Consider the following 57,671-nt stretch of genomic DNA (forward strand, 5'->3'; position numbering starts at 1 on the left):
GGTAATCCCCCCGTTTTTAACGGGGTTGGAACATAGAACTCACGCGGCCAATTTCAGTTTCTGGGCGGGTGTGATGCCGCCGATGGCCATATTGGGTCTGTCGTTGTTGTAGGTCCATAGCCAATCCGTGGCGTGATCTTGCACCTCCTGGATGGTTTCGAAGAGGAACTGGCCCAGCCATTCGTGGCGGACCGTCCGGTTGTAGCGCTCCACATAGGCGTTCTGCTGGGGCTTGCCGGGCTGGATATGCTGGAGAGCAATCCCTCGTTTTTCAGCCCATTTCATCAACGTGCCGCTGATGTATTCCGGGCCGTTATCGACCCGAATGGCTTTGGGGCTGCCACGCCATTCGATGATCCGGTTCAGCATGCGTACGACCCGTTCGGCGGGTAGCGAGAAATCCACCTCGATGCCGAGCCCTTCGCGGTTGAAGTCGTCGAGCACGTTGAGCAGCCTGAAGGCCCTCCCGTCCTCCAGCCGGTCAGCCATGAAATCCATGGACCACACCTGGTTGGGGACATCGGGCACCGTCAGTTCCTCGGGCTTGTCGCGCTTGAGCCGCTTGCGGGGTTTGATGCGCAGGTTCAATTCCAACTCCCGATAGATCCGGTAGACCCGCTTGTGGTTCCAGCCATGGCCCCGGACGTTGCGCAGGTACAAGAAGCACAGCCCGAAGCCCCACGTCCTGCGGGACGTTGTCAGTCCGACCAACAGATCGGCGATCTCCTCGTTCTCGGGGCGGAGCTTGGGACTGTAGCGATAGCACGTCTCGCTCAGCCCGAAGGTCCGGCATGCCAAAGCAATGCTGATGCCCCGTCGCGCCACCGCTGTCTCGGCCATCTCCCGGCGCTGGGATGGCCGGCTCATTTTTTTCCCAGGGCCTCACGCAGCAGCTCGTTTTGCAGGCTGAGCTCGGCGAACATCTTCTTCAGCCGCCGGTTCTCATCCTCAAGGCCCTTCATCTCCGAGATCATGGACGCGTCCATGCCTCCGTACTTGGCCCGCCATTTGTAAAAGGTCGCGCTGCTCATCTGGTGCTCGCGGCACAGGTTCAGCACCGGAATGCCGTCCTCCGCCTGGCGCAGGATCGCCATGATCTGGGCATCCGTAAATCGGCTCTTCTTCATTCGAATCTCCTCGTTCCGTGAACCGAGAAAATTCTACGTTCCGATCCCTCTATTTCCAGGGGGGATTACCCAAGGGACTGCGCCGCTTATGCGGCGGAAGGCAAGGACGCTCGCGTCCGCCCGCCGCTTGAGGGCGGTCCCGATGATCGGTTGCGATCATCGGGATCTAATATCAGACGAGGGCGCGCAGCCAATCGGCTGAGGGCGCGAAGAAGGCGGCGCCGGTCACCGGACGGGTGAAGTCCAGCAGCCGGTCGTGGTGCCCATCGCCCGAAGACAGCACCATGCGTTCCAGCATCTTGCGGAACGGCTCCGGGCTGGCGCAGTAGGCGACGAAATAGAGGCCGTTCTCGGAGGTGGTGCCATAGGGCATGGAATGGCGCAGCACTTCCAGTTCGGCGCCGTCCTCCTCGATCACCACGCGGGCGATATGGGCGGATGGCGGCTTCGCCTCCATTTCCTCGTCACTCTCCTTGGTGCGGCCCACCGCCGCTTCCTGATCGGACAGCGACAGCCCCTCCCAGCGCGGCAGATCGTGCACATAACGCTGAAGCGAGACAAAGCTGCCGCCCGCATGGGGACCGTCCTTGACCAGGGCCACCTCGGCGCGTTCCTGGCCTTCAGGGTTCTCGGTCCCGTCCACGAAGCCGGTGAGGTCGCGGTTGCCCAGATGCTTGAAGCCCATCACCTCCTCCACCACCCGCACACGGGGCCCGAACGCCCCCATGACCCGGCACGCCAGCATCAGATTGAGGTCATGACGGGCGGAGTGGATGTGGAGGAACAGATCGGCGGGAGTGGCGGGCGCCTTGCGAGTGCCATCGGACAGAGGCGCGAAGGGGATCAGCCCATCGGGGCATTCCCGGCCGGTCAACCGGGTCCAGCAGGCGGCCCCGATAGCCGCCGAACTGACCAGGGAGGGCTCGCCCGTTTGCGCGGCCAGGGCTTCGGTCATATGGGGCAGCGCCGCCAGCACACGGCGCACCGGGGTGGTATCGCCATCGGCCAGGAACAGGGTCAGGAACAGGCCAAAGGCGCCACCTTCCGCGCAGATGGCCGATTGGGGCTGGGGCATGGTCATGGCGGTCTCAGCCGAATTTGACGTCGACGATCTCGTAGGACTTGGAACCGCCGGGCGCCGTCACCTCGACGGTATCGCCCAGATGCTTGCCGATCAGGGCGCGGGCCAGGGGCGAATGCACCGACATGCGGCCCGACTTGATGTCGGCCTCGTGGGCGCCGACGATGGTGTAGACCACCTCGTCATCGGTGTCCTCGTCGGCCAGCGTCACGGTGGCGCCAAAGCGCACCTGATCGCCCGACAGGCTGGCGATATCGATAACATGGGCGCGCGAGATGATGTCTTCCAACTCGGAAACCCGGCCCTCGATGAAGCTCTGACGCTCGCGCGCCGCATGGTATTCGGCGTTCTCGGACAGGTCGCCATGTTCGCGCGCCTCGGCGATGGCACGGATCACCGCCTGGCGTTCGACATATTTGAGGGTCCTAAGCTCTTCCTCCAACTGGGCCAAGCCAGCCGGAGTCATCGGGATTTTTTCCATCGAACGCCCCTACGCCCCTAAAACGAACCCTTAAAGTACGATTGCAGCGGCGCTACATCAAGCGTGCCGCAACGCATGGCCTCGATGGCCTCCACCGCGGCGCGCGCCCCGGCCACCGTGGTGTAGTGGGGAATGTTGTTGGTCAGCGCCGTACGGCGGATGGAGAAGCTGTCTTTCACCGCCTGGCTGCCCTCGGTGGTGTTGACCACCAGCTGCACCTGACCGTTCATCATGGCATCGACGCAATGCGGCCGGCCTTCCAGCACCTTGTTGACGATGGTGACGCCGGTGACACCGCGATCCTTCAGATAGAAGGCGGTTCCGTCGGTGGCCATCACCTTGAAGCCCATCTCCAGCAGGCGCCGGGCGATCTCGACCATGGCGGGCTTGTCGCCGTCACGCACCGAGATGAAGGCCCCGCCTTCGGTGGGAAGATTGGTGCCAGCGCCCAGCTGGCTCTTGGCGAAGGCCCGCGCAAAGTCGGAATCGATGCCCATCACCTCGCCGGTGGACTTCATTTCCGGCCCCAGCAGGATGTCGACGCCGGGGAAGCGGGCGAAGGGGAACACCGCCTCCTTGACCGCCACATGCTTCAGTTCGGGACGGGTGGACAGGCCGAACGAGGCCAGGGTCTCGCCCGCCATGACGCGCGCCGCGATCTTGGCGATGGGCACGCCGGTGGCCTTGGCCACGAAGGGCACGGTGCGCGAGGCGCGCGGATTGACTTCCAGGATGTAGATGTCGCCGTCCTTGATGGCGTACTGGCAGTTCATCAGGCCGACCACGTTCAGGGCCTTGGCCATGGCCGCCGTCTGGCGCTCCAGCTCGGCGATGGTGGCCTTGTCCAACGAGTAGGGCGGCAGCGAACAGGCGGAATCGCCCGAATGGATGCCCGCCTCCTCGATGTGCTGCATGATGCCAGCCACATAGACCTGATTGCCGTCGCAGAGCGCGTCCACGTCCACCTCGATGGCGTCCTTGAGATAGAAGTCGATCAGCACGGGATCATCGCCCGAGACCTTGACCGCCTCGACCATGTAGCGCTCCAGCGCTTCGTGGTCATAGACGATCTGCATGGCGCGGCCACCCAGCACGAAGCTGGGACGGATCACCACGGGATAGCCGATCTTCTCGGCCACCTTGATGGCTTCTTCCAAGGAGCGCGCCGTGCCGTTGGCGGGCTGCTTCAGACCCAATTCGTGGAGCATCTTCTGGAAGCGCTCGCGGTCCTCGGCCAGATCGATGGAATCGGGACTGGTGCCCAGGATCGGGATACCGGCGTTTTCGAGGGCATGGGCCAGCTTCAGGGGCGTCTGCCCGCCGAACTGGACAATACAGCCCAAGACCTTGCCGTTGGACTGCTCGCGGCGCACCAGATCGATCACCGTCTCGGCGGTCAGCGGCTCGAAATAGAGGCGGTCCGAGGTGTCGTAATCGGTGGACACCGTTTCCGGGTTGCAGTTGACCATGATGGTCTCCTTGCCCGCCTCGTCGAGGGCGTAGGCGGCATGGACACAGCAATAGTCGAACTCGATACCCTGGCCGATGCGGTTGGGTCCACCGCCCAGGATGATCACTTTCTCCCGGTCGGAAGGGTCGGACTCGCATTCAGCCGCGTTGACGCCGTCGCCCTCGTAGCAGGAATACATATAGGCGGTGGACGACGGGAATTCGGCGGCGCAGGTGTCGATGCGCTTGAACACCGGCTTGACGTTCAGCACTTCGCGGCGGAAGGCGGTTTCCACCAGGGACTTGCCCGACAGCTTGGACAGGCGCTGATCGGAGAATCCCATCTTCTTCAGGCGCAACAGGCCGGGCGCGTCGATGGGCAGTCCCTTGGCCTTCACCTCGGCCTCGGCATCGACGATGCCCTTCAACTGGGCCAGGAACCACTTGTCATAGAAACAGGCGGCGTGAACCTCGTCGATGGACAGCCCCAGACGGAAGGCCTGGGCGATGACCAGCAGGCGGTCATGGCGCGGCTGGGCCAGGGCGGACTTCACCGCATCCTTCATGTCGCCCGCACCGGCGCCGGGGATCTCCACCTCGTCCAGGCCGGTCAGGCCGGTCTCCATGGAGCGAAGGCCCTTCTGCAGGCTCTCCTGGAAGGTGCGGCCAATGGCCATGGCCTCGCCCACCGACTTCATGGAAGTGGTGAGATTGGTGTCGGCGCCGGGGAACTTCTCGAAGGTGAAGCGCGGAATCTTGGTGACCACGTAATCGATGGTCGGCTCGAACGAAGCGGGCGTGCAGCCGGTGATGTCGTTGGTCAGCTCGTCGAGCGTATAGCCCACGGCCAGCTTGGCCGCCACCTTGGCGATGGGAAAGCCCGTGGCCTTGGACGCCAGGGCCGACGAACGCGACACGCGCGGATTCATCTCGATGACGGTCATGCGGCCGTCCTTGGGGTTGACCGCGAACTGCACGTTGGATCCGCCGGTATCCACCCCGATCTCGCGCAGCACCGCCAGGGAGGCGTTGCGCATGATCTGGTATTCCTTGTCGGTGAGCGTCAGAGCAGGCGCCACGGTGATGGAATCACCGGTATGCACGCCCATGGGATCGACGTTCTCGATGGAGCAGATGATGATGCAGTTGTCCTTCTTATCGCGGACAACCTCCATCTCGTATTCCTTCCAGCCCAGCACAGATTCCTCGACCAGGACCTCGTGCACGGGGCTGGCGGCCAGACCGCCCGAGACGATGTGCTCGTACTCGGCCACGTTATAGGCGATGCCGCCGCCAGTGCCCGCCAGGGTGAAGCTGGGACGGATGATGGCGGGCAGACCGACGAAGTCCAGGGCGTCCCGCGCTTCCTGCAAGGTCTTGACCATGCGCGACTTCGGGGACTCCAGGCCGATCTTGTCCATGGCGTCGCGGAACAGCAGGCGATCCTCGGCCTTGGCGATCACGTCGCGCTTGGCGGCGATCATCTCGACGCCGAACTTCTCGAGGATGCCCATATCCGCCAGCTTCATGGCGGTGTTCAGCGCCGTCTGGCCGCCCATGGTGGGCAGCAGGGCGTCGGGCCGCTCTTTTTCGATGATCTTGGCGACGATCTCAGGCGTGATGGGCTCGATATAGGTGGCGTCGGCCAGACCGGGATCGGTCATGATGGTCGCCGGATTGGAGTTGACCAGAATGACCCGGTAGCCCTCGTCTTTCAGCGCCTTGCACGCCTGCACGCCGGAATAATCGAACTCGCAGGCCTGTCCGATAACGATCGGACCGGCGCCGATGATGAGGATGGACTTGATGTCTGTACGTTTGGGCATGGCGGCGTTTCTTTTCTAAAATAATCTCGGTGCGGGACCTTGAGAAAAACGGGGCTGTTAGCCCCGCTTCTCCATCAAGCCCACGAAGCGCTCGAACAGGTAATGGGCGTCCTGGGGGCCGGGGCTGGCCTCAGGGTGGTATTGGACGGAGAAGACCGGCTTACCCTCCAGCGCGATGCCTTCCACCGAGCCGTCGAACAGCGAGCGGTGGGTGACCTTGACGCCAGCCGGAAGGCTCTTCTCGTCCACCACGAAGCCGTGATTCTGGCTGGTGATCTCCACCTTGCCGGTTTCCAGGTCCTTGACCGGGTGGTTGGCGCCGCGGTGGCCGGTGTCCATCTTGAAGGTCTTGGCGCCCAGGGCCAGGCCCAGCATCTGATGGCCGAGACAGATGCCGAACAGCGGCTTGCCCGACTTGATGACGCCCTGGATCATGGGAACGGCGTATTTGCCAGTGGCCGCCGGATCGCCGGGGCCGTTGGACAGGAACACGCCATCGGGGTTGAGTGCCAGCACCTGCTCGGCAGTGGCTTCGGCAGGCAGCACGGTGACCTTGCAGCCGGTCTCGGCCAGACAGCGCAGGATATTGCGCTTGGCGCCGAAGTCGATGGCGACGACGTGAAAGCGGGGCTTGTCCTGACGACCATAGCCGCCGCGCAAGCGCCACTCGGTCTCGTCCCAGGAATAGGACTGGGCACAGGTGACGTCCAGCGCCAGATCCATGCCTTCCAGGCCCGGCCAGCCCGCGGCCTTGGCCCACAGGCCGGGCAGATCGAATTCGCCGTCGGGGGCATTGACGATGACGCCGTTGGGCGCGCCCTTCGTGCGGATGCGCCGGGTGAGCGCGCGGGTGTCGATGCCGCACAGGCCCACGATGTTGTTGGACTTCAGCCAGGAATCCAGATGCTTGGCCGAGCGCCAGTTGGCGGGGTCGGTGATGTCGGCCCGCAAGATCAGGCCGCGCGCGGCCGCAGTGGTGGTCTCCAGATCCTCGGTATTGGTGCCCACATTGCCCACATGGGGGAAGGTGAAGGTGATGACCTGACCGGCGAAGGACGGATCGGTGAGCGTCTCCTGATATCCGGTCATGCCGGTGGTGAACACCACTTCGCCCACATTGGAGCCCGCAGCCCCGATCCCCTTGCCCCACAGCACGGTGCCGTCGGCCAGGACCAGAGCCCCGGTCGCGCCCGGGGGGCGCGGCGCGTCAAAGGTCGGCACCTGGCTGCTGGGCTTCGGTGCGGTCCCGTTTTGGTTCGGCATGGTGGTCCTTTGTCGCGTTCGCGGGCCGGAAAAGCTCCGGCCGCAGGTACAGTATCACAGAGTGCCTTAAAGGCTTCCCCCGCCGAACTTGGGCCGCAAAAGGCCGCCGGAGCATCTCGCGAAAAGGCAAGACCTTCGGGGCTGCGGGGCCGTATCGTGACCCAGTCGGCATCAGGTAAATTCCGCGCCTTATAATGACGGGCGCGGGCGGAGTCAAGCCTTGCGACATGGCTAAAAAAACCCTTCTTTTTCAAAGGCCTGACTTTCCATGGATAGGCTTCCTTTCCGTGTGGATTTGGAGTAGCCTGTGCGCTTTCCCAAACGAGGGGTTGCCATGCTGCGCCAGCAGTTGAACGACGCGCTCAAGGCCGCGATGCTGGGCAAGGATGCCCGCACGGTTTCCACGGTCCGCCTGATCCTGGCGGCGCTGAAGGATCGCGACATCGCGGCCCGGCCCAAGGGACTGGCCGATGGCATCGGCGACGACGAGATCCGCCAGATGCTGCAATCCATGATCAAGCAGCGCCGCGAAAGCATCGCGCTCTATGAGCAAGGCAACCGCCCGGAACTGGCCAAGCAGGAAGCCGACGAAATCACCGTCATCGAAAAATTCCTTCCGCGTCAGATGGGCGAGGCGGAGATCACCGATGCGGTCAAGGCCGCCATCGCGGCCTGCGGCGCCACCGGCATCAAGGACATGGGCAAGGTGATGGCGGCATTGAAGGCCAGCCATGCCGGAACCATGGACTTTTCCAAGGCTGGCGCGGTGGTGAAGAAGGAATTGGGGGGCTGACCCTCCCCGGTTCGGCCCCCATATGGTCGGGACGAGCACGCGCCTTATAGACCTGGGACTTTAAGCCTCCATGGCCTTCCCTCCCCAATTCCTCGACGAACTGCGCGCCCGCATTCCGGTCACCTCGGTGGTGGGGCGACGGGTGAAGCTGGTCCGCAAGGGGCGCGAACATCAGGGTCTGTGCCCCTTCCACAACGAGAAGACGCCATCGTTCACCGTCAACGAGGATAAGGGCTTTTTCCACTGCTTCGGCTGCGGCGCCCATGGCGACGCCATCGGCTTCGAGATGCGGGCCGGTCACCTGTCGTTTACCGAGGCGGTGGAGAAGCTGGCCGCCGAAGCGGGGATCGAGGTTCCCAAGGCCAGCCCGGAGGAGCGGGTGCGCGAACAGCGCCGCGCCTCGCTGCACGACGCGCTGGAGGCGGCTTGCGGCTTCTTCGAAAAGCATCTCAAGGGCCCTGCGGGGCGCGAGGGCTTTGCCTATCTCAAGAACCGGGGCTTGTCGGACGAGACCATCGCCCGCTTCCGCCTCGGCTTCGCCCCCGATTCGCGCGAGGCCCTGAAATCGGCGCTGATGAGCAAGGAATGCCCGGAAAGCCTGCTGATCGAGGCGGGCTTGCTGAAAAAGCCCGAGAGCGGCGCCTCCTTCGACTATTTCCGTGGGCGGGTGATGTTTCCCATCACCGACCGGCGCGGCCGGGTGATCGGCTTCGGCGCCCGCACGCTGGGCGACGGCCAGCCCAAATACCTCAACTCCCCCGACACACCACTGTTCCACAAGGGCCAAACCCTCTACGGCCTGGCCCATGCCCGCGAAATGGCGCGCGAGCTGAACCGGGTGGTGGTGGTCGAGGGCTATATGGATGTCATCGCCATGCATCAGGCGGGCTTCGCCTATGCGGTGGCGCCGCTGGGCACGGCGGTAACCGAGGCCCAGATCGAGGAATTGTGGCGCTTGGCGCCCGAACCCATTCTCTGCCTGGACGGCGATGCGGCGGGCCAGCGCGCCATGGCCCGCGCCCTGGAGCGGGCCTTTCCCATCCTCAAGCCCGGCCTGTCCCTGCGCTTTGCCGCCCTGCCTTCCCCTGAGGACCCGGATTCGCTGATCAAGGCCCGAGGGCCCGCCGCCATGGCCACCGTGCTGGACTCCGCTCAAGCAATGGTGGAGGTCGCCTGGCGCCTTGCCCTGGAGAACCGGCCGCTGGACACGCCAGAAGCCCGCGCCCTGCTGGACAAGGACCTCGCCGAGAAGGCGTTTTCCATCGCCGACGAGGCGGTGCGCTTTCAATACCTCGCCACCTTCCGTCAAAAGGCCAAGGACCATTTTCGCCCGAAATGGGAGCCGCGCAAATCCGGGTCCGGCTTCGGCAAGCCCTCCGGCCGCTTCGGCGGTCCGCCCCAGGCGCCGCTCAAGGGTCCCGACGGATTGCTGCCCGGCGCGGGACGCCCCCGCCCGCCGCAGCCCAATTCCGGCGCCCAGGAATGGATGATGCTGGCCCTGGTTCTCGACCATCCCCGCCTGATGGATTCCATCGGCGAAAGGCTGGGAGAGACCACTTTTACGGACAAGACCCTTGACAATCTTCGGCGCGGGATTCTAAAGCACCTTGGGGCTGCCCGCGACCTTGACGCGGACGGTCTCGCGACCCATTTGAGAACGGACGGATATTCCGAGATCCTGGACCATTTTCTCGACACCAACGAAAGGCGGCTGCGCGCTCTGCGCGGCGACCTTTCAACCGAGGAAGCCAGGACCCACTGGGAACACGTCTATAATCTTTACACCAGGAAGGACCTGCTGGCTGACGTGAGCGAAGCCAACGCCGAACTCGCCCAAGGCCCCACCGCCGCGTCGTGGAGCCGTTTCGAGGCAGTCAAGAAGCAGCAGCAGACCGCCAGCGCCCTGGATGACGAAGCGTCCGGGAACGGCTGACGACTATAAACGGAGAGTGGGGCGAAGCCGGGCGGGTCCGGTTCGTCTTGGGGTCAAGACCCTTGAGGAGCAGCGTTTTTCATGGCGACCAAATCGACGAATACGGCCGAAGTTTCCGAGAACCAGGACGAGGCGATGGATGGCCCGCTGCTCGACACCCTGGGTGTCGCCGTCAAGAAGATGGTGGCCAAGGGCAAGGAGCGCGGCTACGTCACCTATGACGAGCTGAACGCCGCCATGCCCCCCGAGGAAGTGTCGTCCGAGCAGATCGAAGACACCATGGCCATGCTGTCCGAGCTGGGCATCAATGTGGTGGAAAGCGAAGAAGGCGAGGACAACGCCCCCGAAGCCGCCGAGGAAGAGGCCACCGAGACCGAGGGCTATTCCGGCGCCGGCAATGTGGACGAGGAAGACCTGGGCCGCACCGACGACCCGGTCCGCATGTATCTGCGCGAAATGGGCTCGGTGGAACTGCTTTCGCGCGAGGGCGAAATCGCCATCGCCAAGCGCATCGAGGCCGGGCGCGAGATGATGATCGGCGGCATCTGCGAAAGCCCGCTGACGCTGCGCGCCGTGGTCGACTGGCATGACGCCCTGGTCGAGGGCAAGATGCTGCTGCGCGATATCATCGACCTGGACGCCACTTATGGCGCCGATCCCGAGCCCGACGAGCTGGCCGAGGTGGAGGCCGAGGGCGTCGCCGCCGAGGAACCCGCCCCCGAAGCTGCAGTCGAAGCCAAGCCCGAAGGCGAGGCCAAACCCGAAGGCGCCGAAGGCGAGAAGGAAGAAGGCGCCGAGGGCGAAGGCGAGGTCGAGGGCGAGGCCGAGGGCGAGGCCGAGGAAGGCGAGGAGAATTCCATCTCTCTGGCCGCCATGGAAATCGAGCTGCTGCCCATCGTGCTCGAGACCTTCGAGGTCATCGCCGCCACCCATCACAAGCTGGAAAAAGTCCAGGACCAGCGCTTGGCCGCCCTGAACAAGGGCGAGGCGGTCACCCCCGCCATGGAAAAGAAATACGACAAGCTGAAGGCCGAGTTGGTCCGTCTGATGGACGGCATCCATCTCAACAACGCCCGCATCGAACAGTTGGTCGAGCAGTTGAACGGCTTGAACCGCCGCCTGATGATGCAGGAAGGCCGTCTGCTGCGTCTGGCGGAAAGCTGCCGGGTCAAGCGCCAGGACTTCCTCGACGCCTATTACGGCTCGGAACTGGACCCCAACTGGCTGGAACAGGTGGCCCAACGCTCCAAGCAGTGGAAGGACTTCGCCGCCCGCCACGGCAAGGACGCCGCCGATATCCGCGCCACCATCGCCGAAATCTCGGGCGAGGCCGGGCTGCCCATCAGCGAATACCGCCGCATCGTCCAGACGGTGCAGCGCGGCGAACGCGAATCCAGCCGCGCCAAGAAGGAGATGATCGAGGCCAATCTGCGCCTGGTGATCTCCATCGCCAAAAAGTACACCAATCGCGGCCTGCAGTTCCTGGACCTCATCCAGGAGGGCAATATCGGCCTGATGAAGGCGGTCGATAAGTTCGAATACCGCCGCGGCTACAAGTTCTCCACCTATGCCACCTGGTGGATCCGTCAGGCCATCACGCGCTCCATCGCCGATCAGGCCCGCACCATCCGCATTCCGGTGCACATGATCGAGACCATCAACAAGCTGGTCCGCACCTCGCGCCAGATGCTGCACGAAATCGGCCGTGAGCCGACGCCGGAGGAACTGGCGGAAAAGCTGTCCATGCCCCTGGAGAAGGTCCGCAAGGTCCTGAAGATCGCCAAGGAGCCCATCAGCCTCGAGACCCCCATCGGCGACGAGGAAGACAGCCATCTGGGCGACTTCATCGAGGACAAGAACGCCGTCCTGCCGCTGGACGCCGCCATCCAGGCGAATCTGCGCGAGACCACCACCCGCGTCCTGGCCAGCCTGACCCCGCGTGAGGAGCGTGTGCTGCGCATGCGTTTCGGCATCGGCATGAACACCGACCACACCCTGGAAGAGGTCGGCCAGCAGTTCAGCGTGACCCGCGAACGTATCCGCCAGATCGAAGCCAAGGCGTTGCGCAAGCTCAAGCACCCGTCCCGGTCGCGCAAGCTGCGCTCGTTCCTGGACACCTAGACTATCCCTCCCCCTCTCCCGCATTAGCGGGGGAGGGTTGGGGTGGGGGCTTTCGTGCTGATGAATCCGGGCTCCCGCCCGGACCCGGTTGGAGGCTTGCCTCCAAACCTCCATTCCCTATAAGCGAGCAAAAAGAGGGGTCTCCCCCCTTGCATTCATACGCGTCTCGGTTATGGTCGCCCCAGGTGGGGCCTGTAGCTCAATGGTTAGAGCCGGCCGCTCATAACGGTCTGGTTGCAGGTTCGAGTCCTGCCGGGCCCACCAATTTTCTCCGTCCCGCATCGCGCCCCTAAGGCGCCGTCTCCGGCTCCGCGCCTCGCAGCGTAAAGAGGAAGGTCGAGCCCTGTTCCGGCTGGGATTCGACCCAGATGATCCCGCCAAAGCGATGGACGATGCGGCGGCACAGCGTCAGGCCGATGCCGGTTCCCTCGCGCCCGCTGTCGGGACGCAGGCGCTGGAAAATCTCGAAGATCTTCTCGAAATAGTCCGCCTCGATTCCGATTCCGTTATCGGCCACGGCAAAACGCCACAGATCCGGCCCCTGAGCCACCGCGGTGATGCCGATCTCGATCGGCCGGGCCGGGTGCTTGTACTTCAAAGCATTCCCGATCAGGTTCTGGAACAGACTGATCAGGTGGCTGGATTCAGCCATGACCACGGGCATGGGACCGATCTGGATCTCGGCTTCGGCCTCTTGCACCTCCAGCTTCAAATTCAACAGGGCGGCGTTTATGGCGTCACCCGCCGCTATGGGAGACAGGCTCCCGCTCTGCCGCGCCACGCGGGAATACTCCAACAGATCGGCGATCAGCTGCGACATCTGAAGCGAGCTTGCGACGATAAAGCCGATGAATTCGTCCGCGTCGGGATCCAGACGCCCCTTGTAGCGCCGCTCCAGCAACTGGGCATAGCTCACGACATTGCGCACGGGCGTCTGCAAATCATGCGACGCCACATAGGCGAACTGCTCCAGATCGGTATTGGACTGGAGCAAAAGTTCGGTCTTGTCGCGCATGGCCTTTTCGCCGGCGCGGCGTTCGGAAATATCTTCCACCAGAGACCAGATGAAGGGCGTGCCGTCCTTGCCATGAACGATCATCCCCAGAAGACGGACCGGAACGGTGGAGCCGTCCTTGCGGATATAGTCCTTCTCATAGGGGCCGTAACGCCCCGTGGTGTTGAGGGCTTCCAGTTGCGCCGCCTCCTGCTCACGGTAGTGCGGCGGAGTCAGGCGCCAGTAGTCCAGCGACAAAAGTTCCTGTCCCTCGTATCCGGTGATCTTCAAATATGCGGAGTTGAACTCCACGAAACTGCCGTCGAGCCGATTCAAGGCAATCCCTAGGGGCGAAAGCTCGAACAGGCCCCGCAGTTTGGCCTCCTTCTCCGCCAGGGCTTCGGCGGCCTTGGTGCCATCGGTGATACGGCGATGAATGATCAGCATGCCGATGGCGACCATGAGGCTCATCACGCCGCCGAACAGCGCGAACCTCAGGCTGTTTCCCCGCCACTGACTGAGATAGTCCGCCTCGGACATGCCCACCAGAATGACGTAGGGATAATGCCCAATGCGCCGCACATGGGCGGTTCGGCGAACGCCGTCCACCACGGAATCATAGCTGTACTGGGTTTCAGGAACGCCCGAGGCGATGATCTGGCGCAATGGCGCGGATATCATCACTTTGCCTGTGGGGTCGTCGGGACCCGGCGTGGCGGGGTAACGGGCCGCCATGCGAAAGCTGGTGTGGTAAAGGGCGACGGTCCCTCCCGCTCCCAAATCCAGGGCGGTATAGCCATCCAACAAATTCTTGACCGGGATGCCCTGCCAGATGACCCCGGCGAAGGAGCCGTCGGGATTGGCGAGCCGCCGCCCGAGGCGGATCAGCCATTGCTTCGATGTGGGCCCCAGAATGGGCTCGGACACGACCAGACCGGCATCCGGATTGTCACGGAGAAGCTTGAAATCCTCGGCCTGGGAGTTGTCTCCTCCCCGGCTGGCCACATTGCTGACGGCATAGCGAAGCCGCCCATCCGGACCATAGATGCGAAAGCCAGTCAGGTTGGGATAGCGGGCGTCGTGCTTGAGCAGGAAGGCATTGATGGCGGCCTCGTCCTCCCGCCCGGACGCCATTTGGCGGGCAAACTCGTCACCGATGGTGAGCAGGGATTTATCGACAAGATCGATTGTGTCAAAGAACTGATTGGCAAGAATCTTCGACAGATTGGTCGTGGCCACTTCCGCCGTGCGATAGGCGTCCGCCCGGCTTTGCAGAACCGCCCAGCCGGTCATCACCGCGATAAGCAGGATGACGCCTCCCCCGACCGCCAGCACGGACGCTACGCGCGAACTTCCGGCATTGCCTTTTGTCAGCCCCTCCAAACGCGCCCCCCGGCTTGTCTTGCCCCAAAGATGCTGTGCCAATGCCTCAATCACCCAGTCTATACCAAAATGGACATCACCAGTTGAAGAGGACTTTTCCCTCTCGCCACGACAAAAACCCCCGCCCGGCATCCCGGCGGGGGTTTTACTGATCAGCACGGCCCGTCGGGGCGCGGCGCTATTCCTGGACGACGGAATCCTCGGCCGCCGCGGCCATCTGCAGCGAACCCAGCAGCTTGGTCTCGTGATCAAGCAGGTGGCGGGTCGACTTCAACGCCTTGTAGTAATGGCCGTCGGCCACCGCCTCGGAAATCTCGTCCTTGATGGAGGCGGCACTGGGACAGGCCTCCACATAGCTGTCGAGATAGTGGTGGAACATGCGCAGATATTCGCCGCGCTTGGTCGGAAAGATATAAGCGCATTGCAAGGCGAAATAGACCCGAGACGCCGGAGTCACGCTGTCGGAATCGGACAGGATTTCCTTCTGACGCAGGATCGAGCAGTCATTCAGCACCCGCACCTTGGTGTTGGAACTGGCATTTTCCAGCACCGCGCCGTTGATGATGAGCTTCTCGCCCGGCTTCAGGTCGATAATAAGCGGCAACGCAACGCACTCCGTTCATTCCTGGCCGCGACAATGGCACCAAGCGCCCCGTCGGACAACCACCGGCAAGTATGGCCTGACCGCTGGTCGAAGCCCTACTGCTAAATTTAGGTCACCAGCCGCCTTTTTCCAGCCAAGCCCCCACCATCCATAAACGGTCGGCGCCCCAAAAGCCTTCGCCATCCACCAGAAAAAAGGGCGAGCCGAACACACCCTTGGCGATGGCGGCCTCGGTTTCCTCCTTGAGACGCCCCTTCCACTGGGGCGACTGGATGGCGGCGGCCATTTCAGCCGGGTCGATGCCCAGCGGCACGCCCAGGGCGCAGGCGACCTCCGGGTTGGAGATATCCATATTCTCGGCGAAAAAGGCGAGAAAGACCGCCCGCGCATAGCTCCTGGCCAGACCCTTGTCCTTGGAGTCAAGCCACCAGAATGCCCGCGATGGGGGAAGGGCGGGAACCGGAAAGGGATCGGGAAAGCGGTAGGGGGCGCCCATCAGCCGCGCCGTGCGTTCCCAGTCGCGGCGGGAATAGGCGCCCTTCAGCGGCTGGTCCACCAAGGGCAGGTTGCCAGAGGCCTTGAAGGCCGAGCCGATCATGATCGGCTTCCACTCCACCTCGCGGCCGAAAGCGGCCACCAGTTCGTCCACTTCCAGCGACGCGAAATAGCCGTAAGGCGAGGAGAAATCGAAATAGAACTCCACCGGCGCAGCCATGACCTACTCCTACCAGGCGAGATGGGAGCCATCGTAATGGATGAAGGCGCCGCTGTCCCCTTCCGTCAGTTCGGCCATGACCTTGACCATGCCCGCCACAGCGGTTGCGGCCTCCAGCGGTGCGCTGGGCCCGCCCATATCGGTGCGCACCCAGCCGGGCGACAGAGCCACGGTGAGAATGCCGCGCGGCCCCAGGTCGATGGCCAGGTTCTTGATCACCATGTTCAGCGTCGCCTTGGCGGCACGATAGGCGTAGGAGCCGCCTGACGTGTTGTCGGACATGGCGCCCATCTTGGACGACACCGCCGCGATGATCTTGCGTCCCGTCAGTTGGTCGGCGAAGGCTTCGGCCAGTTTCAGGGGCGCCAGACTATCCACGGCGACCACCTTCATGAACCCGGCCGGGTCGACGGCGCCGAAGGACTGGTTCTCGCCATAGATGCCCGCATTGTTGAGCACGATGTCGATTCCGACCCCAGCCAGCGAGGCTTTCAGCCGCGCCACCTGGGCCGGGTCGGCCACGTCGCAGACATAGACCTCGCCGCCAGCCTCGGACAGGGCGCGCCCCGCCATGGGATCGCGCACCGTGCCCAGCACCCGCCATCCCATGGCCGCGTATTGCCGGGCGAATTCAAGCCCCATGCCGCGATTGGCGCCTGTGATCAAGATGGTGGGCAAGGCGCGCTCCTCCCTCGTCTCTCGCTGCGAAAATGGATGCCCGGATCAAGTCCGGGCATGACGAAACTCAAAATCCTCGTCATTGCCGGGCCTGACCCGGCAATCCAGAACCAGAGGACTACGCCTTGAGCGCGGTGACCTCGATTTCCACCTTCATACGCGGATCGACCAGACCGCAGACGATGGTGGTGTTGGCCGGGCGGATGCCCTTGAAGGCCTTGCCCAGCACGGGGGCGATCTGCTCGAAGAAGGCGGCTTCGGTGATATAGGCCTTGACCCGCACCACGTCCTTCAGCGACGAACCGGCCTGTTCCAGGGCGCCCGCGATGGTGGCGATGCACTGCTCGGCCTGGGCGACGACACCATCGGCGATCTGGCCATCCTTGAAGCCCGACGTACCGGAGACGAACACCCAGGGGTCCTGGGCCACGGCGCGGGAATAGCCAGCCACTTCCTCGAACGAGGAACCGGAGGAGATCAGCTTACGGGTCATGGTACGGTCCTTAAAGTCAAATGATGGAAGACAGCTTCATAGCGTATTTGAGGTCAGCCCGCCAAGATGCGCTCGAGGAACGGAACCCGGCCCTCGCGGTCCTCCACCTCCAGCACCCAGAGATCGGAATCGATGTCGCGCTGGCGGCGGATATAGATGTCGGCCTGATCCTCGGGCACCGGATCGGCGCCGGTGGCGCGCAGCCAAGCCGCCTCGCCCGCTCCGTCCCTGACCTGGGTGAAAACCTCGCATCCCATGGCGCCGCGATTGAGCTTGATCAGCACGGCCCCCGCATCCTCGTCGCCCTTGGCGACCACGAAGGCCGGAATGGCCAGAACGGAACAGCGGCGGATAGTGGCATGAACCCACAACTTGGCCTTCAGGCGGGGCTCGCTCACACCGGTTCCTTTTCCTTGGCGTCATGAGCCTTGTCGGCCTGGGCCATGCGGGACCGGGCGGTCTCCCAGATGACCTCCAGCAGGGCATGGTCGTGGGCGACGAATTTGTGGAAGTCGCGCGCATCCAGGATCAGCAACTGGCAGCGGCTGACCGCCTTGACCGTCGCCGTCCGGGGACAGCGCTCGATCAGGGCGATCTCGCCGAAGAAGTCGCCGTTCTTCAAGATGAAGGTCCCGGCCTTGCCCTTGACCTCCACCTGTCCGCTGACGATGAAGTACATGCATTCGCCGGTATCGCCCTCGCGCATCAGGACTTCGCCCTTGATGGCCCGCGACAGCTTCAGCAGGCCTGCGATCTCAGCGATCTGGCTGGCCTGCAAGCGCTGGAAAAACGGCACCTTGGCCACCAGATGCCATGTGGACACGAAGTTCTGGCGCTTCATCTCCTCGGCGAAGCCGGACGCCAGGATCGAGGCGGGCAGCGCGAACATACACAGGCCCAAGACCGCCACCACGCTGCCGAACAGCTTGCCCAGCGGCGTGATGGGCACCACGTCGCCAAAGCCCACCGTCGACAGGGTGACGATGGCCCACCACATGGCGGCGGGCACGCTGGCCAGGGCGGGATTGGCGGCGCGCTCGACGAAATAGATCACCGTCGAGGCCGAAATGGCCAGGATCAGCATGATGAACAACGAAGCCAGCAGCGGGCGCAATTCATGCAGCACCACCACGCCCAGGGTCTCCAGGGCGGGGGAATAGCGTGCAAGTTTGAGAAAGCGCAAAATGCCAAACACCGTCTCGCCGTCATGGGGCATCAGGGCCGTGGCTTCGCCCACTAGAAACGGCACGACCGCCAGGAAATCGAAGATGCCATAGGGCGACAGGGCGTAACCGGCCAGGGCCGCCATGCCCGATTCCCCCTCCGCCCTCTGGGACCAGGCGACCAGCAGCCGCAAGATGTAATCGAGGGACAAGATCACCAGGAACAGCCCGCCCGCCCCCGACACGATTCCTTCGAATCCGATCCAGGCGTCAGGCACCGTATCGACGATGGCGATGGTGGTGGACAGCACGATGCAAACCACCAGGATCCCCCGGTAGACCACGGCACGCATGGAGGGAAACGGCCCCTCTCCCACCAAACCATACAGCCAGTTGATCATGGCTCCCCCTTTTGATCCGCCGATACTATAGCGGTACCGTAACAAGGGCGCATCGTCGGAATTGCGATGAATATTGAGAAGATCCTCACCCCAGGGGAAGCGAGAATTCCGCAACCACCGGAGCATGATAGCTTTGGGGCGGCGCGAGGACGAGGGCGGGGGAAACCAGTTCGTCGCCCAGGGTCTCGTTGTGGATCTCGGCGCCCAGATACCAGCCCAGCAAAGGCCGCGAGACCAGGATATGGTCCAGCATCACCGGTCGGCCGTGATGGATCACCGAATAGCGCTGCGCCTCGGGCAGGCTGCGTTCAAGCGGAACCAGCATGCGCATGGCCAGGTGGCCGTTGCCCGTATCCTCGTCGTCGCCTTTGATGATGCGCATGCCCGCTTCGTGTTCGCCCGCGTTGAAGTCGCCGCACACCACCACCAGAGCATCCGCGTCGGCGTCGAAAATCTCCTCCACCAGCAGCCGGACCTCCAGGGACTGGCCCGCCTGCTTCACGCCCGCCAGAAAATAGCCCTCGGCCCAGCCGCCCACCGACAGCCAGCGGCCAAAGCGTTCCTTCTGGCCCGCCAGCCAGACGGCGCGCGGCGCCCGCAGATGAACGTCGATCACATGCAGCGCCCGCCCACCCGGCAATTCCAGTTCGGCAAGCAGGATGGGGCGGTCCCATTCCACGGCCTGGGCCTCGGCCGGCGGAGGGTCGGCCCGCACCGGGCGATAGGCGCAGGGCGGCACCAGATCGTGCCAGACCTGACGGTGAGAACGGATGGGCAGGCGGGAAACGATGACCAGATTGTGCTTGTCGGCGGGATGGACACCGCCCCGGTTGAGGCTGTGGACACGCGGCCAGCCTTCATATTGCGTCCCGGCCAGAAGGCGGTCGAGCGCGGTGAACAGGCGCGGCCCGCTTTTGGTGGCGGCGTGGGTGTTGACCTCCTGCAGACACAAGATATCGGCCCTGAGCCGCTGGAATTGCGGCCGCATCACCGCCAACCGGTCCTCGAAATCGATGCCGCCCACCGGGCGCTCGTCCAGGTTCTCCAGATTGAAAGTGGCGATCCTCAGTGGCGTCACATGGGCCTCCCTTGCCGGAATCGAGTCTACATCATGCCCCGCCGCCCGGCGAGAGGCACCCCGCGCCCCTTGCGGAATGCTTGTGCCATCTTGGATGTACGCTATAGTGGATCACAGGACGGGAACGCAGGGGCGGGGGACCCGATGACAGTGATCGCGTGGAGCGAAGCGTTCAGCGTGGGCAACCCACTGCTGGATTCCGACCACCGCATCCTCTTCGACCTTCTGATCCAATTGTTCGACGCCACCGATACCGGCCAAAGCCGCGACGTGATCGGCAGCGTTTTGTCGGCCCTGTCAGAATATACAGAGCATCATTTCCGCCGCGAGGAGGCCATGCTGGCCGCCACCGGCTTTCCCGAAATCGAGCCCCACAAGGCCGAACACCGGCGTCTTGAGGGTCAGGTTCGCGATATCGTCTCGCGCTATCAGGCGGGAGAACGGGGCGCTCTCGACGAACAGGTTGTAGAATTGCTCAAGAAGTGGTTGACCCAGCATATCCAGGTTACGGATAAATCATACAGGCCGTGGGTAGAGCGGGTGGTTGATGGCGGGGTGAACCCGCCATCGGTGGCATAAGGGACGGCAGGCAGTCATGACGACCGAGCGCAAATTGTTCACGGCGGAGATCAAGCGGCTTCAGGCGCGCGGCGAAGCCACTCCCAACGCCTCCAATTCCGAGGTGCTGAAAGCCATCAACGAACTGCGCGGCGACATCAAGGGGCTGGAAGCCCTGGTCCGCGGCGAGGCCCCGGCGCCCGTGGCCGCCGTCCCCGCCGACGACGTCCTGCCGCAAAAGGCCGCCGAAGTCTCCATGCTGAAGACGGAGCTGCGCGCCCTGGCCGTCTGCATCGAACACACCAAGGCGGAAATCGCCGCTCTGCGGCCCAAGGATGCCGATGACGACCGCCTGATCGCCGTGACCTTCGAGCTGGACGCCATCGTGTCGTCCACCGAACAGGCCACCGAACAGATTCTGGAAGCCGCCGAGAAGATCGAATCCACTGGCAGGGAAATCCTGGCCCATGCCGCCGATTCCTATGTGGGCCGCCTGGTCGAGGACATCAACGACACCATCAGCACCATCTTCGAGGCCTGTAATTTCCAAGATATCACCGGCCAGCGAATCACCAAGGTGGTGAAAACCCTCAAATACGTCGAGGACCGCATCAACGCCATGATCGAGATCTGGGGCCCGGAGAACATCTCCGACGTCTCGCCCAAGATCTTCGAGGAGCACAAGGACGACGATTCCAAGCTTCTCAACGGCCCGGCCCTGGAAAACCAGGGAATCTCCCAGGACGAGATCGACAAGCTATTCGGGTAAATACGGTTTCCACCCGATCAGGTGTAAGTATAGAAGCAATAAAGGCCTCCAACTCTTGGAGGCCTTTTCTTTTAAACAGCATTCACACTTCGCGGTGCTTGACCTTCACGCCGCAAGCCCTAAAGTGGGGCCGCGTCAGACGGCCGGACGGCCGCCCTTGGGACTTCGTGTCCTGGGGGAGGAAAGTCCGGGCTCCACGGAATACACGGTGCCGGATAACGTCCGGCGGGGGCGACCCCAGGGAAAGTGCCACAGAAAGCAAACCGCCCGCTCCCAGACCGCAAGGTCCGGCAGCTGGTAAGGGTGAAAGGGTGCGGTAAGAGCGCACCGCGCTTCCGGCAACGGCAAGCGGCACGGTAAACCCCACCGGGAGCAAGACCAAATAGGGACGGCACTGTTCTTCCCACGGGAAGGACGAAACGCGTTTCCGCGTCGCCGTCCGGGTCGGTCGCGAGAGGCGTCCGGTAACGGACGTCCCAGATGAATGGCCGTCACCCGCCTTCGGGAGGGGACAGAACCCGGCTTACAGGCCGTCTGACGCTTTTTCCCATGACATCCCAAATCACGTATGAGGCCAACGGCGCCCTCACCGGGCACATGTTCACGGTATGATCACGCCAGGGTTTTTCCACCCTTGCGGCAGCCGTTTATGAAAAATTGGTAAATATCAAAGCGCTGCGAGGCGTTCCTCGAGTACTTTAGTAAAAATCGCCTTGCATTGTCGCTAATCAGGTTTTGCCCATGCGATTACTATCCGATTCCATTGACTCCCATGTTTTCCCATGATATCCCATTAATCACCATCCACCGATGCCCACGGGCGAAGTGTGTCAGCGGAGATGGACCGGGGATTTTTGGCAACGCAGCGGAAGGCGGACGAGGGTGGCACTCTTCCTCTCCACATTCGTAAACAGGGTCGACAAGAAGGGCCGCGTCTCGGTCCCGGCGACCTTTCGCGCTGCCTTGGCCGCCCAAAGCTTTTCCGGCATCGTCTGCTACCGTTCGTTCACCAATGCCTGCATCGAGGGCTGCGGCATGGATTTCATGGAGCGCCTGTCCGATGGCGCCCAAAGCTTCGACGCCTTCTCCGCCGAGCAGGAAGACCTGTCGGCCCTGATCTTCGCCGATGCCCGCCAATTGCCCTGGGACCCTGAAGGCCGCATCGTCCTGCCCGAGGACATCCTGGCCCATGCCGGCATCGCCGATCAGGTCTCCTTCGTGGGCAAGGGCCAGACCTTCCAGATCTGGGAGCCCGAAGCCTATAAGGCGGTCGAGGCCGAAATCCGCGCCCGCGCCCTGCAGTCGCGCCCCACCCTGCCCCTTCGCCCCAAGGTGACGCCGTGAGTTCCCTTCCCCCCCACATTCCGGTCCTGTTGACCGAAGTGATCGCGGCTCTGGCGCCCCGCGACGGGGGAGCTTACGTGGACGGCACGTTCGGGGCCGGTGGGTATTCGCGCGCCATCCTCTCGGCTGCCGCCTGCCATGTGCACGCCATCGACCGCGACCCCAGTGCCGTGGCGCGCGGCAAGACGCTGGAGGAAGCTTCCGCCGGACGCTTCTCCATGATCGAGGGCCGTTTTGGGGATATGGCCGCGTTGTTGCGTGAGCGGGGTGTCAACCAGGTTGACGGCATCGCCCTGGACATCGGCGTGTCCTCCATGCAGATCGATCAGCCCGAGCGTGGCTTTTCCTTTGCCAAGGACGGGCCGCTGGACATGCGCATGGAGACCAAGGGGCCCAGCGCCGCCGATATGGTCAACGACACGCCCGAAGGCGAACTGGCCAACATCATCTATCGTTATGGCGAAGAGCGGCTGTCGCGCCGGGTGGCCAAGGCCATCGTCGAGGCGCGGCGCATCAAGCGCTTCGAACGCACCGGTGAACTGGCCGAGGTGATCCGCCGGGTGGTGCCGCGTTCGGGCGACGGCATCGACCCCGCCACCCGCACCTTCCAGGCGCTGCGCATCGCGGTCAATGACGAGTTGGGCGAACTGGAGCGCGGCCTGGAAGCGGCTGAACATCTGCTGGCGCCCGGTGGGCATCTGGCGGTGGTGACCTTCCATTCCCTGGAAGACCGGGTGGTCAAGAGCTTCCTGAAATCCCGTTCGGGCGAAGCGTCGCGCCCGTCGCGCCATGTCCCCCAGGCTCAGGACAACGGCCCCGCCGCCAGCTTCACCTTGCTGTCGCGCAAGGCCATCGCCCCCGGCCAGGAGGAGTCCCGCGCCAATCCTCGGGCCCGTTCGGCCAAGCTGCGCGCCGCCGCCCGCACCGAAGCTCCCGCCTGGGGGGCCGCATCATGAAGCGCGGTCTGACTGGAACCATCCTGTGGACCCTTCTGGCGGTAGCCGTCGGCGCGGTGCTGTTCCTGGTGAAGTACGAGGTCAAGGATCTGGAGGCGCGTCTGGCCGGGCTCAACGCCGAGATCCACCGCAATCAGGAGACCATCCACGTCCTGCGGGCCGAGTGGAGCTATCTCAACGACCCGATCCGCCTGCGCACCCTGTCGGAAAAGCATCTGGGCATGAAGCCGGTGACGCCGACCCAGGTGGCCACGCTGGATACCCTGCCCAAGGACGGCATTCCCGCCACCGGGGTAGTCTATGCCGCCGTGACGCCGTCGCGCATGTCCATGCCCGTCCAGGCCCCCGCCGCCCAGCCCCCAAAGCCCGCCGATCCCAAGCTTACCCCGGTCAAGCTGGCAGAGGGTCCGGCCCGGCCCCGGCCGGTGGATAATTCCAAACCCCAGCCGGGCAAGCCGCAGCCGCCCAAGCCCGGCACCGTGACCATGGCGCAAGGTCCCACGGTCAAACCCCAGGACGCGCCCGTGGCGAAGACCGCCGCTCCGGCTCCGGCCCCTGCCCCGGCAAAGGGCGGCCGGAGCATCGTCATTCCCTCTCCCGCCCTGGCCCAAACCGAACAGGGGGGGCCCAGGTGAGCATCTTCGCCCCCAAGCGTCATACACCGGGCTTTCATGCTGGCGACGACCTCCAGGCCGGGGCCGCCCTGCGTCTGGACGGCGTGCGCATGCAGGCCATCGAGACCGGACGGTCGCGTCTGCTGATCACTGCCATGATCTTCCTTCTGGCCTTTTTCGCCATCGGGGCGCGCATGGTCGACGTGGCGGTCATCGACCGCAATCCGCCCAAGCCCAATGCCCAGCCCCAGGCCCGCACCGACGAATTGCAGATGGAGCGCGCCGATATCTCGGACCGCACCGGCGTGCTGCTGGCGTCGAGCTTGCCCACCGTCTCCCTTTTCGCCCGGCCCGAGGATTTGAAGCTCGCCAAGGTGGACGTGGAGAACGCCGCCATCCGTCTGGTTACCGTGCTGCCCGAACTGGACCTGGAAGAGACCATCGAGCGCCTGTCGTCGGGCCGCCAGTTCGTCTATCTCAAGCGCAACCTGACGCCGCGCCAGCAATACGACGTCAATTCCCTGGGCATTCCCGGCCTGTTGTTCGAAAAGGGCGAGCGCCGCATCTATCCCCACGGCCCCCTGGCCTCCCATGCGGTCGGTGTCACCGATGTGGACAACAAGGGCGTGGCGGGCATCGAGAAGCGCTTCGAGAACGCGCTTCGGGAAAGCAGCGAGCCTTTGGCGCTATCCATCGACATCCGCGTCCAGACCATCGTGCGCAACGAACTGGCCCGTTCGGTGGAAGAGTTCTCCGCCGTGGGCGGCACCGGCATGGTGATGGATGTGCGTACCGGCGAGTTGATCGCCATGGTCAGCCTGCCCGACTTCGATCCCAACGATCCTCCGGCGCCCACCGATTCCTCCATGTTCAACCGCGCCACCAAGGGCGCCTACGAGATGGGCTCCACCTTCAAGTTGTTCAACACCGCCATGGTGCTGGACAACGGCCGGGCCAATCTGAATTCCACCTTCGACGCCACCCGGCCGCTGGTCTTCGCCGGACACACCATCCATGACGACCACGCCCTGAACCGCTGGCTCACCATTCCGGAAATCCTGATCCATTCCTCCAATATCGGCTCGGCCCGCATGGCGCTGGATGCCGGCACCGAGACCCAGCGCGCCTTCATGGCGCGCATCGGCATGCTTCAGGCCCCGCCGCTGGAACTGCCCGAGGTGGGCGGACCACTGGTGCCCAATCCCTGGCGCGAGATCAACACCGTCACCATCGCCTTCGGCCATGGATTGTCGGTGACGCCGCTGCAATTGCTGGCGGGAACCGCGGCCCTGGTCAATGGCGGCGAGTATCACACGCCCACGCTGCTGGCGCGCTCGCCCGGCGACGCGGTGCCCGGCATCCGGGTAATCAAGCCCAAGACCTCGGAGAATATGCGCCAGCTGATGCGCATGGTGGTCACCGAGGGCACTGGCAAGAAGGCCGATGTTCCCGGCTATGAGGTGGGCGGCAAGACCGGCACCGCCGAGAAGGCCGGAGCGGGCGGCTATCGCAAGAAGGCGGTGCTGTCCTCCTTCATCGCCGCCTTTCCCATGGATGCGCCGCGCTATGCGGTGCTGATGATGATCGACGAGCCCCAGGCCACCAAGCAGACCTTCGGCTTCATCACCGCGGGCTGGACCGCGGCGCCAGCGGCTGGCCGGGTGATCGCCCAGATCGCGCCGCTGCTGGGCCTGATGCCCAAGACCTTGCCCATCGCCCCCTCCTCGGGAACCAAGGGAATCGCACATAGCGGAGGAGGCCGTGAAGTTGCGGCGGTTGAGTGACATGACGGCCTCGGCGCCTTCCATCGACGTGACCATCACGGGGCTGACCGCTGATTCCCGCGCGGTCCGTCCCGGCTATCTGTTCGCCGCCCTGCCCGGCACCAAGGCCGACGGGCGCGCCTTCATTCCCGCCGCCATCGCCAATGGCGCCGTGGCCGTGCTGGTCCCCCACGGCTCGACCGTCGAGGTGCCGCCCCAGGTGGCCCTGGTCCAAGACGCCAATCCACGCCGCCGCTTCGCTCTGATGGCCTCGGCCTTCCACGGCGCCCAGCCCCGAGTCATGGCCGCCGTCACCGGCACCAACGGCAAGACCTCCACCGCCGAGTTCTTCCGCCAGATCATGACCCGGCTGGGGCACCGCTCCGCCGCCATCGGCACTCTGGGCATCATCGCGCCGGGCTGGGACAATTCGGGTGGATTGACAACCCCCGATCCGGCCGGGCTGCATGCCGATCTGGCCCGCCTGGCCGAAATGGGAATCACCCATGCCTGCATGGAGGCGTCGAGCCACGGCCTCGACCAGCACCGCCTGGACGGCGTCAAGCTGATGGCCGCCGCCTTCACCAATCTGACGCGCGACCATCTCGACTACCACGCCAGCATGCAAGCCTATGCCGAGGCCAAGCTGCGCCTCTTCGCCGAAGTGCTGCCCGAAGGCGCCACCGCCGTGATCAACGCCGATTCCGATCTGGCGCCGCGCGCCGTGGAACTGTGCGCCAAGCGCGGCATCACGGTTCTGGGTTATGGCCGCGCCGCCAGGGATTTGCGCCTCGCCGCCGCGCGCCCCACGGCGGATGGCCAGGAGCTGGACCTGGAGATCATGGGCCGCGCCGTCACCATCCGCCTGCCCCTGGCCGGACGCTTCCAGGCCGACAATGCCCTGGCCGCCCTGGGGCTGGCCCTGGCCTGCGGCGCCGATCCGGTGACCGCGCTGGAGGCCCTGGGCAGTCTGGAGGGCGTGCATGGCCGTCTGCAGAAAGTGGCGGCCCGTGCCCATGGCGCACCCGTCTATGTGGATTACGCCCACACTCCCGACGCCCTGGAAACCGTTCTGAAGGCGTTACGCCCCCATGCCAGCCGCCGTCTGGTGGTGGTGTTCGGCTGCGGCGGCGACCGCGATGCCGGAAAGCGCCCGCTGATGGGTGCCATCGGCTGCCGTCTGGCCGACGCCATGATCGTCACCGACGACAACCCCCGCTCGGAAGACCCGGCGGCCATCCGCGCCGCCGTGCGGGGCGCATGCCCGGCCGGAATCGAGATCGGCGACCGCCGGGACGCCATCCGCGCCGCCGTATCGGGATTGCAGAAGGGTGATGTGCTGGTCATCGCGGGCAAGGGCCATGAAAAGGGCCAGATCGTCGGCACCACCGTCCTGGCCTTCGACGATGCCGAGGAAGCCCGAACCGCCGTGGATCTCGCCGACGGAGGCGTGCCATGAACCGCCCCCTGTGGACCTCGGCCGAAGCGGCGGCAGCCGTGGCGGGCACGCCCTCGGGTCCGGCCTGGGAGGCCAGGGGCGTGTCCATCGACAGCCGCACCGTCCAACCCAGCGATCTGTTCATCGCGCTGGAAGGCCCCAACCATGACGGCCACGACCATGTGGCCTCGGCCCTGGCCGGTGGCGCGGCTGGCGCCCTGGTCCACAAACTGCCCAAGGGCGTCCAAGACGACGCCCCACTGATCCTGGTCAGGGACACCATGACCGCGCTTCAGGATTTAGGCGTCGCGTCGCGCGCCCGCTCCTCGGCCCACATCGTCGCCGTCACCGGCAGCGTCGGCAAGACCGGGTCCAAAGAGATGCTGGCCCTGGCCCTTTCGGATCAGGGCGTCACCCATTACAGCCTGGGCAGCTTCAACAATCACTGGGGCGTGCCGTTGTCGCTCGCCCGCATGCCCGCAGGCTCGCGATACGCCATCTTCGAGATCGGCATGAATCATCCCGGAGAGATCACGCCGCTGGTGCGCATGGTGCGGCCCCATGTGGCGGTGATCACCACTGTCGAAATGGTGCATATGGAGTTCTTCGCCTCCACCGCCGAGATCGCGGCGGCCAAGGCGGAAATCTTCGACGGTATCGAGCCCGGCGGCATGGCCGTGCTGCCTCGCGACAACGCCCATTTCGCCTTCCTGGCCGAAGCGGCCGCCAAGGCCGGAATCACTCATATCCGCAGCTTCGGCAATCACATCGAATCCACCGCCCGGCTGCTCGATTGCGCCGTCGATCCCCAGTCCACGGCGGTGTTCGCCCTTCTGACCGATCAGCCCCTGTCCTACCGAATCGGCGTGGCCGGGCGGCAGTGGGCGACCAATTCCCTGGCGGTGCTGCTGGCGGTCGAGGCCTTGGGCGCCGACGTCAATCTGGCGGCCATGGCCCTGGCCGCCATGTCCGCTCCCAAGGGCCGCGGCCAGCGCCGTCGGGTGGAGATGGACGGCGGCAGCTTCGACCTCATCGACGAAAGCTATAACGCCTCGCCGGTTTCCATGAAGGCGGCCATCGCGGCCTTGGCCTCGGTCAAGCCCGCCAAGGGCGGACGGCGCATCGCCGTGCTGGGCGACATGCTGGAACTGGGGCCCCAAGGCCCCATGCTCCACGCCTCCATGGCCGAGACCGTGGAGCGCTGGAATATCGATCTGGTGTTCACCGCCGGAATCTTGACGGCCCATTTGCACGACGCCTTGGCCGAACAGCGGCGTGGCGGCCATGCCGCCGATTCCGACGCGGTCTCGGCCCTGGTCAAGGCGGCTGTCCGGCCCGGCGACGTGGTGATGGTCAAAGGTTCGGCAGGCAGCCGGATGGGACGTGTGGTCAACGCTCTGGCCGAAGGGGGCCGTTCGAATGCTCTATAATCTCCTTTACCCCCTGGCCGATCAGATTCCGGTCTTCAACCTGTTCAAATACCTGACCTTCCGGACGGGCGGCGCGGTGCTGACCGCCCTGATCGTCGCCTTCCTGGTGGGGCCGCGCATCATCGCCTGGCTGCGTCAGTGGCAAAAGCAGGGCCAGCCCATCCGCGCCGACGGCCCCGAGTCGCACCTTCTGACCAAGAAGGGCACGCCCACCATGGGCGGCTTCATGATCTTGCTGGCGCTGGGCATCTCCACCTTGCTGTGGGCCGATCTGCGCAACCAGTATGTGTGGATCGTGTTGCTGGTCACCCTGGGCTACGGGTTGATCGGCTTTTGGGACGACTATCTCAAGGTTTCCAAGAAGAACCCCAAGGGCGTGCCGGGCAAGGCCAAACTGGTGGCCGAGATCGCCATCGGTCTGGCCGCCGCCGCCTGGGTCATGAGCCTGCAGCGCGAGCCCCTGGCGGGCGCCCTGGCGGTGCCGTTCTTCAAGACCGTGCTGTTGCAGCTGTCATGGTTCTACCTGCCGTTTGCCGTTTTCATCATCGTGGGCGCGGGCAATGCGGTGAACCTCACCGACGGCTTGGATGGTCTGGCCATCGTGCCGGTAATGATCGCCTCGGCGGTCTTCGCCATCTTCTCCTACCTCGTCGGCCATGCGGTCTTCGCCAACTATCTGCAGATCCACTACGTCTCGGGCTCGGGCGAGCTGGCGGTGTTCTGCGGCGCCCTGGTGGGCGCGGGTCTGGGCTTCCTGTGGTTCAACGCGCCGCCCGCCATGGTGTTCATGGGCGATACCGGCAGCCTGGCCCTGGGCGGCGCACTGGGCGCCGTCTCCGTGGTCACCAAGCATGAACTGGTGCTGGGCATCGTCGGCGGCCTGTTCGTGCTGGAGACCGTCTCGGTCATCGTCCAGGTGGCTTCGTTCAAGCTGACCGGCAAGCGCGTCTTCCGCATGGCGCCGCTCCACCATCACTTCGAAAAGAAGGGCTGGGCCGAACCCACCGTGGTCATCCGTTTCTGGATCATCGCCACCATTCTGGCCCTGGCGGGTCTTTCCACCTTGAAGCTGCGCTAGAAGAGGCGAACCGTCCATGATCCCCGTCCCCTTCCTCAAAGGTAAGCGCGTTCTGGTGATGGGTCTCGGCAAGTCCGGGACCGCCACCGCGCGCGCCCTGCTGGCGGCGGGTGCGGGCGTCATGGCCTGGGATGACGGCGAGACCGCGCGCCGCGCCGCGGCCGAGACCGCCATTCCCATCCGCGACCCCGCCCTCATCCCCATGGAGAAGGCCGATCTGGTGGTGTGGAGCCCCGGCATCCCCCACACCCATCCCCAGCCCCATGCCATCGCCGAAAAGGCCCGCGCCGCCAATGTGCCCGTGGTCTGCGACGTGGAACTGCTGGGTCTGGCCAAGGCCGGAACCCGCATGCTGGCGGTGACCGGCACCAATGGCAAATCCACCACCACCACCTTGCTGGCCCATGTCCTGGCCGAATGCGGTCTGCCGGTGGCGGCGGGCGGCAATCTGGGCACCGCCGCCCTGGACCTGCCTGAACTGCCGGGCGATGGGCGATATGTACTGGAACTGTCCTCCTACCAGTTGGAGCTGACCCACAGCCTGAAGCTGGGCGCGGCCATCCTGCTCAACATCACCCCGGACCATCTGGGCCGCCATGGCGGCATGAACGGCTATATCGCCGCCAAGCGCCGCGTCTTCGACTTCCTCACCCCCGGCGGCGCGGCGGTGATCGGCGTGGACGACGGCCCCTGCCGCGCCATCGCCGCCGAACTGGAGCGCCGAGGCCTCCGGGTGGTGAAGATCTCCGTCGAATCCGTGTTGACCGAGGGGGTCTCGGCCCCCGACGGCGTGCTGTTGGACAATGGCAAACCGGTCACGGACCTGAAGGAGATTCCCAGCCTGCCGGGCAGCCACAACTGGCAGAACGCCTGCGCCGTCTATGCCGCGGCCCGCGCCGAAGGCCTGTCACCCAAGGACATCGCCGCCGCGCTTTCCACCTATCCCGGCCTCGCCCATCGCCAGGAACTGGTGGGAGAGGACCACGGCATTGCCTGGATCAACGATTCCAAGGCCACCAATGCCGATGCGGTGGAAAAGGCCCTGGTCTGCTACGAGCACATCTATTGGATCCTGGGCGGTCAGGCCAAGGAAGGCGGCATCGCATCCTTGGAGAGACATTTCGGCCGTATCCAGCACGCCTTCCTGATCGGTGAGGCCTCGGAGGCCTTCGCCGCCACGCTGGAAGGCAAGGTTCGCTATACGCGCTGCGTCACCCTGGCCAATGCGGTCGCCGCCGCCCGCAATCTGGCGGTCTCCGACGATATTCCGGGCGCGGTGGTTCTGCTGTCGCCCGCCTGCGCCTCGTGGGATCAGTTCAAGTCCTTCGAGGATCGCGGCGACACCTTCCGCGACCTGGTTCAGGCCTTCGGCGAGGGAGGGGCGGCATGAGCGACAGCAGGGAGCGCGGGCGCGTTGAGCGCCCCGGAGCGACGACAAAGCGAAGCGCAGGAGGGAAGCGGAGGAGCCTAGTGAGCGGAGCGAACGCCCGGCGCATGAGGGCAAACAAATGAGCGTCACGTTCGGGCGCACCGACACCTCCGTCCTGGGCCGCTGGTGGTGGACCGTGGACCGTTGGACCATCGCGGCCCTGTTCCTGCTGGTGGCGGTCGGCGCCATCCTGACCATGGCGGCCAGCCCGGCCGTGGCCGAGCGCATCGGGGCGCAAAGCTTCCACTTCGTGCGCCGCCAGTTCGTCTTCCTGGCGCCCGCCATCGCCATCATGCTGGGCGTGTCGCTCATGGCGCCCAAGCAGGTGCGCCGCATGGCGGTGATCGGCCTGATCGGCTCCATCGTCCTGCTGGCCCTGGTGCCGGTGCTGGGCGGCGAGATCAAGGGGGCCAAGCGCTGGCTCAATCTGGCCGGAATCTCCATCCAGCCCTCGGAATTCGTCAAGCCCATGTTCGCCGTGGTCTCGGCCTGGATGTTCGCCTCGGCCCGACTGGACCCCGCCTTTCCCGGCCGGGTCATCGCCACCGGCCTTTACGGCCTGGTCGCCGCCCTGTTGCTGATCCAGCCCGATGTGGGCCAGACGGCCATCCTGACCGCCATCTGGGGCACTCAGTTCTTCCTGGCCGGGCTGCCCCTGATCCTGGTGGTGGGGCTGGGCCTGACGGCGCCCATCGGCATCATCGGCGCCTATTATATCTTTCCCCATGTCCATGCCCGCTTTGACAAGTTCCTCGATCCTTCGGGCAGCGGCGCCTATCAGGTGACCACGGCGCTGAACGCCTTCAAGAATGGCGGGCTGTTCGGGCGCGGCCCCGGCGAAGGCCGGGTCAAGCTGGTCCTGCCCGACGCCCATACCGATTTCATCCTGGCCGTGGGCGGCGAGGAATTCGGCGTGATCATGTGCCTGTTCGTGGTGATGCTGTTCGCCTTCATCGTGCTGCGCGGATTTTCGCGTATTCACAAGGACGACAACCTGTTCGTGGTCCTGGCCACCGCCGGGCTGCTGGTGCAGTTCGGCCTGCAAGCCATCGTCAACATGGCGTCCACGCTGCGCATGATGCCCGCCAAGGGCATGACGCTGCCCTTCATCTCCTATGGCGGCTCGTCCATGGTGGCGCTGGCTCTGGGCATGGGCATGGTTCTGGCGCTGACGCGCACCCGCTATGGCAGGGAGGGCATGGAGGCATGAGCAAGCCCCTGATCGCCCTTTCGGCTGGCGGAACCGGCGGCCATGTGTTCCCCGCCGAGGCTCTGGCCTCCGTGTTGCTGGAGCGCGGCTACCATCTGGCGCTGATCACCGACAAGCGCGGCGCGGCCTATGGCGGTACGCTGGGCAAGCTGGAGACCTTCCGCATTTCGGCGGGCAGCATCGCCGGACGTGGCAAGCTGAAGGTGCTGCGCTCGGCCCTGGAACTGGGCGTGGGGCTGATCCAGGCCCGTTCGATCCTCAAGCGCATCCGCCCCGCGGCCATGATCGGCTTTGGCGGCTATGCCTCGGTGCCGGGCATGGCGGCGGCCGCCCTGGCCGGAATTCCCACCGCCATCCACGAGCAGAACGCCGTGCTGGGCCGGGCCAACCGCCTGCTGGCCGGTCACGTGCGGCGCATCGCCACCTCCTTCGCCGAGGTCAGCCACGTCGAGCCCAAACTGACGCAAAAGCTGGTCCATACCGGCATGCCCGTGCGCGCCGGTATCCTGGCCTGCCGGGACACGGCCTATGCCGAGATCGGCGCGACCGGCCCCATCGAGCTGCTGGTGCTGGGCGGAAGCCAGGGCGCGCGCATCCTGTCCGAAGTGGTGCCCGCCGCCTTGGCACGCCTGCCCGAGCCCTTGCGCACCCGAATCCGTATTTCCCAGCAATGCCGCCCCGAGGACCTGGACGCCGTGCGCCGCGCCTATGAGGGAACCGGCATCGACGCCACCTTGGAAAGCTTCTTCGCCGATGTGCCCGAACGGTTGGCTGGCGCCCATCTGGTCATCGCGCGGGCCGGGGCCTCCACCGTGGCCGAGCTGACCACCTTGGGCCGTCCGGCCATTCTGGTGCCCTATCCCTTCGCCATCGACGACCATCAGACCGCCAATGCCCATGCCGCCGAGGATTGCGGCGGCGCCTGGCTGATGCAGCAGGACTCGTTTTCGCCCGAGAGCCTGGCCGATCGCCTGCAATCCCTGTTCACCCATCCCGAAGCCCTGACCCGCACCGCCGCCTGCGCCCGCAATGTGGGCCGTCCCGATGCGGCCGAAGCGCTGGCCGATCTGGTGGTCGGGCTGATCCCCAAGACGAGTGGAGCCTGAATCCATGCGCACCATGACGCTGAACATCGGCACCATCCACTTCGTCGGCATCGGCGGTATCGGCATGTCGGGCATCGCCGAGATCCTTCATAACCTTGGCTATTCGGTCCAGGGCTCTGACATCGCCGACAATTACAATGTCGAGCGCCTGCGCAAGATGGGCATCCGCGTCCATATCGGCCATGCGGCCGAGGCCCTGGGCGATGCCCGGGTGGTGGTGGTGTCCTCGGCGGTCAAGCCCGACAACCCCGAGGTCCAGGCGGCGCGCGCCAAGCTGGTCCCCGTGGTGCGCCGCGCCGAAATGCTGGCCGAGTTGATGCGCCTGAAATCCGCCATCGCCATCGGCGGCACCCATGGCAAGACCACCACCACCTCGCTCATCGCCGCGCTGCTCGACACCGCGCGTCTCGACCCCACGGTGATCAACGGCGGCATCATCAACGCCTACGGCACCAATGCACGCCTGGGCGCCAGCGAATGGATGGTGGTCGAAGCCGACGAATCCGACGGCTCTTTCATCAAGCTGCCGTCCACCGCCGTGGTGGTGACCAATATCGACCCCGAGCATATGGACCATTACGGCACGGTGGAGAAGCTGCACGAGGCCTTCCGCACCTTCGTCGAGAACATTCCCTTCTACGGCTTCGCCGCCATGTGCATCGACCACCCCGAGGTCCAGGCTCTGGTCGCCCGCGTCCCCGACCGCAAGCTGGTGACCTACGGCTTCAACCATCAGGCCCTGGTTCGGGTCGAGAACCTGACCATGGATATCAAGGGCGCCAGCTACGACGTGGTCATCACCGACCGCGTCACCGGCGCCACCCGGACCATCAGCGGCATCCACCTGCCCATGTACGGCGAGCACAACGTTCTGAACTCGCTGGCGGCCATCGCGGTCGCCAACGAGCTGGGCCTGCCCAACGATGTGGTCAAGAAGGCGCTGGGGGGCTTCAAGGGCGTCAAGCGCCGCTTCACCCGCACCGGCGAGGCCAAGGGCGTCACCGTCATCGACGATTACGGCCACCACCCGGTGGAGATCGCCGCCGTGCTGAAAGCGGCGCGCTCGGCCTGCCAGGGCAATGTCATCGCCGTGGTCCAGCCCCACCGCTATTCCCGGCTGTCCAGCCTGTTCGCCGAATTCTGCACCTGCTTCAACGACGCCGACATGGTGATCGTCGCCGATGTCTACGCGGCGGGCGAAAAGCCCATGGAAGGCTTCGACAAGACCGCCCTGGTCAAAGGCCTGCAGGAACACGGCCACCGCCGCGTCATGGCCCTGGCCGAGCCCCAGGCCCTGGCGCCCCTGGTCAATTCCCTGGCCGGACCGGGCGATATGGTGGTCTGCCTGGGCGCGGGCAATATCACCAGCTGGGCCCATGCCCTGCCCGCCGATCTGGCCGCCCTTCCCGACCCCTCGCCGGGGGGCGCCGAATGATGACGGCGCGCAAATACAGCGACTGGCGCGACGCCCTGCCCGAAGTGCAGGGGCGGATGAGTTTCGACGCTCCCATGGCGCCCTTCACCTGGTTCCGTGTGGGTGGCAATGCCGAGGCCATGTTCCGTCCCGCCGATCTGGACGATCTGATCGCCGTGCTGGAAGTCCTGCCCGCCGACGTGCCCGTCACCGTGGTGGGCGTGGGCTCCAATCTGCTGGTCAGAGATGGCGGCGTGCCGGGCATGGTGATCCGTCTGGCCGGTCCCTTCGCCACCATCGATGTGGCGGGCGACATCATCACCGCTGGCGCGGGGGCGCTGGACCTCACCGTGGCGCGCGTCGCCGAGGAAGCGGGACTGGCCGGTCTGGAATTCCTGTCGGGCGTGCCGGGCACCATCGGCGGCGGGCTGCGCATGAACGCCGGAGCCTTCGGCACCGAGATGAAGGACGTCACCGTCTCGGCCCAGGCGCTGGACCGGGCGGGCAATCTGCACATCCTCGGCCCCGAGGAACTGGGCTTTACCTATCGCCGCAGCGCGGTGCCCGAGGGCTGGATCTTCCTGTCCGCCTCGCTGCAGGGGCGCGCCGGCAAGCCTGCCGAGATCGGCCAGCGCATGGCCGAGATCGCCAAGGCCCGTGAAGACTCGCAGCCGGTCAAGGTGCGCACCGGCGGCTCCACCTTCGCCAACCCGGAAGGCATGAGCGCCTGGAAGCTGATCGACGCGGCGGGCTGCCGTGGGCTGGTCATGGGCGGCGCCCAGGTGTCGGAGAAGCACTGCAACTTCCTGCTGAACACGGGCGACGCCACAGCCGCCGATATCGAGGATCTGGGCGAGGAAGTCCGCCGCCGGGTCCTCGAGACCAGCGGTGTGGATCTGCATTGGGAAATCCGCCGTATCGGAGTGAGAACATGACCATCAAGCGCGTCACCGTCCTGATGGGGGGAGCTTCGGCCGAGCGCGACGTGTCATTGCGTTCGGGCGCCGCCGCCGCCAAGGCGCTGGAACAGGCGGGCTTCGAGGTCACTCTGGTGGATTGCAACCGCAACCCGGCCGAACTGGTGCGGGCCATCACCGAGACCCAGCCCGACGTGGTATTCAACGCGCTGCATGGCCGCTTCGGCGAGGATGGCTGCGTCCAGGGCGTCCTGAACCTGCTGGGCGTGCCCTATACCCATTCGGGCCTGCTGGCCTCGGCGGCGGCCATGGACAAGGGCTTCGCCCGCGCCCTGTTCCAAGCCGCGGGCATTCCCGTGGCCGAAGGCCGCGTGGTGACCCGCGCCGAGTCCACAGGTCCCGACCCTTTGCCCCGCCCCTTCGTGGTCAAGCCCTTGAACGAGGGGTCCTCGGTGGGCGTGTTCATCGTGCGCGAGAACCAGCCTTCCCCTCTGGCCGACTGGCCGTTCGACGCCGATGAAGTGCTGGTGGAAAGCTTTGTTCCGGGGCGCGAACTGACCGTGGCCGTGATGGGCGACAAGGCCCTGGGCGTCCTCGAGATCACCTCCGAGCACGGCTTCTACGACTACGAGGCCAAGTATGCGCCGGGCGGCTCGCGCCATATCATGCCTGCCCCCATCGCCTCCGCCGATTACGCCGAGGCCTGCCGTCTGGCCGTGGCCGCGCATAAGGCCCTGGGCTGCCGGGGCGTTTCCCGCGCCGATCTTCGTTACGACGACACCACTCCGGGCCGCCCGCCCCGGCTGGTCATGCTGGAGGTCAATACCCAGCCCGGCATGACCGCCACCTCGCTGGTGCCCGAGATCGCCGCCCATCAGGGGATCACCTTCCCCGCACTGGTGCGGTGGATGGTGGAGGAGGCGCGATGCGACTGAACCCCAGCGACATCGTCATCACCGCCGACGACCGCCCCGGCGTTCACCGGGCGCCGCGCCAGATTTCGGCCAAGCGCCGGACGGAGCAAGAGGCCCCGCCCGCGCGGCCCAAGGCCAAGCGCCGCTGGCCCCGTCTGCGCCTGGATTTCAGCCCGGTTCAGAGGCTGGCTGGCATGGGCCTGATGGCCGTGATCGTGGCTGCGGGAGGGTTTGCCCTGTGGCATTCGGGCAAGCCGCAACGGCTAGTGCGCGACATCGCCACGGCCTTCCTTTCCTCCTCGGCCGAGGCTGGCTTCCAGGTGGCCGACATCACCGTCTCGGGACGTCGCCGCACGCCCCCCGACCAGTTGGCATCCGCCCTGGGGACCCGCTACGGCGACCCGATTCTGGCCGTGGACATCAGCGCCGCCCGCGCCCGGATCGAGGCTCTGCCCAGCGTGCGCGCCGCCGCCATCGAGCGCCGCCTGCCCGGCGCCATCCATCTGTCCATCGTCGAACGCCAGCCCGTCGCCCTGTGGCAGACCGACAACCGTTTCGTCCTGGTGGACAGGGATGGCCGAAGCATCCCTGGCGCCATCGAGGGTTTCGAGGATCTGCCCCTGGTGGTGGGCGACGGCGCACCGGCGCGCACCGACGAACTCTTCGCCCTGCTGGCCACCGAGCCCGACCTGGCCGCCCGCGTCAAGGCCGCCATCCGGGTCAGCAACCGCCGCTGGAACATCAAGCTCGACGATGTGGAGAAAGGGCTGGAAGCCCGGCTTCCCGAACTGGACACCCAGGCCGCCTGGCATCGTCTGGCCGAGTTGGAGAAGACCCGCGCCCTGTCGGGCCGTCAGATCACCATGATCGATCTGCGCGTTCCCGACCGTCTGGTGCTCAAAAGCGATCGCGAGGCCATGGTCAACACCGCCTCGGCGGCCCCGCCCGTGAGGGAGCGCTGATCATGGCGGCACGAAACGGTCTCATCGCGGCATTGGACGTGGGCACCACCAAGGTGTGCTGCTTCATCGCCAAGATCCAGGACGACGGCAGCCCCCGCATGGTGGGCATCGGCCATCAGGTGGCGCGCGGCATGCGCAACGGCGCCGTGGTGGATATGGAGGAACTGGAAACCTCCATCCGCGCCGCCGTCGAGTCCGCCGAAGAGATGGCCAATGATCAGGTCCGCGCCGTGGCCGTCAACATCTCGGGCGGCCATCCCGGCTCGGCCAACGTCAAGGTGGAAGTGGCCATGAACGGCCACGCCGTCAACGAGGCCGATATCCGCCGCATGCTCGAACACGGCCGCGCCCACCACGAAAGCCCCGACCGCGAGCTGATCCACGCCATCCCCGTGGATTACACCATCGACGGCAACGAGGGCATCAAGGACCCGCGCGGCATGTTCGGCGACCGGTTGGGGGTCGCCATCCACGTCATCGCGGCGGGGATCGGCCCGGTGCGCAATCTGTGCACCGTGGTCAACCGCTGCCATCTGGACATCGAAGCCCGCGTGGTCAGCCCCTATGCCTCGGGCCTGGCCTGCCTGGTGGAAGACGAGAAGGAATTGGGCGTCACCTGCATCGATATGGGCGGCGGCACCACCTCCATCGCGGTCTTCCTGGGCGGCCAACTGGTCCATACCGACGTCATCGCCGTGGGCGGCGCCTATGTGACCAGCGACATCGCCCGCGGCCTGTCGACGCCGGTGATCCATGCCGAGCGCCTGAAGACCCTTTACGGCTCGGTGATCCCGTCGGCCAACGACGACCGCGAGATCTTCAAGGTGCCCCTGGTGGGCGAGGACGAGGACGGCGCCTCCAATCAGGTGCAGCGCAGCATGCTGATCCAGATCATCCAGCCGCGCCTCGAAGAGACCTTCGAACTGGTGCGCTCGCATCTGGAACAGGGCGGCTTCGACAAGCTGGCCGGGCGGCGCGTGGTGCTGACCGGTGGCGCCAGCCAGATGCAGGGTGCGCGGGATCTGGCCGGTCATGTGCTGGACAAGCAGGTACGCCTGGGCAAGCCCATCGGACTGCACGGTCTGCCCGAGGCCACCGGCGGCCCCGCCTTTTCCACCTGTGCCGGATTGATCCGCTATGCCCTGGCCCATGCCCCCGCGCAATCGCGCGGAAAGCGGACGGGGAAAAGCGGCGAGGGACAAGGGGGCTGGGGCCGTCTCGGCTCGTGGCTCAAACGGAATTTCTGAGTTCAAACGAGTTTTTTAAGTTCAACGGGGCTGGCAACGAATCGGCCCAACAGCGCGGAGGACCTTGGATATGTTGACTTTTCTTCCCGGGGCTCATCAAGAGCTCAAGCCTCGAATCACCGTGGTGGGCGTGGGCGGCGCCGGTGGCAATGCCGTCAACAACATGATTTTGTCGCGGCTTGAGGGTGTCGAGTTCATCGTCGCCAACACCGATTCCCAGTCCCTGGGCCAAAGCCGCACCGAACGCCGCATTCAGCTGGGCAATCAGGTGACCCAAGGCCTGGGCGCCGGGTCGCGTCCCGATATCGGCCGCGCGGCGGCCGAGGAAAGCCTGGAAGAAATCCTGGGCCAGATCGGCGGAGCCAACATGGTGTTCATCACCGCTGGCATGGGCGGCGGCACCGGTTCGGGCGCAGCCCCCGTCATCGCCAGGGCCGCGCGCGAGCAGGGCATCCTGACTGTCGGCGTGGTGACCAAGCCCTTCCACTTCGAAGGCGCGCACCGCATGCGCACCGCGGAAAGCGCCATCGAGGAACTGCAGCAGTTCGTCGATACCCTGATCATCATCCCCAATCAGAATCTGTTCCGCGTCGCCACCGAGCGCACCACCTTCGCCGACGCCTTCAAGATGGCCGACGACGTGCTGTATTCCGGCGTGCGCGGCGTCACCGATCTGATGATCATGCCCGGCCTGATCAATCTGGACTTCGCCGACATCCGCACCGTGATGAGCGAGATGGGCAAGGCCATGATGGGCACCGGCGAGGCCGAGGGCGACAAGCGCGCCATCGACGCCGCCGAGGCCGCCATTTCCAATCCGCTGCTGGACGACACCTCCATGAAGGGCGCGCGCGGCGTGCTCATCAACATCACCGGCGGCATGGACATGACCCTGTTCGAGGTGGACGAGGCCGCCAACCGCATCCGTGACGAGGTCGATCCCGACGCCAACATCATCTTCGGCTCCACCTTCGACGAGAAGCTGAACGGCAAGATGCGCGTCTCCGTGGTCGCCACCGGCATCGCCTCGGAAGCCGCCGCTCAAGGAAAGCCCACCGTCATCTCCCTGGTGACCCCCACCGCGCCTCCGGCCCCAGCCCCGGCCGCCCGTCCCGCCGCCGCCGCCACTCAGGCGCCGTTCTTCCGGCCTCAAGCCGCGGCTCAGCCGGCCGTGGCCAGAACTCCGGTTTCCGCTCCGGTCTCGGCTCCCGCCGCCGTGGCTCATTCCGCCCCTCAGCCCGCCCAGCGCTCGGCCACCGCCGCCCAGTTGCAGCCCGAGCTGGACATCGGACGCCCCGAACCCGTGGTCCGTCACGAGCCCGTGATGCGCTCCGAGCCGGTCATCCGCACCGAAGCGCCCGCCCGCGCCGAAATCCGCCCCGAGCCGGAACTGCGTCTCGAGCCTGAAATTCATGTGGAATCCGACATGCGGGCCGAAGCCGAGATGGATACCCGGCACGAGCCGGTTCTCGGCCGCGCGCCCGCCGACATGCGGGTTCAGCACGAGATGAAGGATCTGCACAAGGCGCTGTCCGACATCTCCGAAACCCCCACCGCCCCCGTCCTGGCGCCCCAGCCGCCCCAGGAAACGCGGCGCATGGGCGGTCTGCTGGACCGTCTGGTCAATCGCAACCGCGCCCCGGCCCAGCCTGCCCCGCAGCCGCAACCGCAGCCCCAGCCGCGCATGGAAGCCCGCCGCGAACCCACCGCCAGCCGTGCGGGCGAAGACCTGGACATTCCGGCCTTCCTGCGCCGCCAGGCCAACTGAGTACTTTGATACCGGAGAGGGGCTAGCCCCCTCTTCCAACGCGCTGTAAGACTTAAGGCCCGACCGGTTCTCCGGCCGGGCCTCTTTTTTTGCTTCACGCATTACAATTCAATGAGTTAGCCATATGTTTCACGATCCTGGACGAGTGTAACATTTGGCAATAATGATTGATTTGAGACCTGGACTCCGCGCTGCTACACCTATGACCATCGAGATGAAGGATCGCCTCGGCGCACAGACCTAGCGCGACGCGGCGAGCCAGAAGACAGGGATTTTCAGCGTGAATCAGATCGTCAGCCATCTGCGTCCCGAAGCCAAGTCTTCCTCCCCCCATTCCACCCGTCAGCGCACTTTGAAGAGCGCCATCGGCTGCACCGGCGTCGGGCTGCATTCGGGCGCCAAGGTGACCATGGTCCTGCATCCGGCCGAGGCCGGAACCGGCATCCGCTTCCGCCGTATCGACATCGCCGGTGGCGGGGCCATCGTTCCGGCCCTGTGGTCGTCGGTGGGCGATACCCGCATGAACACCTGCCTGAAGAACGAAGCGGGCGTGGTGGTCGGCACGGTCGAACACCTGATGAGCGCCCTGGCCGGCATGGCCATCGACAACTGCCTGATCGAGATCAACGGCCCGGAAGTGCCGGTGATGGACGGTTCGGCGGCCCCCTTCCTGTTCCTCATCGAATGCGCTGGCGTGGTCGAGCAGGAGGCTCCCCGTCAGGCCATCCGCATCCTCAAGCGCGTCTCCATCAAGGACGGCGAACGCTCTGCCTCGCTGACCCCATCCTCGGGTTTCTCGGTGCGCTTCGAGATCGATTTCGGCGCCTCGGCCATCTCGCGGCAGGAATTCTTCGTCAATCTGTCGCGCGGCACCTTCAAGGCGGAAGTCTCCCGCGCCCGGACCTTCGGGTTCGAGCAGGAAGTGGCCATGTTGCGCGCCCACGGTCTGGCCCGCGGCGGCTCGCTGGACAATGCCGTGGTGATCGACAGCACCGGCACCAAGGTGCTCAACGACGACGGCCTGCGCTATACCGATGAATTCGTCCGCCACAAGGTGCTGGACGCGGTGGGCGACCTCTATCTGGCGGGCGCCCCCCTGCTGGGCCATTACCACGGCGTGCGCGCCGGTCATGCGGTCACCAACCAGTTGCTGCGCGCCCTTTTCGCCGATAGCAGCGCCTGGGAACTCACCACCATCGCGCCGGGTTCGGCCGCCGCGCCCTTCGCGCCCCCGGCCCTGGCCATCGCCGCCAACGGCTAATCTGCTTTCGACCCCCAAAATGGCCCTCTCCGCTTCGGTGGAGAGGGTTTTTTTACGTGGGGAAGATGTTATAGTGCGGCCCGTTCCGGTCCTGTCCTTGTAAAGAGACCCCATGCGCCATCGTTCAGCCTCCGCCCGTCTTCTGCCGGCCCTCGCCCTGTCGGCGGCCTTGGCCGCCGGATTGGGGGCGTGCAGCGAGAAGAAGCCCGAATATGTCGAGCGCCCGGTGGAGGAGCTCTACAACGAGGCCATGGATCTGGTCGATGCCAACGAATACTACAAGGCCGCCCAGCTGTTCGACGAGGTGGACCGCCAACACCCCTATTCGGCCTGGGCCACCAAGGCGCAGCTGATGGGCGCCTATGCGCTTTACGAGCGCAACAAGTATGACGACGCCATCGTGGCGCTCGACCGCTTCATCCAGCTCCACCCCGGCAACAAGAGCATCGCCTACGGCTACTATCTCAAGGGCCTGTGCTATTACGAGCAGATCACCGACGTCGCCCGCGATCAGAAGCTCACCGAACAGGCGTTGAAGATCCTGCAGGAAGTGGTGGACCGCTTTCCCAGCTCGGTCTATGCCCGCGATGCCCGCCTGAAGATCGATCTTGCCCGCGACCACTTGGCGGGCAAGGAAATGAATATCGGCCGCTATTACCAAAATCTCGGCCATCATCTGGCGGCACTGAACCGCTTCAAGATGGTCGCCGAGCAGTACCAGACCACCACCCATGTGCCCGAGGCTTTGTACCGCATGGTCGAGCTTTACACCGCATTGGGCCTGGATCAGGAGGCGGCTCGCGCGGCCGCCGTGCTGGGTCACAACTTCCCCGGCAGCGACTGGTACGAAGACGCCTATGCCATGGCCGAGAAGGGCAACCTCAACCCCACCGGGCGGTCCAAGAAGTCGTGGACCGATTCGCTGACCTTCTGGTCCAGCGACAAGGACAAGGCCAAGGAAAGGTCCAAGCCCGCCGACCCCGCCAAGACCAGCGGCGGCTGGTTCAATTGGGCCAAGTTCTGGTAGATGCTGACCGCGCTGTCGATCCGCGACGTCGTCCTGATCGAGCGGCTTGATCTCTCCTTCGACTCCGGCCTGTCGGTTTTCACGGGCGAGACCGGCGCGGGCAAGTCCATCTTGCTGGATTCCTTAGGCCTCGCCCTGGGCGCCAGAGCCGAATCGGGCCTGGTCCGCCATGGCGCTTCCCAGGCCTCGGTCACCGCCGAATTCGATCCCCCCGCCGCCCATCCCGCCCGCGCCCTGCTGGCCGAGCAGGATGTGGAGGCGCGCGAAGGACCGCTGCTGCTGCGCCGGGTGCTGACCGCCGATGGCCGTTCAAAGGCCTATGTCAACGACCAGCCGGTCAGCGTCGGATTGCTGCGCAAGGTGGGCGACGAACTGGTGGAAATTCACGGCCAGTTCGAAAGCCACGGATTGCTCGATTCCTCCACCCATCTGGGCGTGCTGGATTCCTTTGCCGGACAGGCCGAGGCCCGCTCCGCGCTATCGGCGGCCTGGACCCTCTGGCGCGATGCCGCCAAGGCGCGCTCGCAAGCCGAGGCCGATCTGGCCAAGGCCAAGGCCGAGGAAGAGCATCTGCGCCAGATGCACGAGGACCTCGCCGCCCTGTCGCCCAAGCCGGGGGAGGAGGCGGAACTGGCCGCCAGCCGCGCCGTGATGATGCATGGCGAGAAGCTGCTGGAAGCCATGAATGCCGCGCAAGAGGCCTTGACCCATAAGGGCGAGGTCGAGGCGTCCTTGCGCTCCGCCTCCCGTGCGCTGGTGCGCGTCGCCGAACGGGCCGAGGGCAAGCTGGACCCGGTGATCGCCGCCCTGGACCGCGCCGCCCAGGAAGCCGCCGAGGCCACCAATCTGCTGGAACAGGCCTCCGCCGCAATCGATCTCGACCCCCGCCATCTGGAAAAGGTGGAGGAGCGGCTGTTCTCCCTGCGCGCTTGCGCCCGCAAGCATCAGATCGCCGTGGACGAACTGCCCCTGCTGCTCGACCGCCTGGGCCGCCAACTGGCCCAGCTGGAAGGCGGCGGCGATGGGCTGGCCCGCCTCGCCCGCGCCGAGCAGGCGGCGCGCACCCAGTATCTGGAACAGGCCCGCGCCCTGTCCAAGGCCCGCCTTGCCGCCGCCGCCCAGTTGGACAAGGCCGTGGCCGCCGAACTGCCGCCCTTGAAGCTGGATAAGGCCCGCTTCCAGACCCGTGTCTCACAGGTGGATGAGGCCCAGTGGGGGCCTTTGGGCCTGGATCAGGTCAGCTTCGAAGTGGCCACCAATCCCGGCTCCGCCCCCGGCCCCTTGGGCAAGATCGCCTCGGGCGGCGAGTTGTCGCGCTTCATGCTGGCGCTCAAAGTGGTGCTGGCCCGCATTTCCTCGACGCCCACCATCGTCTTCGACGAGGTGGATTCCGGCATCGGCGGCGCCGTGGCGGCCGCCGTGGGCGAGCGCTTGGGCCGCCTTGCCGAGGGCTTGCAGATCCTGGTCGTCACCCATTCTCCCCAGGTGGCGGGACGGGGCCGCCACCACTACCGCGTGGCCAAGGCCGATGCGGGCGGCAAGACCACCACCGGCGTCGACCGCCTGTCCGCCGAACAACGCCGCGAGGAAGTGGCCCGCATGCTCTCGGGCGAAACCATCACCGACCACGCCAGAGCGGCGGCCGATGCGTTGATGGGCTGAAACGTCACACCCTCTCACACCTTTCGGAAAACCACTGACATCCCTCGAACGGGGTTTACGTGCCCATACTTTTTGTGACACGCCCCGGTTGGAACTGGTCAAATAATGAATTTTCGGCGCATATCCTGAAGATATACATCCAGGGCATGGCCATTATTTGTCCTTCGAACAGCACGCAATGACCGCCGATCGGTGGATTGCCCAGGGGGACAGTCATGATCAACGACAAGCTTCTTGCCCTTCTCGCCGCGACCGGCGCTCTGGCGGCCATCGACCCGGCCTTTGCCGGTTGCGACGTCGTGCCCGCCACCCAGCAGGCCTCCACCGCCGCCAGCACCAACACCGCCGGCCTGATCGCCAGCCGGGTGACCTCGGTGGTCACCACCAGCACAGGCGGCGGAACAAGGGGCTCGAGCAGCGGCGGCACCAATACGGGGGGCGGAAGCACTACCACGGGCAGCGGCGGATCCCTGAACGCAGCCTCCTCTGGCTGCGGAACCACCACCACCACCGATACCGCCACCCTGAGCGAAGATGAGACCATCTCGCGGCAAGGTGCGGGCGCGGCCCAGGCCAGAGAGCAGAAGATCAACTCTATCTGGGTGGCCAGTTCGGTGACCTGGCTGAAGAAGACCGATCGCAACGGCGATTACGGCGGCACCGTCACCAACGGCATCGTCGGCTATGACCGCCGCCTGACCAACGACCTGATCGGCGGCATCGCCGTCGGTTACGAAAAAGTGATGATCAATACCAAATACGTGGCCAATGGCGGCTCGGTAGAGGGCAACACCGTCTCGGTCTCGCCCTATCTGGGTTACAGCATCAATGACTGGCTGGTGATCGACGGCGTCGCGGGCTTTGCCCGCATTCAGTACCGGTTCAAGTCCAACTCCCAAGAAGTCGGCGAAGCCAACGCCAACCGACTGTTCGGCGCCAGCAACCTGACCGCCTATCAGCGTTATGACGACACCATCGTCAAGGCGGCCATCGGCTATCTGCGCATCGCCGAGTTCCAGGGCTCCTATACGTCCAACCAGAACACCTTCAACCGCGAATCCTTGGCCAATTTCGGACAGGTGCGCGCGACCTTGAGCGCTGGCCACGATCTAAAGACCAGCTATGGCCTGTTCACGCCCAATGTCTTCGCCCGCTACGAATACGACCTGCCTCACGCTCAGAAGGTCGATCTGGCGGCCGGGTACCGCAGCACCAATGATCCCGACGGCATGACATTCGGCATCGGTCTGGATTTCGCCATCGACGACCTGAAGATCAATGTCGGGGCAACCACGGCCCAGTTCCGCGATAATTTCGAGTCCTATGGCCTGGACGCCACTGTCCGTTACGCCTTCTGAATGATGCGGGGGGGGTGGCCTTTGCCGCCCCCTTTATTTCCGAAGGCTCCCGCCGTATAACCGGCCCATGAGCCGCCCCCCTGTTCCCATCGACGTACTCACCCCTTTCGAAGCCCGCATCGAGCATGCGGAGTTGGTGGAAAAGCTCGTTTCCTGGGACGAGGCCTATCATGGCCAGGATGCGCCGCTGGTGCCCGACGACGTCTATGACGGGGCCAAGCGGCGGCTTTCCGGGATCGAGGCGCGCTTTCCCGAACTGGCGGCCAAAAGCCCCATCAAGGACAAGGTCGGCGCCGCGCCGTCCGAGGGTTTCGGCAAGCTGGTCCATGCATTGCCCATGCTGAGCCTGGACAATGCCTTTTCCCCAGAGGACGTGGCCGAGTTCGATGCCAAGGTGCGGCGCTTCCTGGGGCTTTCCGATGAGGCTCCCCTGGCCTATGTGGCCGAGCCCAAGATCGACGGATTGTCCATCAATCTGCGCTATGAGAATGGAAACTTCGTCTCGGCCGCCACGCGCGGTGACGGAGCCGAGGGCGAGGACGTCACCCGCAATCTGGACACATTCCCCGAGACCCAGCTTCCCCGCCGCCTTGGCCCCGATGCGCCAGCGGTGATCGAGATCCGGGGCGAGGTCTATATGACCAAGGCCGACTTTCTGGCGCTGAACCAACGCCAGGAATCGGCGGGCGAAAAGCCCTTCGCCAATCCCAGGAACGCGGCGGCTGGATCGCTTCGCCAGTTGGACCCCAAGATCACCGCGTCCCGGCCGCTGTCCCTGTTCGCCTATGCCATGGGCGAGGCGTCCAGCCTGCCCGCAGCCAGTCACTGGGGCTATCTGGAGCGCCTCAAGGCCTGGGGCTTTGTCGTCAATCCGCTGATCCGCCGCTGCGACGGGGTGGCTGGCCTGCTGGCCGCCTATGGGTCCTTAGGCGAGGCCCGCGCCGCTTTGCCCTACGACATCGACGGCATCGTCTACAAGGTGGACGATCTTGAACTGCAAAAGCGCCTGGGCTTTGTATCGCGCAGCCCCCGCTGGGCCATCGCCCATAAATTCCCCGCCGAGCAGGCCACCACCTTGTTGGAGGCCATCGACATCCAGGTGGGCCGGACGGGGGCGCTGACCCCCGTCGCCCGCCTGACCCCCGTGAATGTGGGCGGCGTGGTGGTCAGCAACGCCACGCTCCATAACGAGGACGAGATCGCCCGCAAGGATGTGCGCGTCGGCGACACTGTCATCGTGCAAAGGGCGGGCGACGTCATCCCCCAGATCGTCGGCGTGGTGCCGGGAAAACCGCGCGGCCCCACCCCCTTCGTCTATCCCGACACCTGCCCGGTCTGCGGGGCGCACGCGGTGCGGCCCGAGGGCGAGGTGATCCGCCGCTGCACCGGGGGGCTGACCTGCGACGCCCAGGCCAAGGAGCGTCTCAAGCATTTCGTGTCGCGCAATGCCTTCGATATCGAGGGATTGGGTGACAAGAACATCGAATTCCTGTGGGACAAGGGCTGGGTGCGCAAACCCGCCCATATCTTCACCCTGGAAGCCGCCAATCAGGACCGGCTGCAAAAGCTGGAGAATTTCGAAGGCTGGGGCAAGCGGTCCACCGAGAAGCTGTTCGAGTCCATCCGTAGCCGCGCCTCCATGGGCCTGGAGCGTTTCATCTTCGCTCTCGGCATCCGCCAGATCGGCGAGGCCACTGCCAAGCGTCTGGCGCGCCATTACGGCGGTTTCCAGGCCTGGCGCGACGCCATGACCGAAGAGGGCAAGGACGAACTGACCAGTATCGAGGATATCGGCCCCTCGGTGGCGGCGGATCTGCTGGACTTCTTCAAGGAAGAGCACAACCGGGCCGCCCTCGACGATCTGGTCCGCGCCATGGAAGCCTTGGGCGGCGGCGTTCAGGACGCCAAGCGCATCGAGGCCTTTGCCTCTCCAATAGCGGGCAAGGCGGTGGTGTTCACCGGGACGCTGGTCACCATGACCCGCCCCGAAGCCAAGGCCCGCGCCGAAGCCCTGGGCGCCAAGGTGGTGGGGTCGGTGTCGAAGAAAACCGATTACGTGGTGGTGGGCGCCGATGCCGGATCCAAGGCAACGGAGGCCGCCAAACTGGGTCTTACCATCCTCAGCGAACAGGAATGGCTGGACCTGATCGGCGGCTGAACCTTGCCGTTGCCGTCACTCTCCCGTATACGGTGAAGGATGGCGGACGATCCCAACGACAGAAGGGCGGAACTACAGCGCCGGGCGCGAGACCTCGCGGCCATGCGGGGCGCTGGGACCAAGCCTGCACAGCCCGAGCCGGAAGCCGAGGTGCACCCTCCCCTGGCCGAGGCCGAAGCCACCGCCACCGCGGCGGCGGTGGGGGCGGAGGCCCGGTCGTCAGGCCTGCTGGATCTGTTGGTCAGCCTGTTCAAGCCCAAGCCCGCCCAGCCCCAGCGGCCGGTCCCAGTTCCCATCCCCGCCGAGGGCCCGGCCTTCACCATTCTCGTGGCGGCGCTGTCGGGTGATGCGGATGGTCAGGCGGCCACACAGCTCAATCAGATCCTGAACGCGCGCCCGGCCTTCAAGGTCAAGGCCGTTCCGCGCATCTACCAGTTGGACCGTCTGGACGACCCGGCCCAGGTGGCGGGCATCTCGCTCAACACCCGGCACGCGGTGGCCGAGGAGGACGCCGACCTGCTGGTCTGGGGCGAATTCGGCAAGGACGGCTATCGTCTGCGACTGGCCACGGCCAGCAATGACGACGAGCGCGCCGCCTTTTTCGGCACCACCACCCGCATCGAACTGCCCGTGGAACTGGGCGAAGGCCCGTCCAACCTGCTTTATGCCGCATGCCTGGCCGCAGTCGAGGTGCCCACCGAGGCGCACCGCAATTCCATCCGCCGACTGATGCCCGCCGCCGCGGCTCAGTTGGAAAGCCTGGCCGCCAAGCCGCCGGTGCAGATGTCCATGGGCCAGCAGCGGTCCTGCCAGATGGTCTTCGGCCATGTGGCCACCATCAACGCCATGGTGGTGCCGCCGGAAGAGACCGATCTGTGGTTCGACAAGGCCATCAACGCCTATCGTCAGGCCCAACGCCGCCTCGCCCGTACCGATCCCTCCTGGGAATCCGGGCTGATCCACAAGCATATCGGCGCCGTGCTCTCGGCCAAGGCCGAACGCTCCAAGGAACCCGCGCCTTTGCTGGAAGAGGCCATCAAGGAATGGCGTCAGGCGGTGGAATGCCTGCCGCGCGCCCTGATGCCGCAGGAATGGGCCTCGGCCCAGGTGCGGCTTGGCGTGGCGCTGTACCGCCTGGACCTCAAGACCGGCCAGACCGAATTGCTGCGCGAATCCGTGCAGGCGCTTCAGGCCACCCTTCAGGTCTATTCCCGCACCGAGACGCCCCAACGCTGGGCCGAGGTGATGCACAACATCGCCCAGGTCCTGGAAGTCTATGGCGACCAGTTGAAAAGCACCGAAGTCCTGAAGCGCTCCATCGACGCCTGCCATTCGGTGCTGGAGATCAGGACCCGCGAACGCGTCCCCCTGGCCTGGGCCGCCACCCAGAACACCCTGGGCTCGGCCCTGTTCCTGCTGGACCGGCACTCCACCGGAGCCGGTCATCTGGCCGAGGCGGAAGAGGCCCTGGCCGGGGCGCTGGAAGTATTCCAGACCCACGGCGCCAAGGGACCGGCCAAAGTGGCCGCGAAAAATCTCGGCCATGTGCGCAAACTGGCCGAAACCCGCAAAACCCGGCAGGTGGTCGAGCCCCACTGGCTGGACGATCCCGACACCAAGTAGCTTCCCAAAACAGGCGCCGCGCACTATGGTCCGGCACCCCGACCCCAGTTGATCGCCTTGCCATGACCAAGCTCACCCATATCCGCAATTTCTCCATCGTCGCCCATATCGATCACGGCAAGTCGACCCTTGCCGATCGCCTGATCCAGGCCTGCGGCGCCATCGAGGCGCGCGACATGAAGGAGCAGATCCTCGATTCCATGGATATCGAGCGTGAGCGCGGCATCACCATCAAGGCCCAGACCGTGCGGCTGGAATACAAGGCCAAGGACGGCCTGACCTATCAGCTGAACCTCATGGACACGCCCGGCCATGTGGACTTCGCCTATGAGGTTTCGCGCTCGTTGGCCGCCTGCGAGGGCTCGTTGCTGGTGGTGGACGCAAGCCAGGGCGTCGAGGCCCAGACGCTGGCCAATGTCTATCACGCCCTAGATGCCGGGCACGAAGTGGTTCCTGTGCTCAACAAGATCGACCTGCCCGCCGCCGAGCCCGAGCGCGTCAAGCAGCAGATCGAGGACGTCATCGGCCTGGACACCTCTGACGCGGTGATGATTTCGGCCAAGACCGGCATCGGCATCGGCGACGTGCTGGAAGCCCTGGTCAAGCGCCTGCCCTGCCCCGAAGGCGACGCCGATGCGCCGCTTCAGGCCCTGCTGGTGGATTCCTGGTACGATCCCTATCTGGGCGTCATCATCCTGGTGCGCATCAAGAACGGTGTCCTGAAGAAAGGCCAGAAGATCCGCATGATGGCCACCGAGGCCGCCTATCAGGTGGATTCCTGTGGCTATTTCACGCCCAAGCTGGTGCAGACCACCGAACTGCGCCCCGGCGAGATGGGCTTCTTCACCGCCGCCATCAAGGCCGTCGCCGACACCAAGGTGGGCGACACCGTCACCGACGACCGTAAGCCCGCCGAGACCCCGCTGCCCGGCTTCAAGCCCAGCGTGCCGGTGGTGTGGTGCGGTCTGTTCCCCATCGACGCCGCCGATTACGAGGATCTGCGCGATAGCCTCGCCAAGTTGCGCCTCAACGATGCCAGCTTCCAGTACGAGCCCGAGACCTCGGCCGCGCTGGGCTTCGGCTTTCGCTGCGGCTTCCTTGGCCTGCTGCATTTGGAGATCATCCAGGAGAGGCTGGAGCGCGAGTTCAATCTGGACCTCATCACCACCGCGCCGTCCGTGGTCTATCGCGTCCACAAGACCAATGGCGAGATGGAGGAACTCCACAATCCCGCCGACATGCCCGACCCGGCCCGCATCGACCATATGGAAGAGCCGTGGATCAAGGCCACCATCATGGTGCCCGACGAATATCTCGGCCCCGTGCTGACGCTGTGCACCGAACGGCGCGGCCAGCAGATCGACCTCACCTATGCGGGCTCGCGCGCCATGGCGGTCTACAAGCTGCCGCTCAACGAAGTGGTGTTCGACTTCTACGACCGGCTGAAGTCCATTTCCAGGGGCTATGCCAGCTTCGATTACGAAGTGGACAGCTATGCCCAGTCCGATCTGGTCAAGGTCCAGATCCTGGTCAATGCCGAGCCGGTGGACGCCCTGTCCTTCGTGGTGCACCGCGCCAATGCCGAAAGCCGGGGCCGCGGCATCTGCACCCGGCTGAAAGAGCTGATTCCGCGCCAGATGTTCCAGATCGCCATCCAGGCCGCCATCGGCGGACGCATCGTGGCGAGAGAGAGCATCAGCGCGCTGCGTAAGGACGTGACCGCCAAATGCTATGGCGGCGACGCCACCCGCAAGCGCAAGCTTCTGGAAAAGCAGAAGGAAGGCAAGAAGCGCATGCGCCAGTTCGGCAAGGTGGACATTCCGCAATCCGCCTTCCTGGCCGCGCTGAAGATGGGTGATTCCTAGGCGTTTCCAACGGAAAGGTCGATTCACCACGAAGGCACGAAGGAGAGGGAAGGAACACGAAGAAGGAAGAAATTTCCTCCCTTTCCCTTCCCTTTCCTTCGTGCCTTCGTGGTGAAACTCATCCTTTCCCCTCGTTCCGTCGTCCGGGGTGACGCGCCCCCTCAATGCCACTAGACTTGCCACCTTCAATCCCACGGCAGGACCGGATGATCGGCTCGACGGGTTCAGGACGACAGGGGGGTGACGGATCGGTCGAACTGCGCGCCGAGGAATTGGCGTCCCGGTTTCCGCCGCTGCTGGTCGAAGCCGAACGCGTGGCGCAAAGCGTCGCTCAGGGCGTGCACGGCCGCCGCCATGCCGGGTCCGGGGATGCCTTCTGGCAGTACCGCAGGGCTCAGCCCGGCGACGAGGCGGGCTCCATCGACTGGCGCCGCTCGGCCCGCTCCGATCATCTCTATGTGCGCGAGACGGAATGGGCGGCGTCCCAGACCGTGTGGCTGTGGCTGGATTCCTCGCCCTCCATGCACTGGCGGTCCGAGACCGGGCTGCCCACCAAACATTCCCGCGCCCGGCTGCTGATCCTCGCCCTGGCCAGCCTGCTGCTGCGCGGCGGCGAAAGGGTGGCCAGCCTGGCCGGAGGCGCAAGGCCGGTTTCCGGCAATGGGGCCCTGGCCCGCTTTGCCGAAGCCTTGGAAAGAGCGGGGGATGCCCCGCCCGCCCCGCCGATCCAACTGCCGCGCCATGCCACATTGGTGTTGGCCGGTGATTTCCTTGATCCGCTGCCCGACCTCAAGGCTCGCCTCGAAGGCTTGGCCCGATCAGGGGCCGGAGGGCATCTGATCCAGATTCTCGATCCCGCCGAGGAAAGCCTGCCCTATTCCGGCCGCCTGCGGTTTCAGGGGCTGGAGGGCGAGGGCGAGATGGAGGCGGGGCGCGCCGAGGATCTGCGCCCGGATTATGAGCGGCGGCTGGCCGAACAGCGTGACGGTCTGGCCGCCATCACCCGCGCCCTGGGCTGGAGCTTCGCCACCCACCGCACCGACCGCCCCCCGGCGCCCTGCCTGCTGGCCCTGGCGCAGAAAGTGGGGGGGCTGGCATGAGCGCCACCTCTCCATTCATCGTCATCCCGGAAGCGCGCAAGCGCTATCCGGGATCCAGGGGGACTGACTTCCGAGGACGCGACTCCTGGGTCCCGGCTCAAGGCCGGGAAGACGAATCGAGCCATGGGGACACCCCATGACCTTCCTGCCCGGACTCGCTTTCGCCGCCCCCTGGGTCCTGGCGCTGCTGGCCGGGTTGCCGCTGCTTTGGCGGCTGTTGCGGGTGACGCCGCCCCGGCCGCGCAAACAGTCTTTTCCCGCCCTCGCCCTGCTGCTGGGCCTGGACACTGCGCGCAGACAGGCCGAGACCGCGCCGTTCTGGCTGCTGCTGTTGCGCCTCGTCCTGGCCACGCTGCTGATCCTGGCCGCCGCCGGTCCCAATCTGGCCCCGTCTTCTGCCGGGCGGAGCGACGGGCCTTTGCTGGTGATCGTCGATGACGGCTGGGCGGCGGCCCGCGACTGGGAGGGGCGGCGCGAGCATCTGGATCAAATTCTGGCCGCTGCCGAGGGCGCCGGGAGCCCTGTTCTGCTGCTGGCAACCGCACCACCTAAGGATGGCGGCCCCGTCACCCTGGGAAGGCTGACCAGCGCGTCCGAGGCCCGCTCCCTGGCGGCGGGCATGGAGCCAAAACCCTGGCCCACCGACCGCAAAGCCGCCCTGGCCGCCCTGGATTCCCTGCCCTTCGACCGGGCCGGGCGGGTGGTGTGGATCAGCGATGGTCTGGCCGATCCGGCCGACGGCGCCCTGTTCCGCCGTCTGCAAGGCCTGGGCGGCGGTCTGGAGGTGGTGACGGGCAAAATCGGCCGACTGCTGCTGCCCCCCGCCGAAGGCGTTTCGGCCGAGCGGCTGGTTCCGGTGGCCCGCCGCCTGCCCGCCCCCGAGGCCGAATCCGTCGCCATCCGCGCCCTGGATTCCAAGGGCATGGTCCTGGCCCGCGCCGAAGGACGTTTCGAGCCCAATCGCGCCACCACCGACCTGCCTCTCGATCTTCCCGGCGCCTTGCGCAACCGTCTGGCCCGCCTTGAGATCGAAGGCGAACGTTCGGCAGGCGCCGTGCTGCTGCTCGACGAGTCCAGCCGCCGCCGCTCGGTGGGTCTGGCGGGCGGCGATCCCTCCTCGGCGCCGCTGCTCGACCGCCTCTATTACGTGGAGCGGGCACTGTCTCCCCATGCCGAGCTGAGGCGGGGCGAGGTGGCGGACCTGGCCGCCGATCCCTCCCTCGACGTGATCATTCTGGCCGATGTGCCGCTGGTGCCCGGCGCTGGCGCCCTCAAATTGGCCACCCGCGTGGAGCAGGGCGCGGTTCTGGTGCGCTTCGCAGGCCCCTTGCAGGTCCAGGCCGCCCAGACCGATCCGCTGCTGCCCGTACGCCTGCTGGCTGGTGGGCGGACCTTAGGGGGCGTGCTGTCCTGGACCACGCCCATGCGCCTGGCCCCCTTTCCTGAAACCTCGCCCTTCCATGGCCTTGCCATCCCCGAGGACGTGGAGATCCACTCTCAGGTTCTGGCCGAACCGGGCCTGGATCTGGGCGCACGCACCTGGGCCTCCCTTACCGACGGAACGCCCCTGGTCACCGCCGAACGCCGCGGCAAGGGCCTCGTCGTGCTGATCCATACCAGCGCCAATACCGAGTGGGGCAATCTGGCCCTGTCGGGTCTGTTCGTGGACATGCTGCGCCATCTCGTCGCCCAGTCCCATGGCGGAGCCGGACCGGTGGCGGCAAGCGGGCCTTTGGCGCCTGCCGAATTGCTCGACGGGCTGGGGCGTCTGGCCCCCGCCGCGGGCATCGCCGCCCCTCTGGATGGACAAGCCATGGCCGCCACCCGGCCCCAGCCCCGTCATCCGCCCGGCTTTTACGGCCCCCCCGAGGCGCGGAGCGCCTTCAATCTCGGCCCCGCTCTTCCCCCCGCCAACCGCTTCAGCCCGCCGCAGGGCGCCACCCTGACCGCGTTGGGCCAGCCCCAACCCGGCCTGGATTTCGCACCATTGCTGCTGCTGGCCGCCCTGGTCCTGGCCCTGACCGACATGGCCGCCACCCTTGCGCTGCGCGGCCTGTTGTGGCGGGTGGCGGTTGTTGTCCTCGCTCTCGCCCCAGGAGAGCCCGCCCGCGCCGAGTCCTTCGCCTTGCAAGCTGGTCTGGCCACCCGCCTTGGCTGCGTCACCACCCGCGACGGGGCCATGGACCGCCTGTGTCTGGCAGGCCTGCGCGGGCTTTCGGCGCGCCTTGCCGAGCGCTCCACCGCCGAACTCGCCGAGCCCATGCTGGTGGACCCGGAACGCGACCCGGTGGTGTTCTTTCCCCTGCTCTACTGGCGCATCACGCCCAACCAGCCGCCGCCCTCGGAACGGGCGGTGGAAAAGCTCAACACCTATATGGCCAAGGGCGGCGTGATCTTGTTCGATACCGCCGATGAGGGCCAAGCGGGGGCCGGCACCAATACCGCCGACGTACAGCGCCTGCGGCGTTTGCTGGCGGGGCTGGCCCTGCCCGCGCTGGCGCCCATGGGCCCCGACCATGTGCTGACGCGGGCCTTCTACCTGCTGAAAAGCGTGCCGGGCCGCTGGGACGGCGCAACTTTGTGGGTGAGCCAGGGAGCGGAAGCGGGCAATGACGGCGTCTCGCCGGTGGTGCTGGGCGGCAATGACTGGATCGCCGCCTGGGCGGTGGACGAACGCGGGCGGCCCATCCACGCCGTGGTGCCTGGCGGCGAGCGCCAGCGGGAACTGGCCTATCGCTTCGGCATCAATCTGGTGATCTATGCCTTCACCGGCAATTACAAGGCCGATCAGGTCCACCTGCCCGCCATCATGGACAGGCTGAAGCGATGAGCTACACCTCCATCGCCTTCGCACCTCTCTTTTCCTGGCCCGTCATTGGCGGGTTTGGAATCGCTGCCCTGCTCCTGGTCGGTATCGGGCTATGGCGCAAGGCCTCGGGCACTTGGCTACGCGCCCTGGTTCTGGCCGCGCTGCTGGCGGGGCTGGCCAATCCCCGCCTGCTGGCCGAGAACCGCACCTCCATTGCCGACGTGGCGCTGGTGGTGGTGGACGAGACCCCGTCCCAGGCCATCGGCGAGCGCCGCGCCCAGACCCAAGCGGCGCTGGACGAACTGACGCGCCGCGCTGCCCTGCTCAAGGGGCTGGAGGTGCGGATCGAGCATGTGGGCTCCGAACCGGGCTCCGATCGCGGCACGCGGCTCTTCGAGGCGGCCGAGCGCGCCCTGGCCGATGTGCCGCGCCGTCGTCTGGCCGGAGTGACCATGATCACCGACGGACGTGTCCACGATGTGCCCGCTGATTTGGGGCGTTCGCTGGGCGCGCCCATCCACACCTTGCTGACCGGAGCGCCCAATGAGCGCGACCGCCGTCTAGTGCCTGGCGCATCGCCCGCCTTCGCCCTGGTGGGCGAGACCGCCACCCTGGCCTTCCGGGTGGAGGATCAGGGAGGAAAAGGCGAAGCCGTGGTCGCGGTGCGCGTTGACGGCCAGCCCTTTGCCGCCATCACCGTGCCGCTCAACCGCGAGGCCACCCTGGAGGTGCCCATCCGCCATGCCGGGCCCAATGTGGTGGAGTTGGAGGCCGAGCCGGGACCGGGCGAACTGTCCCTGGTCAACAACCGCACGGCCCTGTCCATCTCAGGCGTGCGCAACCGCCTCAAGGTTCTGCTGGTCTCGGGCGAGCCCCATGCGGGTGAACGCACCTGGCGCAATCTCTTGAAGTCCGACCCGGCGGTGGATCTGGTCCACTTCACCATCCTGCGGCCCCCGGACAAGGACGACCAGACCCCCATCCGCGAAATGAGCCTGATCAGCTTTCCGGTGCGCGAACTGTTCGAGGAGAAGCTCTCCGAGTTCGACCTGATCATCTTCGACCGCTTCCGCCGCAGGGGCGTGCTGGCGCCCGCCTATTACCGCAATCTCGCCCGCTATGTGCAGGGCGGCGGCGCCCTGCTGGCCGCATTGGGGCCGGAATTCGCCGAAGCCGACGGCATCGCGGCCTCGGCCCTGGCTGATGTGCTGCCCGCCCTTCCCACGGGCAAGCGCCTGGACCGGGAATTCCGCCCCCGATTGACCGAGGCCGGACGACGCCATCCGGTGATGAGCGGCTTGGCCGGAACAAGACCCGGCGATGCGCCCTGGGGAAGCTGGATGCGCCAGATGGAGGTGGGCAAGGCCAGGGGCACCACCTTGCTCTCGGGGATCGACGACCATCCGCTGGTGGTGCTGGACCGGGTGGGAGAAGGCCGTGTGGCCATGGTGCTGTCCGATACTTTGTGGCTGTGGGCGCGCGGCTGGGAGGGCGGCGGCCCCCATGCCGAGATGACCCGGCGCCTCGCCCACTGGCTGATGAAGGAGCCGGACCTGGAGGAGGATGCGCTGACCGCCTCGGTGGAGAACGGAACGCTTTCCATTGTGGCGCGCGGCGCCACGGCTGCCCTCGAGGCTGCCATCACCGCCCCCGACGGCACCCAGGCATCCCTTTCCCTCGAGCCCGACCAGGACGGCGTGGCAAGGGGCGCCTCCAACGCCGCCCAGACCGGGCTGTGGCGGGTGAGCCTGCCCGATGGCCGCGTCGCCCTGGCCGCCTCGGGCAGCGCCACGCCGGTGGAACTGGCCGAACTGACCGCCACCCCTGACCGCCTTGCCCCCGTCGCCAAGGCCACCGGCGGCACCCTGACATGGCTGGCCGAGCATGGAGTGCCGGAATTGCGGCGCGTGGCGCCCGGTTCGGTTACCGGCGGCCCGGGCTGGATGGGCTTTGCCGAGCGGGGCGATTATGTGGTTGACGGCGTTCGCGAAATCGCTCTTTTGCCCGCGCTTCTTGGGCTTTTTCTCTGCCTGGGCGGGCTGCTGATCGCGTGGCGAAATGAAACGCGCTGAACCGTTTTTTTGCCAATCATCGGTAGATTCGATTTGGAATATCGGCCGGACCGATGTAAGGAGTTCTTACCTATAGGTTAATGGGGAGCGGTCTGGTTAGACTGCTCCGGCCTCGAAGTGGCGAGGCCATCCGAAACGTGGGGGACGTCTGGAAAGTGACCGATCAGCGACTGATCCCGGTAGCCGGAAAGCGGCTCAAGGCGTTGCGTCGGGCCGCGTCCTGGATGATTCCCGAG

The 57,671-nt window shown here is 65.6% G+C and carries 45 protein-coding genes, 1 tRNA gene and 1 other RNA gene (1 of these 47 running past the window's edge); 34 read left to right on the forward strand and 13 right to left on the reverse strand.

Translation table 11 applies throughout. The features are described from left to right. Positions 1–39: 39 nt before the first annotated feature. The 5 genes from CCC_RS19825 to carA form a co-directional block, all read right to left on the reverse strand. A protein-coding gene (locus CCC_RS19825; protein ID WP_152619818.1) for an IS3 family transposase occupies positions 40–1,127 on the reverse strand; the annotation gives its coding sequence in 2 pieces (ribosomal slippage) (positions 40–878 and positions 878–1,127; 1,089 coding nt in all). Positions 1,128–1,299: 172 nt separating this feature from the next. Further along, a complete protein-coding gene (locus CCC_RS19835; RefSeq protein WP_009868180.1) occupies positions 1,300–2,208 on the reverse strand; it encodes a Dyp-type peroxidase in 909 nt (302 codons plus the stop codon). A 7-nt stretch (positions 2,209–2,215) separates the two neighbouring features. After that, the gene (gene greA, locus CCC_RS19840; RefSeq protein ID WP_041042843.1) at positions 2,216–2,689 is read right to left on the reverse strand and encodes a transcription elongation factor GreA; all 474 of its coding nucleotides are present in this window, start codon (positions 2,687–2,689) and stop codon (positions 2,216–2,218) included. Between the two features lie 17 nt (positions 2,690–2,706). After that, positions 2,707–5,964: a carbamoyl-phosphate synthase large subunit gene (carB, locus tag CCC_RS19845; protein WP_009868182.1), complete on the reverse strand. Its 3,258-nt coding sequence runs from the start codon at positions 5,962–5,964 to the stop codon at positions 2,707–2,709. Between the two features lie 57 nt (positions 5,965–6,021). Next, positions 6,022–7,227 carry a glutamine-hydrolyzing carbamoyl-phosphate synthase small subunit gene (carA, locus tag CCC_RS19850; RefSeq protein WP_009868183.1) on the reverse strand — a complete coding sequence of 402 codons (1,206 nt, stop codon included), beginning with the start codon at positions 7,225–7,227 and terminating at the stop codon, positions 6,022–6,024. Between the two features lie 334 nt (positions 7,228–7,561). Here carA and CCC_RS19855 point away from each other — a divergent pair, with 334 nt between their 5' ends. From CCC_RS19855 to CCC_RS19870, 4 genes are all read left to right on the forward strand, one after another. Continuing rightward, positions 7,562–8,020, forward strand: a complete 459-nt coding sequence (locus CCC_RS19855; RefSeq protein WP_009868184.1) for a GatB/YqeY domain-containing protein — start codon at positions 7,562–7,564, stop codon at positions 8,018–8,020. A gap of 70 nt (positions 8,021–8,090) precedes the next feature. After that, positions 8,091–9,953, forward strand: coding sequence for a DNA primase (gene dnaG / locus CCC_RS19860; RefSeq protein WP_041042847.1), 1,863 nt, complete (start codon positions 8,091–8,093; stop codon positions 9,951–9,953). 81 nt (positions 9,954–10,034) lie between these two features. Further along, positions 10,035–12,074 (forward strand): RNA polymerase sigma factor RpoD, encoded by a 2,040-nt coding sequence (rpoD, locus tag CCC_RS19865; protein WP_041042849.1) that lies wholly within the window; start codon positions 10,035–10,037, stop codon positions 12,072–12,074. Positions 12,075–12,262: 188 nt separating this feature from the next. Beyond that, positions 12,263–12,338: transfer RNA gene (locus CCC_RS19870), tRNA-Ile, on the forward strand. A 25-nt stretch (positions 12,339–12,363) separates the two neighbouring features. On the opposite strand, the gene CCC_RS22870 is transcribed toward CCC_RS19870, so the two are convergent. The 8 genes from CCC_RS22870 to CCC_RS19910 all read right to left on the reverse strand — a co-directional run bounded on the left by CCC_RS22870 (position 12,364) and on the right by CCC_RS19910 (position 19,583). Next, a complete protein-coding gene (locus CCC_RS22870; protein ID WP_009867649.1) occupies positions 12,364–14,403 on the reverse strand; it encodes an ATP-binding protein in 2,040 nt (679 codons plus the stop codon). A 226-nt stretch (positions 14,404–14,629) separates the two neighbouring features. Beyond that, positions 14,630–15,055: a flagellar biosynthesis repressor FlbT gene (locus CCC_RS19880; protein ID WP_009867650.1), complete on the reverse strand. Its 426-nt coding sequence runs from the start codon at positions 15,053–15,055 to the stop codon at positions 14,630–14,632. Between the two features lie 112 nt (positions 15,056–15,167). Continuing rightward, positions 15,168–15,770, reverse strand: coding sequence for a 2-hydroxychromene-2-carboxylate isomerase (locus tag CCC_RS19885; RefSeq protein WP_009867651.1), 603 nt, complete (start codon positions 15,768–15,770; stop codon positions 15,168–15,170). Between the two features lie 9 nt (positions 15,771–15,779). Continuing rightward, positions 15,780–16,448, reverse strand: coding sequence for an SDR family oxidoreductase (locus CCC_RS19890; RefSeq protein ID WP_009867652.1), 669 nt, complete (start codon positions 16,446–16,448; stop codon positions 15,780–15,782). A 118-nt stretch (positions 16,449–16,566) separates the two neighbouring features. Beyond that, positions 16,567–16,941, reverse strand: coding sequence for a RidA family protein (locus CCC_RS19895; RefSeq protein ID WP_009867653.1), 375 nt, complete (start codon positions 16,939–16,941; stop codon positions 16,567–16,569). A 53-nt stretch (positions 16,942–16,994) separates the two neighbouring features. Beyond that, entirely contained in the window at positions 16,995–17,339 is a 345-nt protein-coding gene (locus CCC_RS19900; RefSeq protein WP_041042851.1) for a DUF1491 family protein, read from the reverse strand. After that, entirely contained in the window at positions 17,336–18,505 is a 1,170-nt protein-coding gene (locus CCC_RS19905) for a cyclic nucleotide-gated ion channel (protein WP_009867655.1), read from the reverse strand. Before CCC_RS19905 ends, CCC_RS19900 begins: the two co-directional genes overlap by 4 nt. Positions 18,506–18,590: 85 nt before the next feature. Beyond that, entirely contained in the window at positions 18,591–19,583 is a 993-nt protein-coding gene (locus CCC_RS19910) for an endonuclease/exonuclease/phosphatase family protein (RefSeq protein WP_009867656.1), read from the reverse strand. Positions 19,584–19,727: 144 nt separating this feature from the next. On the opposite strand from CCC_RS19910, the gene CCC_RS19915 reads away from it, so the two are divergent. The 30 genes from CCC_RS19915 to CCC_RS20055 form a co-directional block, all read left to right on the forward strand. After that, the gene (locus tag CCC_RS19915) at positions 19,728–20,162 is read left to right on the forward strand and encodes a bacteriohemerythrin (RefSeq protein WP_041042854.1); all 435 of its coding nucleotides are present in this window, start codon (positions 19,728–19,730) and stop codon (positions 20,160–20,162) included. A 16-nt stretch (positions 20,163–20,178) separates the two neighbouring features. Beyond that, the gene (locus CCC_RS19920) at positions 20,179–20,910 is read left to right on the forward strand and encodes a protein phosphatase CheZ (protein WP_009867257.1); all 732 of its coding nucleotides are present in this window, start codon (positions 20,179–20,181) and stop codon (positions 20,908–20,910) included. Positions 20,911–21,045: 135 nt separating this feature from the next. Continuing rightward, positions 21,046–21,452: RNase P RNA component class A (rnpB, locus tag CCC_RS21410), an RNA gene on the forward strand. 340 nt (positions 21,453–21,792) lie between these two features. Beyond that, positions 21,793–22,254, forward strand: a complete 462-nt coding sequence (mraZ, locus tag CCC_RS19925; protein WP_009867258.1) for a division/cell wall cluster transcriptional repressor MraZ — start codon at positions 21,793–21,795, stop codon at positions 22,252–22,254. Next, entirely contained in the window at positions 22,251–23,210 is a 960-nt protein-coding gene (gene rsmH, locus CCC_RS19930) for a 16S rRNA (cytosine(1402)-N(4))-methyltransferase RsmH (RefSeq protein ID WP_009867259.1), read from the forward strand. The genes mraZ and rsmH overlap by 4 nt, the downstream gene beginning before the upstream one ends. Further along, positions 23,207–23,845, forward strand: a complete 639-nt coding sequence (gene ftsL / locus CCC_RS19935) for a cell division protein FtsL (protein WP_041042856.1) — start codon at positions 23,207–23,209, stop codon at positions 23,843–23,845. Before rsmH ends, ftsL begins: the two co-directional genes overlap by 4 nt. Further along, the gene (locus CCC_RS19940) at positions 23,842–25,608 is read left to right on the forward strand and encodes a peptidoglycan D,D-transpeptidase FtsI family protein (RefSeq protein WP_009868923.1); all 1,767 of its coding nucleotides are present in this window, start codon (positions 23,842–23,844) and stop codon (positions 25,606–25,608) included. Before ftsL ends, CCC_RS19940 begins: the two co-directional genes overlap by 4 nt. Position 25,609: 1 nt before the next feature. Then, entirely contained in the window at positions 25,610–27,046 is a 1,437-nt protein-coding gene (locus CCC_RS19945; RefSeq protein ID WP_009868922.1) for a UDP-N-acetylmuramoyl-L-alanyl-D-glutamate--2,6-diaminopimelate ligase, read from the forward strand. Continuing rightward, positions 27,043–28,455 carry a UDP-N-acetylmuramoylalanyl-D-glutamyl-2,6-diaminopimelate--D-alanyl-D-alanine ligase gene (locus CCC_RS19950; RefSeq protein WP_009868921.1) on the forward strand — a complete coding sequence of 471 codons (1,413 nt, stop codon included), beginning with the start codon at positions 27,043–27,045 and terminating at the stop codon, positions 28,453–28,455. Before CCC_RS19945 ends, CCC_RS19950 begins: the two co-directional genes overlap by 4 nt. Beyond that, positions 28,445–29,533, forward strand: coding sequence for a phospho-N-acetylmuramoyl-pentapeptide-transferase (gene mraY / locus CCC_RS19955; protein ID WP_009868920.1), 1,089 nt, complete (start codon positions 28,445–28,447; stop codon positions 29,531–29,533). The genes CCC_RS19950 and mraY overlap by 11 nt, the downstream gene beginning before the upstream one ends. 16 nt (positions 29,534–29,549) lie before the next feature. Beyond that, complete coding sequence (gene murD / locus CCC_RS19960) at positions 29,550–30,923, forward strand: UDP-N-acetylmuramoyl-L-alanine--D-glutamate ligase (protein ID WP_009868919.1); 1,374 nt, start codon at positions 29,550–29,552, stop codon at positions 30,921–30,923. Positions 30,924–31,041: 118 nt separating this feature from the next. Further along, the gene (ftsW, locus tag CCC_RS19965; protein WP_009868918.1) at positions 31,042–32,172 is read left to right on the forward strand and encodes a putative lipid II flippase FtsW; all 1,131 of its coding nucleotides are present in this window, start codon (positions 31,042–31,044) and stop codon (positions 32,170–32,172) included. Then, complete coding sequence (gene murG, locus CCC_RS19970; RefSeq protein ID WP_009868917.1) at positions 32,169–33,278, forward strand: undecaprenyldiphospho-muramoylpentapeptide beta-N-acetylglucosaminyltransferase; 1,110 nt, start codon at positions 32,169–32,171, stop codon at positions 33,276–33,278. The genes ftsW and murG overlap by 4 nt, the downstream gene beginning before the upstream one ends. A 4-nt stretch (positions 33,279–33,282) precedes the next feature. Further along, positions 33,283–34,713, forward strand: coding sequence for a UDP-N-acetylmuramate--L-alanine ligase (gene murC, locus CCC_RS19975; RefSeq protein WP_009868916.1), 1,431 nt, complete (start codon positions 33,283–33,285; stop codon positions 34,711–34,713). Next, a complete protein-coding gene (murB, locus tag CCC_RS19980) occupies positions 34,713–35,627 on the forward strand; it encodes a UDP-N-acetylmuramate dehydrogenase (RefSeq protein ID WP_082036708.1) in 915 nt (304 codons plus the stop codon). The genes murC and murB overlap by 1 nt, the downstream gene beginning before the upstream one ends. After that, positions 35,624–36,544, forward strand: coding sequence for a D-alanine--D-alanine ligase (locus tag CCC_RS19985; RefSeq protein WP_009868914.1), 921 nt, complete (start codon positions 35,624–35,626; stop codon positions 36,542–36,544). The genes murB and CCC_RS19985 overlap by 4 nt, the downstream gene beginning before the upstream one ends. Beyond that, positions 36,535–37,485, forward strand: a complete 951-nt coding sequence (locus CCC_RS19990) for a cell division protein FtsQ/DivIB (protein WP_041042858.1) — start codon at positions 36,535–36,537, stop codon at positions 37,483–37,485. The genes CCC_RS19985 and CCC_RS19990 overlap by 10 nt, the downstream gene beginning before the upstream one ends. Positions 37,486–37,487: 2 nt before the next feature. Further along, complete coding sequence (gene ftsA / locus CCC_RS19995) at positions 37,488–38,732, forward strand: cell division protein FtsA (RefSeq protein WP_041042860.1); 1,245 nt, start codon at positions 37,488–37,490, stop codon at positions 38,730–38,732. Between the two features lie 70 nt (positions 38,733–38,802). After that, on the forward strand, positions 38,803–40,500 hold the full coding sequence (ftsZ, locus tag CCC_RS20000) for a cell division protein FtsZ (RefSeq protein ID WP_041042862.1): 1,698 nt from the start codon (positions 38,803–38,805) through the stop codon (positions 40,498–40,500). Positions 40,501–40,789: 289 nt separating this feature from the next. Further along, complete coding sequence (gene lpxC / locus CCC_RS20005) at positions 40,790–41,761, forward strand: UDP-3-O-acyl-N-acetylglucosamine deacetylase (protein WP_236686426.1); 972 nt, start codon at positions 40,790–40,792, stop codon at positions 41,759–41,761. A 112-nt stretch (positions 41,762–41,873) separates the two neighbouring features. Beyond that, a complete protein-coding gene (locus tag CCC_RS20010) occupies positions 41,874–42,788 on the forward strand; it encodes an outer membrane protein assembly factor BamD (protein ID WP_041042864.1) in 915 nt (304 codons plus the stop codon). Next, entirely contained in the window at positions 42,789–44,450 is a 1,662-nt protein-coding gene (gene recN, locus CCC_RS20015; protein ID WP_009867352.1) for a DNA repair protein RecN, read from the forward strand. It abuts the gene before it with no gap. A 215-nt stretch (positions 44,451–44,665) separates the two neighbouring features. Further along, positions 44,666–45,808 carry an autotransporter outer membrane beta-barrel domain-containing protein gene (locus tag CCC_RS20020; protein WP_041042866.1) on the forward strand — a complete coding sequence of 381 codons (1,143 nt, stop codon included), beginning with the start codon at positions 44,666–44,668 and terminating at the stop codon, positions 45,806–45,808. Between the two features lie 67 nt (positions 45,809–45,875). After that, a complete protein-coding gene (ligA, locus tag CCC_RS20025) occupies positions 45,876–47,966 on the forward strand; it encodes an NAD-dependent DNA ligase LigA (RefSeq protein WP_009868039.1) in 2,091 nt (696 codons plus the stop codon). A 102-nt stretch (positions 47,967–48,068) separates the two neighbouring features. Continuing rightward, positions 48,069–49,589, forward strand: coding sequence for a hypothetical protein (locus tag CCC_RS20030; RefSeq protein ID WP_009868040.1), 1,521 nt, complete (start codon positions 48,069–48,071; stop codon positions 49,587–49,589). Between the two features lie 62 nt (positions 49,590–49,651). After that, the gene (gene lepA, locus CCC_RS20035; RefSeq protein ID WP_041042871.1) at positions 49,652–51,454 is read left to right on the forward strand and encodes a translation elongation factor 4; all 1,803 of its coding nucleotides are present in this window, start codon (positions 49,652–49,654) and stop codon (positions 51,452–51,454) included. Between the two features lie 206 nt (positions 51,455–51,660). Next, positions 51,661–52,554 carry a DUF58 domain-containing protein gene (locus tag CCC_RS20040; RefSeq protein WP_009868046.1) on the forward strand — a complete coding sequence of 298 codons (894 nt, stop codon included), beginning with the start codon at positions 51,661–51,663 and terminating at the stop codon, positions 52,552–52,554. Between the two features lie 136 nt (positions 52,555–52,690). Beyond that, on the forward strand, positions 52,691–55,384 hold the full coding sequence (locus CCC_RS20045; protein WP_052473400.1) for a DUF4159 domain-containing protein: 2,694 nt from the start codon (positions 52,691–52,693) through the stop codon (positions 55,382–55,384). Continuing rightward, complete coding sequence (locus tag CCC_RS20050; RefSeq protein ID WP_009869386.1) at positions 55,381–57,435, forward strand: hypothetical protein; 2,055 nt, start codon at positions 55,381–55,383, stop codon at positions 57,433–57,435. Before CCC_RS20045 ends, CCC_RS20050 begins: the two co-directional genes overlap by 4 nt. A 155-nt stretch (positions 57,436–57,590) precedes the next feature. Continuing rightward, positions 57,591–57,671, forward strand: partial view of a M23 family metallopeptidase gene (locus tag CCC_RS20055; RefSeq protein ID WP_009869385.1) — the beginning only. The gene runs 1,119 nt beyond the window's last position; the window shows 81 of its 1,200 coding nt (coding positions 1–81); it begins with the start codon at positions 57,591–57,593; its stop codon lies beyond the right edge, outside the window.

Origin of the sequence: Paramagnetospirillum magnetotacticum MS-1 (genome assembly GCF_000829825.1) — a bacterium.
Taxonomy (GTDB): Bacteria; Pseudomonadota; Alphaproteobacteria; order Rhodospirillales; family Magnetospirillaceae; genus Phaeospirillum; species Phaeospirillum magnetotacticum.

Excerpts from the sequence above, each read along its gene's own strand:
- CCC_RS19835 (WP_009868180.1), bottom strand. The coding sequence starts at position 2,208 with ATGACCATGCCCCAGCCCCAATCGGCCATCTGCGCGGAAGGTGGCGCC.
- greA (WP_041042843.1), bottom strand. The coding sequence starts at position 2,689 with ATGGAAAAAATCCCGATGACTCCGGCTGGCTTGGCCCAGTTGGAGGAA.
- carB (WP_009868182.1), bottom strand. The coding sequence starts at position 5,964 with ATGCCCAAACGTACAGACATCAAGTCCATCCTCATCATCGGCGCCGGT.
- carA (WP_009868183.1), bottom strand. The coding sequence starts at position 7,227 with ATGCCGAACCAAAACGGGACCGCACCGAAGCCCAGCAGCCAGGTGCCG.
- CCC_RS19855 (WP_009868184.1), top strand. The coding sequence starts at position 7,562 with ATGCTGCGCCAGCAGTTGAACGACGCGCTCAAGGCCGCGATGCTGGGC.
- dnaG (WP_041042847.1), top strand. The coding sequence starts at position 8,091 with ATGGCCTTCCCTCCCCAATTCCTCGACGAACTGCGCGCCCGCATTCCG.
- rpoD (WP_041042849.1), top strand. The coding sequence starts at position 10,035 with ATGGCGACCAAATCGACGAATACGGCCGAAGTTTCCGAGAACCAGGAC.
- CCC_RS19885 (WP_009867651.1), bottom strand. The coding sequence starts at position 15,770 with ATGGCTGCGCCGGTGGAGTTCTATTTCGATTTCTCCTCGCCTTACGGC.
- CCC_RS19895 (WP_009867653.1), bottom strand. The coding sequence starts at position 16,941 with ATGACCCGTAAGCTGATCTCCTCCGGTTCCTCGTTCGAGGAAGTGGCT.
- CCC_RS19905 (WP_009867655.1), bottom strand. The coding sequence starts at position 18,505 with ATGATCAACTGGCTGTATGGTTTGGTGGGAGAGGGGCCGTTTCCCTCC.
- CCC_RS19915 (WP_041042854.1), top strand. The coding sequence starts at position 19,728 with ATGACAGTGATCGCGTGGAGCGAAGCGTTCAGCGTGGGCAACCCACTG.
- CCC_RS19920 (WP_009867257.1), top strand. The coding sequence starts at position 20,179 with ATGACGACCGAGCGCAAATTGTTCACGGCGGAGATCAAGCGGCTTCAG.
- ftsL (WP_041042856.1), top strand. The coding sequence starts at position 23,207 with ATGAAGCGCGGTCTGACTGGAACCATCCTGTGGACCCTTCTGGCGGTA.
- CCC_RS19945 (WP_009868922.1), top strand. The coding sequence starts at position 25,610 with ATGACGGCCTCGGCGCCTTCCATCGACGTGACCATCACGGGGCTGACC.
- CCC_RS19950 (WP_009868921.1), top strand. The coding sequence starts at position 27,043 with ATGAACCGCCCCCTGTGGACCTCGGCCGAAGCGGCGGCAGCCGTGGCG.
- mraY (WP_009868920.1), top strand. The coding sequence starts at position 28,445 with ATGCTCTATAATCTCCTTTACCCCCTGGCCGATCAGATTCCGGTCTTC.
- murD (WP_009868919.1), top strand. The coding sequence starts at position 29,550 with ATGATCCCCGTCCCCTTCCTCAAAGGTAAGCGCGTTCTGGTGATGGGT.
- ftsW (WP_009868918.1), top strand. The coding sequence starts at position 31,042 with ATGAGCGTCACGTTCGGGCGCACCGACACCTCCGTCCTGGGCCGCTGG.
- murG (WP_009868917.1), top strand. The coding sequence starts at position 32,169 with ATGAGCAAGCCCCTGATCGCCCTTTCGGCTGGCGGAACCGGCGGCCAT.
- murC (WP_009868916.1), top strand. The coding sequence starts at position 33,283 with ATGCGCACCATGACGCTGAACATCGGCACCATCCACTTCGTCGGCATC.
- murB (WP_082036708.1), top strand. The coding sequence starts at position 34,713 with ATGACGGCGCGCAAATACAGCGACTGGCGCGACGCCCTGCCCGAAGTG.
- CCC_RS19985 (WP_009868914.1), top strand. The coding sequence starts at position 35,624 with ATGACCATCAAGCGCGTCACCGTCCTGATGGGGGGAGCTTCGGCCGAG.
- CCC_RS19990 (WP_041042858.1), top strand. The coding sequence starts at position 36,535 with ATGCGACTGAACCCCAGCGACATCGTCATCACCGCCGACGACCGCCCC.
- ftsA (WP_041042860.1), top strand. The coding sequence starts at position 37,488 with ATGGCGGCACGAAACGGTCTCATCGCGGCATTGGACGTGGGCACCACC.
- ftsZ (WP_041042862.1), top strand. The coding sequence starts at position 38,803 with ATGTTGACTTTTCTTCCCGGGGCTCATCAAGAGCTCAAGCCTCGAATC.
- CCC_RS20010 (WP_041042864.1), top strand. The coding sequence starts at position 41,874 with ATGCGCCATCGTTCAGCCTCCGCCCGTCTTCTGCCGGCCCTCGCCCTG.
- recN (WP_009867352.1), top strand. The coding sequence starts at position 42,789 with ATGCTGACCGCGCTGTCGATCCGCGACGTCGTCCTGATCGAGCGGCTT.
- CCC_RS20020 (WP_041042866.1), top strand. The coding sequence starts at position 44,666 with ATGATCAACGACAAGCTTCTTGCCCTTCTCGCCGCGACCGGCGCTCTG.
- ligA (WP_009868039.1), top strand. The coding sequence starts at position 45,876 with ATGAGCCGCCCCCCTGTTCCCATCGACGTACTCACCCCTTTCGAAGCC.
- CCC_RS20030 (WP_009868040.1), top strand. The coding sequence starts at position 48,069 with ATGCGGGGCGCTGGGACCAAGCCTGCACAGCCCGAGCCGGAAGCCGAG.
- lepA (WP_041042871.1), top strand. The coding sequence starts at position 49,652 with ATGACCAAGCTCACCCATATCCGCAATTTCTCCATCGTCGCCCATATC.
- CCC_RS20040 (WP_009868046.1), top strand. The coding sequence starts at position 51,661 with ATGATCGGCTCGACGGGTTCAGGACGACAGGGGGGTGACGGATCGGTC.
- CCC_RS20045 (WP_052473400.1), top strand. The coding sequence starts at position 52,691 with ATGACCTTCCTGCCCGGACTCGCTTTCGCCGCCCCCTGGGTCCTGGCG.
- CCC_RS20050 (WP_009869386.1), top strand. The coding sequence starts at position 55,381 with ATGAGCTACACCTCCATCGCCTTCGCACCTCTCTTTTCCTGGCCCGTC.